The 55877-nt window shown below is 34.6% G+C and carries 68 protein-coding genes, 3 tRNA genes and 2 pseudogenes (2 of these 73 cut by a window edge); 40 read left to right on the top strand and 33 right to left on the bottom strand.

Annotation, left to right across the window (positions count from 1 at the left end; genetic code table 11):
• Window positions 1-664 carry the final stretch of an elongation factor 1-alpha gene (locus tag SUSAZ_04210; GenBank protein ID AHC51260.1) on the top strand. 917 nt of this gene lie to the left of the window's left edge, so only the last 664 of its 1581 coding nucleotides appear in the window; its start codon lies beyond the left edge, outside the window; it ends in the stop codon at window positions 662-664.
• 7 nt (window positions 665-671) lie between these two features.
• Here SUSAZ_04210 and SUSAZ_04205 read toward each other — a convergent pair whose 3' ends face one another.
• Entirely contained in the window at window positions 672-1106 is a 435-nt protein-coding gene (locus tag SUSAZ_04205) for a carbon monoxide dehydrogenase (protein ID AHC51259.1), read from the bottom strand.
• 28 nt (window positions 1107-1134) lie between these two features.
• Between SUSAZ_04205 and SUSAZ_04200 the strand changes: the two genes are divergently transcribed.
• Window positions 1135-1698 carry a 4-diphosphocytidyl-2C-methyl-D-erythritol kinase gene (locus tag SUSAZ_04200; protein ID AHC51258.1) on the top strand — a complete coding sequence of 188 codons (564 nt, stop codon included), beginning with the start codon at window positions 1135-1137 and terminating at the stop codon, window positions 1696-1698.
• On the opposite strand, the gene SUSAZ_04195 is transcribed toward SUSAZ_04200, so the two are convergent.
• From SUSAZ_04195 to SUSAZ_04165, 7 genes are all read right to left on the bottom strand, one after another.
• Window positions 1649-2155: a carbon monoxide dehydrogenase gene (locus SUSAZ_04195; GenBank protein ID AHC51257.1), complete on the bottom strand. Its 507-nt coding sequence runs from the start codon at window positions 2153-2155 to the stop codon at window positions 1649-1651. The genes SUSAZ_04200 and SUSAZ_04195 overlap by 50 nt on opposite strands.
• Window positions 2152-2994, bottom strand: coding sequence for a carbon monoxide dehydrogenase (locus tag SUSAZ_04190; protein ID AHC51256.1), 843 nt, complete (start codon window positions 2992-2994; stop codon window positions 2152-2154). Before SUSAZ_04190 ends, SUSAZ_04195 begins: the two co-directional genes overlap by 4 nt.
• A 44-nt stretch (window positions 2995-3038) precedes the next feature.
• Complete coding sequence (locus SUSAZ_04185) at window positions 3039-3182, bottom strand: transcriptional regulator (GenBank protein AHC51255.1); 144 nt, start codon at window positions 3180-3182, stop codon at window positions 3039-3041.
• Between the two features lie 15 nt (window positions 3183-3197).
• The gene (locus SUSAZ_04180; protein ID AHC51254.1) at window positions 3198-3914 is read right to left on the bottom strand and encodes a uroporphyrin-III C-methyltransferase; all 717 of its coding nucleotides are present in this window, start codon (window positions 3912-3914) and stop codon (window positions 3198-3200) included.
• A 144-nt stretch (window positions 3915-4058) separates the two neighbouring features.
• Window positions 4059-4580: a hypothetical protein gene (locus tag SUSAZ_04175; protein ID AHC52450.1), complete on the bottom strand. Its 522-nt coding sequence runs from the start codon at window positions 4578-4580 to the stop codon at window positions 4059-4061.
• Window positions 4561-5172 (bottom strand): hypothetical protein, encoded by a 612-nt coding sequence (locus SUSAZ_04170; GenBank protein ID AHC51253.1) that lies wholly within the window; start codon window positions 5170-5172, stop codon window positions 4561-4563. The genes SUSAZ_04175 and SUSAZ_04170 overlap by 20 nt, the downstream gene beginning before the upstream one ends.
• 25 nt (window positions 5173-5197) lie before the next feature.
• Window positions 5198-6202: an alcohol dehydrogenase gene (locus SUSAZ_04165; GenBank protein ID AHC51252.1), complete on the bottom strand. Its 1005-nt coding sequence runs from the start codon at window positions 6200-6202 to the stop codon at window positions 5198-5200.
• Window positions 6203-6553: 351 nt separating this feature from the next.
• Between SUSAZ_04165 and SUSAZ_04160 the strand changes: the two genes are divergently transcribed.
• From SUSAZ_04160 to SUSAZ_04140, 5 genes are read left to right on the top strand one after another with little or no spacing between them, the layout of a single operon-like run.
• Window positions 6554-7741, top strand: a complete 1188-nt coding sequence (locus SUSAZ_04160; GenBank protein AHC51251.1) for an amidase — start codon at window positions 6554-6556, stop codon at window positions 7739-7741.
• Window positions 7742-7763: 22 nt separating this feature from the next.
• The gene (locus SUSAZ_04155; protein ID AHC51250.1) at window positions 7764-8375 is read left to right on the top strand and encodes a proteasome subunit beta; all 612 of its coding nucleotides are present in this window, start codon (window positions 7764-7766) and stop codon (window positions 8373-8375) included.
• Window positions 8376-8405: 30 nt separating this feature from the next.
• The gene (locus SUSAZ_04150; protein AHC51249.1) at window positions 8406-8858 is read left to right on the top strand and encodes a hypothetical protein; all 453 of its coding nucleotides are present in this window, start codon (window positions 8406-8408) and stop codon (window positions 8856-8858) included.
• 3 nt (window positions 8859-8861) lie between these two features.
• Window positions 8862-9839, top strand: a complete 978-nt coding sequence (rfc, locus tag SUSAZ_04145) for an ATPase AAA (protein AHC51248.1) — start codon at window positions 8862-8864, stop codon at window positions 9837-9839.
• Window positions 9840-11153: a replication protein C gene (locus tag SUSAZ_04140; protein AHC51247.1), complete on the top strand. Its 1314-nt coding sequence runs from the start codon at window positions 9840-9842 to the stop codon at window positions 11151-11153. It begins immediately after the preceding gene.
• Here SUSAZ_04140 and SUSAZ_04135 read toward each other — a convergent pair.
• Genes SUSAZ_04135 through SUSAZ_04120 form a run of 4 tightly spaced genes read right to left on the bottom strand, consistent with a single transcriptional unit; the run spans window position 11137 to window position 13609 of the window.
• A complete protein-coding gene (locus SUSAZ_04135; GenBank protein ID AHC51246.1) occupies window positions 11137-11583 on the bottom strand; it encodes a molybdenum cofactor biosynthesis protein MoaC in 447 nt (148 codons plus the stop codon). The two genes, SUSAZ_04140 and SUSAZ_04135, sit on opposite strands and share 17 nt — an antisense overlap.
• Entirely contained in the window at window positions 11580-11786 is a 207-nt protein-coding gene (locus tag SUSAZ_04130; protein AHC51245.1) for a hypothetical protein, read from the bottom strand. The genes SUSAZ_04135 and SUSAZ_04130 overlap by 4 nt, the downstream gene beginning before the upstream one ends.
• A gap of 32 nt (window positions 11787-11818) precedes the next feature.
• On the bottom strand, window positions 11819-13075 hold the full coding sequence (locus SUSAZ_04125; GenBank protein AHC51244.1) for a cell division control protein Cdc6: 1257 nt from the start codon (window positions 13073-13075) through the stop codon (window positions 11819-11821).
• 24 nt (window positions 13076-13099) lie between these two features.
• Window positions 13100-13609 carry an RNA methyltransferase gene (locus SUSAZ_04120; GenBank protein AHC51243.1) on the bottom strand — a complete coding sequence of 170 codons (510 nt, stop codon included), beginning with the start codon at window positions 13607-13609 and terminating at the stop codon, window positions 13100-13102.
• Window positions 13610-13658: 49 nt separating this feature from the next.
• Between SUSAZ_04120 and SUSAZ_04115 the strand changes: the two genes are divergently transcribed.
• Window positions 13659-14210, top strand: a complete 552-nt coding sequence (locus SUSAZ_04115) for a hypothetical protein (GenBank protein ID AHC51242.1) — start codon at window positions 13659-13661, stop codon at window positions 14208-14210.
• The gene (locus SUSAZ_04110; GenBank protein ID AHC51241.1) at window positions 14188-16254 is read left to right on the top strand and encodes a Minichromosome maintenance protein MCM; all 2067 of its coding nucleotides are present in this window, start codon (window positions 14188-14190) and stop codon (window positions 16252-16254) included. Before SUSAZ_04115 ends, SUSAZ_04110 begins: the two co-directional genes overlap by 23 nt.
• Window positions 16255-16275: 21 nt before the next feature.
• Here SUSAZ_04110 and SUSAZ_04105 read toward each other — a convergent pair whose 3' ends face one another.
• Genes SUSAZ_04105 through SUSAZ_04090 form a run of 4 tightly spaced genes read right to left on the bottom strand, consistent with a single transcriptional unit; the run spans window position 16276 to window position 17880 of the window.
• Window positions 16276-16497 carry a hypothetical protein gene (locus SUSAZ_04105; GenBank protein ID AHC51240.1) on the bottom strand — a complete coding sequence of 74 codons (222 nt, stop codon included), beginning with the start codon at window positions 16495-16497 and terminating at the stop codon, window positions 16276-16278.
• A gap of 5 nt (window positions 16498-16502) precedes the next feature.
• A complete protein-coding gene (locus tag SUSAZ_04100) occupies window positions 16503-16856 on the bottom strand; it encodes a hypothetical protein (protein ID AHC51239.1) in 354 nt (117 codons plus the stop codon).
• An 8-nt stretch (window positions 16857-16864) separates the two neighbouring features.
• Window positions 16865-17362, bottom strand: a complete 498-nt coding sequence (locus tag SUSAZ_04095; protein ID AHC51238.1) for a hypothetical protein — start codon at window positions 17360-17362, stop codon at window positions 16865-16867.
• Entirely contained in the window at window positions 17353-17880 is a 528-nt protein-coding gene (locus SUSAZ_04090; protein AHC51237.1) for an ATPase AAA, read from the bottom strand. The genes SUSAZ_04095 and SUSAZ_04090 overlap by 10 nt, the downstream gene beginning before the upstream one ends.
• 31 nt (window positions 17881-17911) lie before the next feature.
• Between SUSAZ_04090 and SUSAZ_04085 the strand changes: the two genes are divergently transcribed.
• From SUSAZ_04085 to SUSAZ_04075, 3 genes are read left to right on the top strand one after another with little or no spacing between them, the layout of a single operon-like run.
• Complete coding sequence (locus tag SUSAZ_04085; protein ID AHC51236.1) at window positions 17912-18448, top strand: hypothetical protein; 537 nt, start codon at window positions 17912-17914, stop codon at window positions 18446-18448.
• Window positions 18445-19536 (top strand): GTPase, encoded by a 1092-nt coding sequence (locus SUSAZ_04080; protein ID AHC51235.1) that lies wholly within the window; start codon window positions 18445-18447, stop codon window positions 19534-19536. Before SUSAZ_04085 ends, SUSAZ_04080 begins: the two co-directional genes overlap by 4 nt.
• Entirely contained in the window at window positions 19527-20111 is a 585-nt protein-coding gene (locus SUSAZ_04075) for a thymidylate kinase (GenBank protein AHC51234.1), read from the top strand. Before SUSAZ_04080 ends, SUSAZ_04075 begins: the two co-directional genes overlap by 10 nt.
• Here the strand turns inward: SUSAZ_04075 and SUSAZ_04070 are convergent.
• Window positions 20080-20439, bottom strand: coding sequence for a hypothetical protein (locus tag SUSAZ_04070; GenBank protein ID AHC51233.1), 360 nt, complete (start codon window positions 20437-20439; stop codon window positions 20080-20082). The genes SUSAZ_04075 and SUSAZ_04070 overlap by 32 nt on opposite strands.
• A gap of 57 nt (window positions 20440-20496) precedes the next feature.
• Here SUSAZ_04070 and SUSAZ_04065 point away from each other — a divergent pair, with 57 nt between their 5' ends.
• The 3 genes from SUSAZ_04065 to SUSAZ_04055 all read left to right on the top strand — a co-directional run bounded on the left by SUSAZ_04065 (window position 20497) and on the right by SUSAZ_04055 (window position 21116).
• Entirely contained in the window at window positions 20497-20766 is a 270-nt protein-coding gene (locus SUSAZ_04065) for a hypothetical protein (protein AHC51232.1), read from the top strand.
• Window positions 20767-20798: 32 nt separating this feature from the next.
• A tRNA-Leu gene (locus SUSAZ_04060) sits at window positions 20799-20901 on the top strand.
• A gap of 123 nt (window positions 20902-21024) precedes the next feature.
• Window positions 21025-21116 (top strand) — tRNA-Tyr (locus SUSAZ_04055).
• 234 nt (window positions 21117-21350) lie between these two features.
• Here SUSAZ_04055 and SUSAZ_04050 read toward each other — a convergent pair.
• Complete coding sequence (locus SUSAZ_04050) at window positions 21351-22574, bottom strand: N-ethylammeline chlorohydrolase (protein ID AHC51231.1); 1224 nt, start codon at window positions 22572-22574, stop codon at window positions 21351-21353.
• Between the two features lie 314 nt (window positions 22575-22888).
• Here SUSAZ_04050 and SUSAZ_04045 point away from each other — a divergent pair, with 314 nt between their 5' ends.
• Together SUSAZ_04045 and SUSAZ_04040 are read left to right on the top strand one after the other, a co-directional pair.
• Window positions 22889-23275, top strand: coding sequence for a universal stress protein A (locus SUSAZ_04045; GenBank protein ID AHC51230.1), 387 nt, complete (start codon window positions 22889-22891; stop codon window positions 23273-23275).
• Between the two features lie 100 nt (window positions 23276-23375).
• The gene (locus SUSAZ_04040; protein ID AHC51229.1) at window positions 23376-24866 is read left to right on the top strand and encodes an MFS transporter; all 1491 of its coding nucleotides are present in this window, start codon (window positions 23376-23378) and stop codon (window positions 24864-24866) included.
• A gap of 3 nt (window positions 24867-24869) precedes the next feature.
• Here the strand turns inward: SUSAZ_04040 and SUSAZ_04035 are convergent, their stop codons facing one another.
• Window positions 24870-26057: a mandelate racemase gene (locus SUSAZ_04035; GenBank protein AHC51228.1), complete on the bottom strand. Its 1188-nt coding sequence runs from the start codon at window positions 26055-26057 to the stop codon at window positions 24870-24872.
• Between the two features lie 86 nt (window positions 26058-26143).
• On the opposite strand from SUSAZ_04035, the gene SUSAZ_04030 reads away from it, so the two are divergent.
• Window positions 26144-27025, top strand: a complete 882-nt coding sequence (locus SUSAZ_04030; protein ID AHC51227.1) for a serine/threonine phosphatase — start codon at window positions 26144-26146, stop codon at window positions 27023-27025.
• A 51-nt stretch (window positions 27026-27076) separates the two neighbouring features.
• Here SUSAZ_04030 and SUSAZ_04025 read toward each other — a convergent pair whose 3' ends face one another.
• Window positions 27077-28558, bottom strand: a complete 1482-nt coding sequence (locus SUSAZ_04025) for an ammonium transporter (protein ID AHC51226.1) — start codon at window positions 28556-28558, stop codon at window positions 27077-27079.
• A 278-nt stretch (window positions 28559-28836) separates the two neighbouring features.
• Window positions 28837-29142, bottom strand: coding sequence for a hypothetical protein (locus SUSAZ_04020; protein ID AHC51225.1), 306 nt, complete (start codon window positions 29140-29142; stop codon window positions 28837-28839).
• A 643-nt stretch (window positions 29143-29785) separates the two neighbouring features.
• On the opposite strand from SUSAZ_04020, the gene SUSAZ_04015 reads away from it, so the two are divergent.
• Both SUSAZ_04015 and SUSAZ_04010 read left to right on the top strand, forming a co-directional pair.
• The gene (locus tag SUSAZ_04015) at window positions 29786-31045 is read left to right on the top strand and encodes a hypothetical protein (protein ID AHC51224.1); all 1260 of its coding nucleotides are present in this window, start codon (window positions 29786-29788) and stop codon (window positions 31043-31045) included.
• Window positions 31046-31307: 262 nt separating this feature from the next.
• A complete protein-coding gene (locus SUSAZ_04010) occupies window positions 31308-32426 on the top strand; it encodes a cobalt ABC transporter ATPase (GenBank protein ID AHC51223.1) in 1119 nt (372 codons plus the stop codon).
• Here the strand turns inward: SUSAZ_04010 and SUSAZ_04005 are convergent.
• From SUSAZ_04005 to SUSAZ_03985, 5 genes are all read right to left on the bottom strand, one after another.
• The gene (locus SUSAZ_04005; protein AHC51222.1) at window positions 32373-33032 is read right to left on the bottom strand and encodes a hypothetical protein; all 660 of its coding nucleotides are present in this window, start codon (window positions 33030-33032) and stop codon (window positions 32373-32375) included. The two genes, SUSAZ_04010 and SUSAZ_04005, sit on opposite strands and share 54 nt — an antisense overlap.
• Complete coding sequence (locus SUSAZ_04000; protein ID AHC51221.1) at window positions 33032-33589, bottom strand: hypothetical protein; 558 nt, start codon at window positions 33587-33589, stop codon at window positions 33032-33034. Before SUSAZ_04000 ends, SUSAZ_04005 begins: the two co-directional genes overlap by 1 nt.
• 31 nt (window positions 33590-33620) lie before the next feature.
• Window positions 33621-35393: an ATPase AAA gene (locus tag SUSAZ_03995; protein ID AHC51220.1), complete on the bottom strand. Its 1773-nt coding sequence runs from the start codon at window positions 35391-35393 to the stop codon at window positions 33621-33623.
• Between the two features lie 63 nt (window positions 35394-35456).
• Window positions 35457-35675 (bottom strand): hypothetical protein, encoded by a 219-nt coding sequence (locus SUSAZ_03990; GenBank protein ID AHC51219.1) that lies wholly within the window; start codon window positions 35673-35675, stop codon window positions 35457-35459.
• Window positions 35676-35761: 86 nt separating this feature from the next.
• Window positions 35762-36271, bottom strand: coding sequence for an AsnC family transcriptional regulator (locus SUSAZ_03985; protein ID AHC51218.1), 510 nt, complete (start codon window positions 36269-36271; stop codon window positions 35762-35764).
• Window positions 36272-36401: 130 nt separating this feature from the next.
• On the opposite strand from SUSAZ_03985, the gene SUSAZ_03980 reads away from it, so the two are divergent.
• The 3 genes from SUSAZ_03980 to SUSAZ_03970 all read left to right on the top strand — a co-directional run bounded on the left by SUSAZ_03980 (window position 36402) and on the right by SUSAZ_03970 (window position 39852).
• Window positions 36402-36569 carry a hypothetical protein gene (locus SUSAZ_03980; protein AHC51217.1) on the top strand — a complete coding sequence of 56 codons (168 nt, stop codon included), beginning with the start codon at window positions 36402-36404 and terminating at the stop codon, window positions 36567-36569.
• Window positions 36562-38787 carry an ATPase P gene (locus SUSAZ_03975; GenBank protein ID AHC51216.1) on the top strand — a complete coding sequence of 742 codons (2226 nt, stop codon included), beginning with the start codon at window positions 36562-36564 and terminating at the stop codon, window positions 38785-38787. Before SUSAZ_03980 ends, SUSAZ_03975 begins: the two co-directional genes overlap by 8 nt.
• A gap of 147 nt (window positions 38788-38934) precedes the next feature.
• Entirely contained in the window at window positions 38935-39852 is a 918-nt protein-coding gene (locus SUSAZ_03970) for a protease (GenBank protein ID AHC51215.1), read from the top strand.
• A 634-nt stretch (window positions 39853-40486) separates the two neighbouring features.
• Here SUSAZ_03970 and SUSAZ_03965 read toward each other — a convergent pair.
• Window positions 40487-41360 (bottom strand): annotated as a pseudogene (locus tag SUSAZ_03965) (glycosyl transferase family 2).
• 18 nt (window positions 41361-41378) lie between these two features.
• On the opposite strand from SUSAZ_03965, the pseudogene SUSAZ_03960 reads away from it, so the two are divergent.
• Both SUSAZ_03960 and SUSAZ_03950 read left to right on the top strand, forming a co-directional pair.
• Window positions 41379-42446, top strand: a pseudogene (locus SUSAZ_03960) (glycosyl transferase family 1).
• 603 nt (window positions 42447-43049) lie between these two features.
• Window positions 43050-43340, top strand: a complete 291-nt coding sequence (locus tag SUSAZ_03950) for an integrase (GenBank protein ID AHC51214.1) — start codon at window positions 43050-43052, stop codon at window positions 43338-43340.
• A tRNA-Glu gene (locus tag SUSAZ_03955) sits at window positions 43224-43314 on the bottom strand. The genes SUSAZ_03950 and SUSAZ_03955 overlap by 91 nt on opposite strands.
• A 104-nt stretch (window positions 43341-43444) precedes the next feature.
• Window positions 43445-43720: a hypothetical protein gene (locus SUSAZ_03945; protein ID AHC51213.1), complete on the bottom strand. Its 276-nt coding sequence runs from the start codon at window positions 43718-43720 to the stop codon at window positions 43445-43447.
• Window positions 43721-43822: 102 nt separating this feature from the next.
• Between SUSAZ_03945 and tfb the strand changes: the two genes are divergently transcribed.
• Window positions 43823-44746, top strand: a complete 924-nt coding sequence (gene tfb / locus SUSAZ_03940; GenBank protein AHC51212.1) for a transcription initiation factor IIB — start codon at window positions 43823-43825, stop codon at window positions 44744-44746.
• Between the two features lie 94 nt (window positions 44747-44840).
• Here tfb and SUSAZ_03935 read toward each other — a convergent pair whose 3' ends face one another.
• Window positions 44841-45140 (bottom strand): translation initiation factor Sui1, encoded by a 300-nt coding sequence (locus SUSAZ_03935; protein AHC51211.1) that lies wholly within the window; start codon window positions 45138-45140, stop codon window positions 44841-44843.
• A gap of 87 nt (window positions 45141-45227) precedes the next feature.
• Between SUSAZ_03935 and SUSAZ_03930 the strand changes: the two genes are divergently transcribed.
• Window positions 45228-45374 carry a DNA-directed RNA polymerase subunit P gene (locus SUSAZ_03930; protein AHC51210.1) on the top strand — a complete coding sequence of 49 codons (147 nt, stop codon included), beginning with the start codon at window positions 45228-45230 and terminating at the stop codon, window positions 45372-45374.
• Here SUSAZ_03930 and SUSAZ_03925 read toward each other — a convergent pair.
• Window positions 45352-46242 (bottom strand): agmatinase, encoded by an 891-nt coding sequence (locus SUSAZ_03925; GenBank protein AHC51209.1) that lies wholly within the window; start codon window positions 46240-46242, stop codon window positions 45352-45354. The two genes, SUSAZ_03930 and SUSAZ_03925, sit on opposite strands and share 23 nt — an antisense overlap.
• A gap of 40 nt (window positions 46243-46282) precedes the next feature.
• On the opposite strand from SUSAZ_03925, the gene SUSAZ_03920 reads away from it, so the two are divergent.
• From SUSAZ_03920 to SUSAZ_03895, 6 genes are read left to right on the top strand one after another with little or no spacing between them, the layout of a single operon-like run.
• Entirely contained in the window at window positions 46283-48007 is a 1725-nt protein-coding gene (locus tag SUSAZ_03920; GenBank protein AHC51208.1) for a glycyl-tRNA synthetease, read from the top strand.
• On the top strand, window positions 48000-48368 hold the full coding sequence (locus SUSAZ_03915) for a hypothetical protein (GenBank protein ID AHC51207.1): 369 nt from the start codon (window positions 48000-48002) through the stop codon (window positions 48366-48368). The genes SUSAZ_03920 and SUSAZ_03915 overlap by 8 nt, the downstream gene beginning before the upstream one ends.
• On the top strand, window positions 48365-48763 hold the full coding sequence (locus SUSAZ_03910; protein ID AHC51206.1) for a hypothetical protein: 399 nt from the start codon (window positions 48365-48367) through the stop codon (window positions 48761-48763). The genes SUSAZ_03915 and SUSAZ_03910 overlap by 4 nt, the downstream gene beginning before the upstream one ends.
• A gap of 24 nt (window positions 48764-48787) precedes the next feature.
• Window positions 48788-49420, top strand: a complete 633-nt coding sequence (locus SUSAZ_03905; GenBank protein ID AHC51205.1) for a phosphate transport regulator — start codon at window positions 48788-48790, stop codon at window positions 49418-49420.
• A gap of 9 nt (window positions 49421-49429) precedes the next feature.
• Window positions 49430-49975, top strand: a complete 546-nt coding sequence (locus SUSAZ_03900) for a tRNA-splicing endonuclease (protein ID AHC51204.1) — start codon at window positions 49430-49432, stop codon at window positions 49973-49975.
• A gap of 42 nt (window positions 49976-50017) precedes the next feature.
• On the top strand, window positions 50018-50416 hold the full coding sequence (locus tag SUSAZ_03895) for a hypothetical protein (GenBank protein ID AHC51203.1): 399 nt from the start codon (window positions 50018-50020) through the stop codon (window positions 50414-50416).
• Here SUSAZ_03895 and SUSAZ_03890 read toward each other — a convergent pair.
• Complete coding sequence (locus SUSAZ_03890; protein AHC51202.1) at window positions 50379-51041, bottom strand: aromatic acid decarboxylase; 663 nt, start codon at window positions 51039-51041, stop codon at window positions 50379-50381. The two genes, SUSAZ_03895 and SUSAZ_03890, sit on opposite strands and share 38 nt — an antisense overlap.
• A gap of 234 nt (window positions 51042-51275) precedes the next feature.
• Here SUSAZ_03890 and SUSAZ_03885 point away from each other — a divergent pair, with 234 nt between their 5' ends.
• Genes SUSAZ_03885 through SUSAZ_03860 form a run of 6 tightly spaced genes read left to right on the top strand, consistent with a single transcriptional unit; the run spans window position 51276 to window position 54793 of the window.
• Window positions 51276-52061 (top strand): ribulose-1,5-biphosphate synthetase, encoded by a 786-nt coding sequence (locus SUSAZ_03885; protein ID AHC51201.1) that lies wholly within the window; start codon window positions 51276-51278, stop codon window positions 52059-52061.
• Between the two features lie 26 nt (window positions 52062-52087).
• A complete protein-coding gene (locus SUSAZ_03880; GenBank protein AHC51200.1) occupies window positions 52088-52444 on the top strand; it encodes a 30S ribosomal protein S24 in 357 nt (118 codons plus the stop codon).
• Entirely contained in the window at window positions 52416-52619 is a 204-nt protein-coding gene (locus tag SUSAZ_03875) for a 30S ribosomal protein S27 (protein AHC51199.1), read from the top strand. Before SUSAZ_03880 ends, SUSAZ_03875 begins: the two co-directional genes overlap by 29 nt.
• The gene (locus tag SUSAZ_03870) at window positions 52616-53614 is read left to right on the top strand and encodes a protein kinase (protein AHC51198.1); all 999 of its coding nucleotides are present in this window, start codon (window positions 52616-52618) and stop codon (window positions 53612-53614) included. The genes SUSAZ_03875 and SUSAZ_03870 overlap by 4 nt, the downstream gene beginning before the upstream one ends.
• On the top strand, window positions 53605-54264 hold the full coding sequence (locus SUSAZ_03865) for a serine/threonine protein kinase (protein AHC51197.1): 660 nt from the start codon (window positions 53605-53607) through the stop codon (window positions 54262-54264). The genes SUSAZ_03870 and SUSAZ_03865 overlap by 10 nt, the downstream gene beginning before the upstream one ends.
• Window positions 54218-54793 carry a deoxyribonucleotide triphosphate pyrophosphatase gene (locus SUSAZ_03860; protein AHC51196.1) on the top strand — a complete coding sequence of 192 codons (576 nt, stop codon included), beginning with the start codon at window positions 54218-54220 and terminating at the stop codon, window positions 54791-54793. Before SUSAZ_03865 ends, SUSAZ_03860 begins: the two co-directional genes overlap by 47 nt.
• Here SUSAZ_03860 and SUSAZ_03855 read toward each other — a convergent pair.
• Window positions 54777-55757: an aldo/keto reductase gene (locus SUSAZ_03855; GenBank protein ID AHC51195.1), complete on the bottom strand. Its 981-nt coding sequence runs from the start codon at window positions 55755-55757 to the stop codon at window positions 54777-54779. The genes SUSAZ_03860 and SUSAZ_03855 overlap by 17 nt on opposite strands.
• Before the next feature lie 58 nt (window positions 55758-55815).
• Here SUSAZ_03855 and SUSAZ_03850 point away from each other — a divergent pair, with 58 nt between their 5' ends.
• A protein-coding gene (locus tag SUSAZ_03850) for a hypothetical protein (protein AHC51194.1) crosses the window boundary here: on the top strand, window positions 55816-55877 show its 5' end (the start). It continues 268 nt past the right edge of the window; only the first 62 of its 330 coding nucleotides appear in the window; its start codon is at window positions 55816-55818; its stop codon lies off the right edge, out of view.

Genomic DNA, 55877 nt, shown 5'->3' with positions numbered 1-55877 from the left:
AAGAGTAGTACCTATATTTAAAGTTTCTAACGTAACAGGAGAAGGACTTGACCTACTTATGAAGTTCTTAAACATGTTGCCACCCAAAAAGATCGATAAGAGGGATGAAAATGAAGAGCCACTTGTATATATAGATGAAATATATAACGTATCTGGAGTAGGTACAGTAGTATTGGGATCTGTTGTAAGAGGAATGATTGCCACAAATAGAAATTATTACATAGGTCCAACAAGGCTAGGAGACTTTAAGGAAGTTAAAGTCAAGAGTATTCAGGTGAACAAAATATTCGTGGACAACGTATCTTCTGGAACGATAGCAACATTCGCTATACAGGGACTGGATAAGGATATACTTAGAAAAGGCATGGTTCTCACTAATCATAATAGTAAAGTAAGATCTTCAAGGAAGTTTAAGGCTAAAGTTATGGTGTTACATCATCCCACGACCATAAAAGAGGGTTATGTTGCAACTCTGCATTTATACACAATACGACAAGCGATTAGATTTGAAAATATCTCTACCAAATACTTAAGGAGTGGTGATGCTGCAGAAGTTACTTTATCCTTCTTATACAGACCAGAATATATAGAAAAAGACCAAATATTTGTATTTAGAGAGGGTAGAACTAGAGGACTTGGGATAGTAATTGATTTACTTGATTAAAGATTTTTTAATTTGCTGCCTTCAGTTTTATACACTCAAAAAGCTCATTAAGGAGCTTATTTAATGCTGAATCCATTAGCCTAGCTCCTATTGATGCTAGTACTCCACTAACTTTTACATCAGCAGAGTACTTTAGCCTTACAGGAGACTCTAAAAGCTGGACTAATGCAGTAATATCTAGGTTACTATTAAGTCCAGTACCTTTTGCAAGTAAATTCAGGCTCTTCGAATTCTGATCTATGTTTGATAGTTGTACATTAGCCTTATACTCACCCTTAATAAAACCTATACCGGCTGTCCCTACTACTGCATAGGTATTTTCGCCAGTCTTTGTAATGCTTTTTAGACCAGGAAAGCAAGATGCTACTTTCTCTACGTCTGTAATAAAACTCCATAACTTATCTGATGGGAATGGAACTTGAAGTTCGCCTTCAAACTTCATAAGAATGATATACTAAGTACTAGTATATATGAAAATCGGTGCTATCATCCTAGCCGCAGGAGAGGGGAAGAGATTCGGAGGAAATAAATTATTAGCAACAATCGATAATACTCCAATAATAATAAAGACAATTGATTCGGTAAAGTTTCTCGATAGAGTAATTATAGTGGGTAAGTATTACAAGGAACTACTAGATGTGTTATCAAATGAAATTGTGATTTATAACCCTAATTGGAGAGAGGGAATATCGTCATCAATTAAGCTCGGTGTGAGATTCTTTTTCGATTTCGACGGAGTTTTAGTACTATTGGGTGACATGCCACTGATTACAGAAAATACAGTTAAAAAGATAGTATCAGAGTTCAAGGAAAACTGCTATGCCGTAATTCCTGTTCATAAAGGAACTAGAGGGAATCCAGTTCTACTTAGTAGGGTGCTTTATGAGAAAATAATGAATTTAAAGGGAGATGTCGGAGCTCGCATGATTTTAGGAGAGTTAAAAAAGGAGAATATATGCGAGGTTGAGTGTGGAAGAGAAGTGCTTATAGACGTTGATACGCCTGCTGATTTAACCTTGCTGCAGCATCCTTAATTGCTTTTATGATGTTTTGATAACCCGTGCATCTGCATAAATTACCAGATATACCTTCTCTTATTTCTTCTTCCGAAGGATTAGGTTTCTCCTTAAGTAACCAGTAAGATTCCATTATCATTCCAGGGGTACAATAACCACATTGTAGAGCATGGTTTTCCCAGAAGGCTTCTTGTATTGGATGAAGCTTACCATCTTTACTTAGACCTTCTACAGTAGTTATTTCGCTTCCATTTGCTTCTATTCCAAGAACTGTACATGATTTTACTGATCTACCATTCATTATTACAGTACAGGCACCGCAATTAGACGTGTCACATCCAACATGAACACTAGTATATCCCAATTCTCTTAGGACATGAACTAGTAATCTCCTTGGTTCTACCTCTACTTCATGGGTTTCTCCATTTATCCTTAAAGTTATTTTAGCTTTTTGATCTTTATCAACTATGATCATATCTTACCACCTAATGCATTTATAATTGCTCTCTTTGTCATAACTTTAACCATCTTCTTTTTATATTCAGCTGATCCTCTTATGTCTGAGCTCGGGTTTGCACGCTCCACTGCCCTACTAGAGGCTTTCTCAATTAACTCTTGAGATAGCCTCTTACCAATAAGCTCATCTTCAGCTTCTTTAGCTCTTACAGCTACATTGTTTACAGCAGTTAGGCCTATTCTAACATCGTCAACAACATCTCCACTTAACTTCAGTAGAACTGCTACGCCCACTATGGCAAAATCCCCAGCCCTTCTCTCTAACTTCTCATAAGAATACTTGTAATTTCTTAGATCAGGCAATTGTATTTCTACAACCAATTCTCCAGGATTCAAATCTGGCGTAAACATATCTTTTGCAAAATCCTTAAAACTCACAGTCCTCTCTCCCTTCTTACTTTTAATTTTAACCTCTGCATCTGCTGCAATTAATGAGGCTGGATAATCAGCTGCAGGGTCAAGGTGAGATATACTCCCCCCTATTGTTCCCATATTTCTTACCTGTGGATCTGCTATCTTAGTTGCTGCCTGACTAAGTAAAGGAACGCCGGCTTTAGAAATATCATAGTGGGTTGTAAGTGCACCTATTCTGTACTTACCACCTTCAAATTTAACATAATTTAGCTCCTTAAAACGTCGGATTTCCACTAAATAGGACGGACGAATTATCCTTAATTTCAATGCCGGTATAAGACTATGACCTCCTGCTAATGGTCGAGCGTCTTCATGATCCTCTAGAAAGTCAAATGTTTCGTCAATATTTTCTGGAATTACATAACCTATTTTAGGCGGATACATAGATTTGAATACCCTTAGTGACTTAAATACTTTACGTGAAATTGTTAATGCTGAATATATTTTTCTGGCCTTTTCTTAAATTCAGCCATACATAAGGGGCTACAAAAATAGTACGTCTTTCCCTTGTAACTTAATTTATATTTAGTATCTTCATTAACTTCCATCCCACACACTGGATCATTTTGCATAATTAAATTTCGATTTCAACATTTTTGAAGTTTATTTCTCAACAAAACTACATCTCCTATAACTATAATTGCGGGAGCTTTGACTTCATTTTGCTTAACAATATTTATCAGATCTTCCAGTTTTCCTAAAAAGGTTCGTTGATCTTTCAGTGTTCCCTTTTCAATAACTGCCACAGGTTCATCTTTATTTCTGACCGACAACAGTATTCCGTATAGCTCCTCTATCACATGTATACCCATCAATATAACTAAAGTTCCCTTTTTTGGAATATAATCAGAAGTAATGAGCTCGCCGTTAGATCTGGTAGCGGTTATAATACTCACGGATGGTGAAGCTAATCTAGATGTTACTGGAATTTTTGCAGTCTCTGGAACTGCAATTGCACTAGTAACTCCAGGAATTATTTCACATTCTATCCCGTTCTCCACTACATATATACATTCCTCTTCTCCGCGACCAAAAATTGTAGGATCTCCTCCCTTCAACCTAACCACGGTTTTACCTTCTTTGGCTTTCTCGACAAGGAGACGATTTATCTTTTCCTGTAAGTATGCGTCTCCTATTTCTTTACCAACATATATTAACTCACACTTCAAACCAGTCAGTATCGATTCAGGAACTAACCTATCATATAGCACAACATCTGCACTTTTCAGTATGTTTAATGCCTTTATAGTTATGAGCTCTGGGTCTCCAGGACCAGCACCAACTATATACACTCTCCCATTCATAGGATTTCACTATAGTATGTTCACTATTTTAATTCAATCAATTTTAGTGTAAAGTATTGAATGTATACTAAAAAATGTTATAAGGACACACCATAGTGAAATCTTTTCGTGTGAACAAAATTTTTTGAAGATTTTGAATTTTTATCATTTTTCACTTAAGCTATATAAAATCTTAGTTATCTCACCTACAATTCTGTCCTCATCTTTAGATCGTGACTCAGCGTAAATTAAATCGTCCATAACTACTAGAAATCCGTTCGTGAGTTCAGAATATCTATAACCTTTACATCTTTCACATGTTCCCTTAAGAATTAGTTTTTCCTCCATATTTATGAGGCTATATTTCAGAATTTCGTTCTTTTTTACCTTACTTGAACCTGAGAATATAGTAGCTCTCCTTGCAAGTTCATACATCGAGATTTTTAGTATATCCTCCGTACTCACACCCTTATCTCTTAGAGCCTTAGGAAGAAGAAAATCAGCCTGTACTTGTTGCTTGATCTCTTTAATATTTTTCCTGATCTTATCAACATCGCCCCTTAGAGAACTTAGGCACTCCTTAGCCATATCTTCAGCTTCTTTTGAGTCTCCGACCCATAGGTCAATTAGTATTTTATAGATATTATTACAATCCATCATTACCACCTTAAGGTATAATAAATACAAAGGAATTAGTTAATTCCCCCTTGTCTAACGTAACTATAGATATTAGTCCGAAGCTATCCGGATATCTGACAGTTTCTATGTTTATGAGACTTCTTCTTATTTTATCTATGATTTGATAACTCTTAGGATTCATTGATGATCTTATATTGATAAATAGAAGTCCAGAATCACTTCCAACTTCTTTAGCCAATTTCTCCTCCCTAGACAGGTCAACGACGGCATCAGCTATTATCCCTAGATATTTTACTGTTCTGAAAGGAATTATATTACGTAACTTAACACTATATATCGTATGGAGTGTAGTGTATGTTATGGCTTCACTAATTGATATAGAAATATCTCCAGACAAATATTTAGCTCCTTTTAGCATTTGCATATAGTGATAAATATTTTCCAGCAATCCCTCTACCATTTTGCTTTGTAAGAAAGAAGAAAGTGGAATTATCTTTTCATCTAAATTCACTTTTGATGGTTGTGAGTGTAATATGCTTTCATAAATATATCCAGCAATTTCATTAAATTGATCAATCTCGTCTTCTGAATGAGGTAGTAAATCAGAGGGTATCTTTAATACATTAAACTTAATCTCCACATAGAAAAATATTAACTTCAAGAATTTATGGTTTCAGCAGAACTTTACCTATCTTATTACGATCTTTAATCATCCTATAGCCTTCATCAATATTCTCTAAGTTCACATAACCTGCTACCACTGCACTTATGTTTCCTCCTTCAGTAAGTTTAAGGGTCTGTTCAGCATCGTATTTAGTAGCTGATGCATGTCCTACTAATAAAATATCCTTTAAAATCAAATAACCTAACCTTAAACTATATATCTGAGAAGGATCTACATTGCCAATTTGAACAAGTTTACCTCCCATTCTCAGCGATCTAAGACTCTCCTCGATAGTAGGCGTCCCAACAGTGTCTATTACTAAACTTATATCTCCGATCTTTCTTGCCTCATCTGAAAACTTACTTCCCACTATTACGCGATCTGCATATTTTCTAATTACTTTAGCTTTATCTTCAGAGGTAGTAACACCTATTGTTCTTGCCCCTAATGCTTTTGCGACCTGTATTGCGTGAATACCAACACCTCCACTTGCTCCTGTAACTAAAGCGTATTCATTCTTATTGATTCCTCCAGCTCTCCTTATACCCCTATATATCATGCCAGTGACACATGGAACAATCACCGCTGCATCATCACTCACAGATTGTGGAACCTTCACAATACTTGTAACCTTAACTTTAGCTCTTTCAGCAAAAAAGCCATCCAGCTCCTCTGAATAGCCTAGTCTTCTTTTGCAGTAAGCCTCCTCGCCTACTTTACAATATTCACAACTTCCGTCTGGTGCATAAAGTAGGGAAATCACTCGATCTCCTATCTTAAAGTCACTAACGTTATCCCCTACTTCCTCTATTTCTCCTACAACCTCATGTCCTAAAACTACCGGATATTTCATTCTGGGATAATAACCCTGGAGTTGTAACAAATCTCTATAGCATAGTCCAGCTCTAACTACTCTTATAACAACTTCATCACTGTTTGGTTTAGGATCTTTAACCTGTTGCAATGAGTAATTTTGTTTGGGAGCAGGAACCACTATAGCTTTCATTTTATTCAATATATATTAATACTCATAAATAAAAATTTATCACTCGAAATGAAACATTAGATTAGCTCAAAATACATATGAATAAAATTTATGCAAGATATAGTTATAAAGTTTAAATCAATCAATTATAAATATAATAAGTTGAGCTACAATAAAGTTCTTAAAGAGTTTTTAAAATTCTACTTGATTATAGTCAATAGGAATATTCTCATATATATACAATCTTACTAGATAATAGTCAGTTTAAAGTATTAACTTTAATATATTTTATGAGCATAACAAATAATAAGATGAGTTTAGAAGAGTTAGTAGCGGAAAAGAAAGTTAAACCACTCTTTTGTGTGAATAAGGATGTCATTAGAAGAATTAAATTCGAGGTACAATATATTCACCAGACTGGTGAATATAAAAAAGAGGGATAAAGGTAGACTTTCAAATCTGAAATTTTCGATTAAAGATATTATAGACATTAAAGGCGTACCAACAACTGCAGGATCTAGAATCCTTAATAACTATATACCTGACAGTAATGCGTATGTAGTGGAAAAGATACTTGAAGAGGGCGGAGAAATTATCGGAAAGACAAATACGCATGAGTTTGCAATGGGCGCAACTAATACGTCATCAATTTTTGGTCCTGTGAAGAATCCCTATGATGTTGAAAGGATCTCAGGGGGCTCTAGTGGTGGTGCAGCTGTTTCAGTAGCATTAGGTTTAGTTGACGTGGGTGTAGGTACAGATACCGGTGGTTCTGTAAGAATACCAGCAGCACTATGTGGTGTTATAGGATTTAAACCTAGCATAGGATTGATCCCAACAGATGGAATCATTCCTTTCAGTTGGAGTATAGATACAGTTGGGTTTCTAGTTAAGGATATGCAAACTTTAAACAGAGTCCTTGAAGTGACATTAACTGATAAAACTGTTTTAGTGTCACAGATTAGGAGAAAACCCAGAGTAGGTCTATTTTTATTTGGTGATGACGAGGTATCTAGGGTTCTGAAACCTATAGTTGACACACTCAATAATTATTTCGATATTAAAGAAATTCACAATGAAATTCTTGAGAAATATTCAGGTGATGTAAGAAGGAAGATAGTTTTACCTGAAGCATATAGCTACCATAAGAAGTGGTTCAACGAGAGGAAAGATGATTATTTCCCAGATGTTAGAAGATTGCTTGAAAATGGATCTAAAATATTGGGATATGAGTACGTTGATGCATTGAGATTAAGACACGTGTTAATTAGAGAGTATATGAAAATATTTAGTGATGTCGATGTTCTAATATCACCTACTACAAAAGTTGTAGCGCCTAAAATTTCCGAAGTTATAGGTAATGAGCTAACATTTAGGGAAAAATTAGTGTCCAACACCGAGATATTTAATGTAACAGGAGCACCCTCAATTTCTATTCCAGTTACACAGTTAAACGGACTACCGGTGGGTCTAATGGTGAGCGGAGAGTTATATCAGGATGGGACTGTATTAGATATAGCTAAAAGGATATTAGATATTGTTGGATTTATTAGTAAGTAAAATACATGTATCTTGATTTCTAATGAATCTTCAAAATAAAATTCTGAAGGGAACAACGACTGTAGGGATTAAGGTCAAGGATGGAGTAGTATTAGCTGCTGATAGAAGAGCCAGCGCAGGTTATTATGTTGCTCATAAGTATGTTAGAAAGGTCTTATACGTCACTGATAATATAGGGATTACGACTGCAGGTAGCGTTGCTGATTTACAATTTATATATGAAGCTTTAAAATATATATATCATCGTAATTCTATAACTGGCGAAGGTCCCATAACTGTTAAAGGCATAGCCACATGGCTAGCTAATGTACTTTCTTCATCTAAATACTTCCCATATCTAGTCCAAATACTAATAGGTGGAGTAGATGATCAGCCACAACTCTACAATTTAGATTACCTGGGGGATATCACTGAGGAGGAGTATACTGCAACAGGTTCAGGATCACCGGAAGCTCTTGGAGTACTTGAGGATAACTATAAGCCAGAAATGTCACTAGATGATGCTGCAGAATTAGCTAAAAGAGCTATATTCTCCTCTATAAAGAGAGACTCTTTTACAGGCACAGGAGTGATAGTCACTAAAATTACCAAGAATGGGCATGAAGAAAAAGAGTATTATATCACTAAGAGATAGGTTTTTTATTGAGCCTTACATCTTTTTCTTGTGAACGTAAGATCTAACTCCTTTAAAAATGAAGACTATATACCGGATAAATATACATGTGATGGTTCTGATATTTCTCCTGAACTTGAATGGGATCAAATTCCAAATGTAAAATCATATGCAATAATTGTTGAGGACCCTGATGCACCTGGAGGTACTTTTATACACTGGGTTATTTATAATATAAAGCAGAACAAACTAGAGGAAAATGTGAAGAAGATAGAGAAAGCTGGGGTAGGCATTCAAGGTGTAAATGATTTTGGAAGGGTTGGTTATAATGGACCGTGCCCACCTAGAAGTCACCAGGCTCATAGATACTTCTTTTATGTATATGCCTTGAGCTCAGAGTTACCAGTAAAATCTGGCGTTACCGCAGAGGAGCTCAAGAGAATGATGGAAGGATATATGATTGACAAAGGATTCATTATGGGTAAGTATAAAAGAAAGGGTTGAAAAATGGAAGAAGAGATATTATGGGCAGAAAAATATAGACCTAAATCATTAGACGAAATAGTTAATCAAAAGGAAATAGTAGAAAGATTAAAGAAGTTTGTTAAAGAAAAGAATATGCCACATTTGCTTTTTGCAGGTCCCCCTGGTACAGGAAAGACAACTGCAGCATTGGCACTAGTTAGAGATCTTTATGGGAACAGTTATAGACAGTACTTTTTGGAGCTTAATGCAAGCGATGAAAGAGGTATTGATGTTATACGAAATAAGGTAAAAGAATTTGCCAGAACAGTCGCATCAAATAATGTGCCCTTTAAAGTTATATTACTCGATGAGGCTGATAATATGACAGCTGACGCTCAGCAAGCTCTAAGAAGAACCATGGAGTTATATACGGAGACGACGAGATTCATATTAGCATGTAATTATTTGAGTAAAATCATTGAACCAATACAATCAAGAACTGCATTATTCAGATTTTATCCTCTAAAGAAGGAAGACGTAGTCAATAGATTAATTCAGATTGCAAAGAATGAAAAGATCGAGTTTGATCCAAAAGGAATCGAAACAATTTTTGATATAACACAAGGTGATATGAGAAAAGCTATAAATGTAATTCAAGCAGCTTCAGCTTACGGAAAGATCACCGTAGAAACTGTTTATAAAGTTCTGGGTTTGGCCCAACCCAAAGAGATAAGAGAAATGCTACATTTAGCCCTTAGTGGTAAGTTTTTACAAGCTAGAGATAAGTTGCGAGAACTACTCATAAATTACGGATTATCTGGAGAGGATATAATCAAACAAGTACATAAAGAACTCACGGGAAATGAGATAAGTATACCAGATGACCTAAAGGTAGTATTGGTTGATTATGCAGGAGAGGTAGAATTCAGAATTATGGAAGGAGCAGACGATGAGATACAGTTATCGGCTTTTTTAGCGAAATTAGCGTTACATGCAGAAAAATATTCTGGAGGGAAGTAATTGCCATTACAATGGTTCCTGAAGTATAGACCAAAAAGTCTACAAGAGGTTGAAAACCAAGATGAAGTCAAAGAAGAACTTAAAAAATGGATAGAAAGTTGGCTTAATGGAGAGCCAACAGCTAAAGCTGTACTATTATATGGTCCACCAGGTGTAGGTAAAACAACTCTAGCTGAAGCATTAGCTAGAAACTATAAGTTAGAATTATTAGAGATGAATGCTAGTGATTCAAGAAATTTAAGGGACATAAAGGATGTTGCTGAAAGGGCATCTATTTCAGGCTCTTTATTTGGAATTAAGGGGAAAATAATATTACTAGATGAAATAGACGGAATTTATTCAAGGGCTGATGCTGGTGCTATACCTGCAATCTTAGAGTTAATAGAAAAAACAAAATATCCAGTAATTCTCACTGCTAATGATCCATGGGATCCGTCTCTAAGAAGCTTAAGAAACGCAGTGAAAATGATAGAGTTAAAAAGATTAGGAAAATATCCGTTGAGGAGATTATTAAAGAGGATATGTGAGAAGGAGAAAATAGTTTGCATTGATGAGGCATTAGACCATATTATAGAGCAAAGTGAAGGTGATGCACGATATTGTATAAATATGCTTCAGGGTATAGCGGAGGGATATGGGAAGGTCACATTAGATAACGTAAAAGAACTAGTAAGGAGAAAGGATAGGGAATTAGATCCCTTCGAAACCCTTAGAGACGTATTTTGGGCTAAGTATTATTGGCAGGCGAAAAATGCAGTCACAAATAGTCAGGTTGATTATGAGTTGTTAATGAGATGGTTTGATGAGAATATCCCATTACAATACACGTCCATGGAAGATGTTTGGAGAGCTTACGAGGCTCTATCTAGAGCTTCTGTTTTTCTGACAAGAGCTAAACAAGTAGGATGGGATTTATTATCATATATGTTTGATTTGATGGGACCAGGTATTGCATTTGCGTCACTAGAGAAAAAGAAACCAGGTTATAAGGCAAGATGGGTAAAGTATCAGTTTCCACAATATATTCAAGCCTTAGCTAGGACTAAAGAAAAACGTGATAGTATCGAGACCCTTCTTAAAAAAATAGGTGAAAAAACTCATACCTCAAAAAGAAAGGTATTAAATGACACTTTACCATTCCTTGCGTCTTATTATACTAGGCATGCAGAAGCAGTAGAAAATTATCTCCAACTAACCGAAGGGGAGAAAGAAATTTTAAACGTTTTTACACAGGGTAATAAGCCAACTAGTGAAGAAAAGGAACAAAAAAGTAAAAAATACTATCCTAAGAGATCTTCTAGTCGTAAGACTTAATTTTACTAACAACTCTAATTTTACTGATCTCTGTCAATGGATATTGTCCTTTTTCATCTTTTTCGTACTTCTTTACCATATCCCAAATAGTCAAAAGGGCTATACTAGTAGCAGTCAGAGCCTCCATTTCGACTCCAGTTCTGTAATGAGCTCTTATTGTCGAGACTACTTTTAACCCATCATTTTGAATCTCGATTTCTACATTGATATATTCTAAGGGAATTGGATGACACATTGGTAATAACTCATGAGTCTTCTTTGCAGCTAAAATTCCAGCAACTTTCGCTGTAGCGATCACATCTCCTTTTTCTATTTCTCTCTTTGTTATTTTTTCTATGGTATCTTTCTTAAGTTTTATAAATCCTTCAGCTATTGCTTCTCTTAGCACTATATCTTTTCCTGAAATATCAATCATTCGAATTTCAGTCATATACTCTCAAGTTCATCAAACAGGTTTTTTAGTATTATTACTTTAGGGTTAGAATAATTGATTCTTATTAGTTTAGTCTTATCTCCCTCATAGATCTCTATTATATTTTTCCTCTCTAGCGTCTCTAAAGCTTTTTCTAGCTTTTTGTAATTAACATGAGACTCTCTAGCCAGTCTGGTTATATTTATCTCTCCTTCTCTCAAGAGAATTCTAAGTACTTTTAAAATAACGGAGTTTATGAGATCCTCGATTGTTCTAACCTCTTTCTAATTTCTGTATTTATTAAGTCTTTAAATTCCATAGAAATAGGTATAGGTAAAGATACTAGCGTTGTTCTTCCTCTCATCCCTCTACCACTTTGCCTTGTGTTTATAAGACCCATTAGCTTCATCCGCCTAACGTATTCAAATATTTGAGTATGTCTCCTAGGCTCTTCACCAAAATTCTTACTTAATTCAACATATCTTTGTTCTATTTTACCTATTGGAAAGAAGTCTATCCCTTCTTGATCATGTAATAATACGAGAGCCTTTAGAAATATTAGTTGATGAAGATCAAGTTCTTTAATACTATCAATTAATGCACTTAATTCAGGGTTAATTTTTGAGTTAGCTTTCTTCGCATGTTCTAACGTAACGATTGGTGAATTCTCGCTATCTGCAATTTTTCCTGCAAGTTCAAGAGTTTCTATTGATATTCTTGCATTTCCACTACCCCCTTTATCAAATCCATGAACTTCAGCTATAAACCTCAATACCTCTTCCGATACAGAATTCTCCTTAAATGCCTTCTCGTTATAGACTCTATCTGCAAGAATATCATATAGTTCTGCTGATTTATAAGGTGGAAAATCTATAATGTTCTTGATTATATGATCTTTAATACTCTTATCTAAACCTGAAAGACTAGTTATTTCCCTAACAATGAAAATATAATGTAGTCTCTTAGTAGTGACATTTAGCTCGTCGTAAACTCTTACTAAGAAATATATATCTTCCAGTGGTGCTGTACTTACAAAATAGTCAAATTCGTCAAGAGTAATAACAAGATGAATGTTCCTTTTCTCTAAATAATCATATATTATTCTAAATGTTTCCTGTGAAGATAAACCTCTATTAGGCAATTGTAACCGTAGCCCTTGAGAAATCTCTTGTAAAATAAGGTATAAGGTTCGCTGTCTATGACAATTCACATGAACGTATTCTAACCTTAAATTTCTCTCATGAGCTATTTCTCTGAGTTTTAATCCGAACTTCTTTGTTGTTACAGATTTGCCTGTTCCTGTTCTTCCTATTATTACCAATCTTATGGACGAACTTCCAGGATTCAATATAAGATCTCTAAAGGAAACTGTCATCTCTTTAATCTGATTTTCCCTATGAGGAAGATTTGAAGGTATATATTCTGGATTTAAAATTTTAGTATTGTTAAATACTGTGTCACCTCCTAATAGATCTTCAATGAGATTCTTTATGTCATCCAAAACTTTCACCTAATCCTATTTTTAGATGTAATACTATATATTTTGACCCAGAGACTTGACCGAAACTTTCTCTCCACCCTTTTTTAACAACGAGATGTAAGACTTGTCCCTTACCACATTCACAAAAACTATTAACTCAGGTGATTTGAAATCAACCTTAGTAATTCCCTTAAGACCTATACCTATACCTATTTCAATTTCTCTGCAATTAACCTTTACTCCCCTTGAGTAACATTGAACATAAAAAGTATTCTTTAGCACATTTTTACACAGATCAACAGATTTCCTAATCACTTCAGCCTCAGAAATGCTATCTATAATGCCATGTATAGGAAATATTTTAGCAACACATGATGGAGGTCCGGATATTAATAATCCATAAGCTTCCATTGGATTTAAATTAGAATATAGAATAATCACGTTCTTCACTATCTCGACAGCTGTAGCGTTCATATCCTTTATCAGGATCCTGTTAAGTATTTCTATCAAGCAGATGTTGTCTTTGTTCTTTTTAGCAGTTAGGAGAAGTGTTGGTCTTTCCATGAGTAATGTCGTATTTATACTTTTACCTTAAAAGCTTATATAAACAGTCATGTCGATATCCCTTAAAATTAAGGCTCTTACCATTTTGAATAAAACGTCCAAAAGGAAGGTTATGGTTTTAGAAGATTGGGGACCATTTGATAACGGGACAAAAGAATCTATCCTGAATAAAGGTACTGAAGATGAAATAGAATTGTGGCTAGCCAACATCCTGCAAGATAGAGGGATAGTTAAAATGATAGATATGGTGACAATAGATGAACTGGGTAAAATACTGTTCCAGGAAAAGCAGACTGCAAGTGTTCCTGCATCTTTAATTAAGCTTCCCAAAGATTTTTACTTTAAAGTCAGAACTCTATTTAATGAGCTTAAAAAGAAGAATGATGTTGCAACATATGAAAATATAAAGAAAGCTTACCAAATGTTAAGTGAAATAATGTCCATTAGAATAAGAAAAATTATACAGTTAGCTTATCTTAACGTAGAAGATGAAAATCTAATGGACAGAATGACTACTGAGGAAATACTATTATACAAAAACATAAAATATGCTATAGAAAAAGGTCCAGGTGATATTGTTGGAAACCCCTTCTCAGCTTGATTATGGTGAATTATTTCTAGAGTTTATATCAACTTTTCATGATGATAAAGGAAGATTAGTGTATCAAAATCTTATAAATGAGATGATAGCTTATAGAAAGAAAAGCATTTACGTTGACTTCTCTGATTTATATTCATTCAACCAGAAATTTGCGACCAAACTTATAGATTCGCCTAAAGAAATCATTCCATTAATCGAAAAGAAACTTTATGATTATGTCACTGAGAGAGATCCATCATACCAAGATGAAATACGAGAATTACATGTAAGAATATTAAATGTACCTAGAGTTGTAGAACTTAGAAAACTGAGAACTAACTATGCCGGAAGGCTAATTTCCGTTGAAGGAATATTGGTAAAAGCAACTCCTCCTAAAGAAAGATTAAGAAAGGCCATATTTCAACATATGAACCCTGATTGTATGCATGAGTTTGTATGGCCTCCAGAAGGAGATATGGGGGAGGTCATTGAAGCACCATCTGTATGTCCTGCATGTAACAAACCTGGACAATTCAAATTCATAGAGGATAAGTCAGAGTTTATCGATTGGCAAAAAGCTGTAATACAAGAGAGACCTGAAGAAATTCCTCCAGGTCAGCTTCCTCGTCAAGTGGAGATTGTATTTGAAGATGATCTAGTTGATATCTCGAGACCAGGAGATAGAGTTAAGGTAGTCGGAATTTTGGAGATAAAGAAAGATACGTACATAAGAAGAGGCAGTAAAGCAATATTTGATATTTATTTAAAGGTTAATAGTATTGAGATATCTCAAAAAGTACTTGATGAGGTAAATATATCTGAGGAGGATGAGAAAAAAATCAGGGAACTTTCAAAAGATTCCTTCATAAGAGAAAAAATAATTTCCTCAATAGCACCGTCGATTTATGGACACTGGGAAATTAAAGAAGCAATAGCGTTATCCTTGTTCGGAGGCTCTCCTAAACTACTACCTGATGGAACACGAGTTAGAGGAGATATTCACATCCTCATAATAGGCGATCCAGGAACAGCAAAATCACAAATGTTACAATTTGCAGCCAGAGTTGCACCAAGAGCAGTGTATACAACAGGAAAAGGTTCTACTGCAGCAGGACTCACTGCAACTGTAACTAGAGATAAAAATAGTGGTGATTATTACCTAGAAGCAGGAGCATTAGTATTAGCCGATGGTGGAATTGCAGTAATAGATGAGATTGATAAGATGAGAGAGGAGGATAGAGTTGCAATTCATGAGGCAATGGAACAGCAGACTGTATCTATTGCAAAAGCTGGAATAGTCGCAAAACTAAACGCTAGGGCTACTGTCATAGCTGCGGGAAATCCCAAGCTAGGCAGATACATCGCAGAGAGGACACTTATTGAGAACATCAACCTACCACCTACGATATTATCGCGTTTTGACTTGATATTCATACTGGTAGATAAACCAGGAAAAGAAGATGAATTACTCGCCTCACATATTTTGAATGTTCATGCATCTAAAAACATTGTCCAGCAAAATACTGTAGATACCGAATTACTTAAGAAATATATTGCTTACTCAAGAAAAAATGTGAGCCCAAAACTTGGGGATGAAGCCAAAAAATTGCTTCTAGATTTCTTCGTAGAAATGAGAAAAAAAAGTTCAGAGAGTCCAGATTCGCCAATAATTATTACACCAAGACAGCTAGAGGCATTAATAAGAATATCAGAAGCATATGCAAGAATGGCTCTAAAAGAGGAAGTTTCAAGAGAAGATGCAGAAAGGGCAATAAATATAATGAGAATATTTCTAGAGAGAGTAGGAATAGATGTGGAATCAGGTAAAATAGATATTGATACAATAATGACAGGTAAACCGAAGAGTGCCAGAGAAAAAATGTCAAAGATATTGGAGATAATAGATACCATAACCTCTTCTGAGGGATGTGTAAAAATCAAGGATCTTGCAAAAGAGGCTGAAAACGCTGGTATAGAAAAATCCTCTTTTGATAAACTTATAAGCGATATGAGAAAACAAGGTCTCATATATGAATCTAGACCCGATTGCTATAGGAAAGTATAGAAATTATCTAAGTAGCTTTTCTCATTGTACCTGCTTACTATATATAGATACTGGAGTCCACATCACATATGAGGGAATTTGTTTTACTAGCTCATAAGCTTCTTCCCAGCTTGTTAAACCTAGTCTCCTTGCGAGTTGCTCCAATGTCATTTGAGTTCTCACGTACTCATTTAATACCCTTATTGCATTTTCATCAACAATTACTTCCCTACCTGTGGATAATTTTACCCTAATAGGTTCCATACTTATTACCCCGACATATTAAATATAAATTTAATCGCCTCTGAACCATAAGCTAACCAAACATAAATGACAATGATAACAAGCATTAGGATAAGAATTGGGGTTCCTATATCGTAATTTTTATTCTCGACAAAGTAAACCCCCAATATTAACCCTAATATTATGAGAGCTGCAAGGACAGCTACACCACCAGCTTGAGCTGTTCCCCCATTAGAATAGGTTATTGGTGATATATAATATGGAAATGCTATAGCGCCTAATATAGTTATACCCATTACCAAAACTAATATTATAATAACGTAAACATTATTGACGACGCTATAAGTTTTTCTTACTTCATCGCCTTTCCTTTTTGGCATATAATATATTACCATGGAACACTTTTTATTTTTAATCGATACGCCATATAGTTAGTAAACATATGAAGAGCTATAACTAATACACAAACAAATGCGACCTGATAAATATTCAGATTAACCTTGAAACTAATAAGAACTACAGTTGCACCTAAAATGAAGTCTAACTGATCTAATATAGGAGCTCTTGCACCTCTCTCTAATCCGATTCTTCTCTTTATAAAAGCACCTAACATATCCCCCAGCATGGCTCCTAAACTTTCTACAAAGCCAATAATTATCCATTCTATTCCCAAAAACCTTGAAATTATAGCTCCCACTGTGGTACCAAATGTTAAAGATAATAATAACCCCTCAAATGTTTTCCCATCTCCCAATACTCTCCTTCCATCGTTCAGCTTTCTCTTAAAGTCTATAGGTGTGCCACTCTTTATGAAAGGTGCACTTCCATTAGCCACCAACGCTGGAATGTAATATATCAATCCAAGTAATAGACCAATCATAAACATCCTATCACGCCATTATCATTTATCTTGAACTTGCAATATCTCGAGTACCCTATTATTATTCCTTTGCTTAATCTCATTATATCGTCCGAAAAATTTCTCATAAATTTTTCGCCACTAACTCTATTATTTCCTGACATTTGCCACAACATAACCACTTTTACTCCCGCATCTGCAATAGATTTTAGAAGGATTAAGGTGAGTTCAATATCTTTTTTATTTCTATATAATTTGTAGAATTTATTTACTGTATCTACAACTATCAGTTTTATATGTAAATCAGTTGTTTTTGATAATGCATATAACAATTCAAAAACATTGGAAGATTCTATGAAGAGTATATCTTTCTTCAACCTTAATTTCTCAACCCTACTGGAGTAGGATTTACCTTCAGTAGATATAAATAAACTGGGCTGTATCTCTTGACACAATTCCAACCCGATATTTGTTTTTCCGGTACCTGAAGCTCCATAAATTGAAATAATGTTCCCTTTCTCGAAAATAAACTCCATTAATCTCAATCTTTATATCCTCAAAAAGAAATTTGAATATGTGGTAAAAAAAGTAGCAATTGATGTCAACGATCTTAAATTGTACCACAAGCTAATTTTACGCCTTAGGCAAAGAAACATAAACTTAGAAGAAAATCCAAAGAATGCCGAAATTATTATAACAGAGGAGTTAGTTAGAAATTTAGGAATAGATAAAACTATAGGATATTTAGTCTGTAAACTTAGAGGCAAAGAATACTTTAATGAACTTCTGATTGGCATAGACGCAAATGTTCCAAATAAACTTTCAGTTGCTGTCCTCGGTGATGGCGAACTAGTAGAATCAAATACAATCGACTTAAAAAATATAAAAAATTATTTAAACGAAATAATCAGGATCTATCCTCATAAAACCTTCAAGATAGGAATAGGAAACGGGAATCTTGTAGGTAAAAAATTATATGAGTCTTTAAGGGGAGAGTATACTAATCTGAAATTAGTTGACGAGAACAGAAGTAGTCTAAAAAATCCTTTCATTATCGTGAAAGACAGAGATATACGAGCTGCATATATTATTGCACTTAGGGCAGCAATATGATTGAGTTAGACAGAGATACCGATCTTGTCATAAAAGGTCCGTGTGTAATTAGAATAAACAGCGGTAAGATATCTGTAAATGGAATAGTGCTGATGGAAGGACAGTTGGATATACATGAGAATGATACATTCACCCTTACTTCTATGGATGTAAGTTCTCTAGATAGTAATTGTGAAATATTATCAAAATATCCCACCTTAGGCTGGCATAAAATTATCAATGACTTGGAAGGAAGGATAATTATTTTGGGTAAGCAGAACTCAGGGAAGACCTATCTCTCTAACATGTTACTCAACATGCATGGAGGCAAAATAATAGATGCAGATGTAGGCCAATCTTCATTATTTTTGCCAACATTTGTGTCTATCTCGTCTAGACAAGTTGACAAAAAATTGAAACTATCGGAAAGAACGTATGAAAGTATAGAATTTTTTGGCGATATAACACCATCAATTAATCCTAGGCTCCACATATCACTGATAGATAAATTATATAATATGAATAAAGACGAAAAGAACCTGGTTGTTGATGCTGACGGATGGATAAACGGATTTTTAGCCCTTAAACATAAACTTGAACTGATCTACAGATTGGATCCTGATTACATTTTAGTATTCAATGAAAAGATACTAACCGATTTACCTATAGAAATAAGTAGAAAAGTAAAAATAATCAAACCATTTCCACTGGATGTAAACAGAAACATAAAAACACGGAAAATATATAGAAAAAATAAATATAGGAGTTATTTCTCGAAATCTCTCCTAGTAGATGTGGACATAAGAGAAATTTTAGGTTCACCATTATCCGAGAATTTATTGTTTGCTTGGGGAGAGGAAGTTCAATTAATAGATGAACAACCCTGCCAAGGTTACTACGTCGAGAGAGAGGAGATCACAGGATTAATTGTCGGTCTCTCACATAAGGGAAAAATTGCAGGTGCAGGCTTAATAAAACAGATTGATGAAGTTAATCAAAAAGTCACCATTCAATCGCCTATTACCGTATTTGATGGTGTAATTTTGGGAAGTATAGCATTAAATAATGACTATGATGAAAGAAGAGTGAAGATAAAGAGATGTTTATAATATCATTTGAAGGAATAGATGGATCAGGAAAGACAACTATATCTAAAATAATCTATGAAAAACTCTTAATAGAAATTGGAAGTAATAGAAAAATCATATTAACTTCAGAGCCTTTCAGTCGGGAAATTATTAAGTTGATTGAGGAAATAGGATGGAAAGATCCTATATCATTAACATTGTTGTTTACTGCAGACAGAGCATATCACCTAAATCTACTGTTTAAACAAAGTCCTGAAATTATTATCATGGATAGATATATTGATTCTACAATAGCATATCAGAGTTCTCTGGGAATCGATGAAAATTGGATAAGGAACCTAAACAAATATTTCCCAGAGCCTGACTTAACTATACTACTCGATCTAAAGCCTGAAACTGCTATTGCGAGAATAAAAAATAAGGTGGACAAATTCAATTTTGCTGAAAAAATTTCTACATTATCAAAGGTTAGAGAGAAATATCTGGAACTAGCTAAAAGAAATAATAAAATAAGAATAGTGAATGCTGAGAAATCCATTGACGAGATTGTAGAGGAAACGTGGTCTATTGTTTATTCTTTTCTAAACCATTTCTAATTCTCATGATTCTCTCTATAGCTTCGAGGTACCTAATTATTTGGGTTATTGACTCGGTATCCATAGGATCTTGTTTTATTTTCTCTGCGACTTTCTCTACATTATTAACAAGTATATTCTCCAAGCTATCCATAAGAAAGTTAGTCTGAATCCTTTTCTGCTCAGCCTCATCCTTAACTATATATACCTTACCATGAGTAGGACAAATAACTTCTCCGCTTTTTAGCCTAAACAATGGCATATTACAAACCGGGCAAGGTATATCTAACATTGTAGCACCTTGCCTAAGCAATTCCGCAGCTTTCTTTACTGAGTCTGTGGTACTCATGAAATCCCACAATAAACTAAAAAAGTGCTATAGTAAAATATCTTTGGGTGATTTACAATGTCTGCTCTTTATGACAATGAGGCAAAAATTAGACAGGCTGTGGGGATGCTACAAAAAATAGTGAATGATACTAGTGTTCCCAGAAACATTAGAAGAGCAGCGACAGACGCTATTAGAAATCTTCAGGATCAAACTTTGAGTCCAGCAGTAAGAGCAGCAAACGCAATTGGGATTTTAGAGGAAATAAGCCAAGACCCGAATATGCCCATGCATACCAGAATAGCCATATGGAATGTAGTGTCGATGCTAGAGACAGTTAAAGATTAAAGTTTTTTACCATAAAAATAGATTTGTGTCTTGCGGGGGTGCCCGAGCAAGGTCAAAGGGGTCGGGCTTAGGACCCCAAACGGGTAAGATCCCCGATGGTGTAGGCCTGCGTGGGTTCAAATCCCACCCCCCGCATTCTTGATCATAGTTTGCAGATTTTGATGTAATATAATTTGATAAATGATTGGCATAATTATGCTCAAGTTACCTAAGGAATAAACTTTATATTGCAACTACTTTACAGTATATAATGGAAGACCCGCCGTAGCTCAGCCCGGTTCTAGAGCGCCCGGCTGTAGGTTAGGAGGGCAGTTACCGGGTGGTCCGGGGTTCAAGTCCCCGCGGCGGGATTCCTATTGTATGTGTAAATACTTCTTTAAGATAACCCGCTTAAATATAATACTTTAGAAAGTCTCAAAAAAGACACTTGATTATTCAAAATAGTCTACTTTAAGACTTGAATTTAGCAATTATAAGACACATAAAACACATGAAAATTTGTACTTAGTAATGGATGCTCCAGGTCAATATAATGTAATAACAAAAGCTTATCACCAAACTCTCCTATGCTTTTAGTCTACTACTTACATTACGATATCGTCAATGAGCGATAGAAGTTCCTTCTTTCTCGTAGAAAATTTTCCCCTTTCATATACTACTTTACCATCAATTATTACCTTACTTACGTTTTCCCCCACTGCATTATAAACTATATTTGAGACTATACGGTCTTTCTTTAGGGGATATAATTCATCAGTATCAAGAAGAACCAGGTCTGCCACATATCCTTCTTTTATTTTTCCTCCCTTTATTCCCATCAATTTGTATCCTTCTTCTGTAGCAGATTTAAGAGCATGAAGTGCTTTCATTCTAGTGTCCCAATAGGAGTGTCTCTGCAATAATACCGCACTTTTCATTTCCCTAAACATATCCAGTGAATTATTTGTAGACGGTCCGTCAGTACCTATAGTAACGTTCTTACCCTTTTCGATCATATCTATAAATGGGAAAAAACCTGCAGTGGCTAATTTCATATTAGATGTAGGACAATGTGTAGCCATTTTTATATACTGCAATTCCCAATTTGCGACCCATCCTAAATGAACCAATTGAGAAATTTCAACTATATTTAATTCATGTAGAAACTCTACAGGAAATTTGCCGTATTTTTTCTTAGACTGAAAAATTTCATTCCTAGTTTCAGCCACATGAATATGAATACGTGTTTCCGTCTCTTCAGCCAGTTGTTTTGCTAATTTCAGAGTATTAATAGATGTGGAATATATACTATGAACGTTTACTATAGGTTTAAAGTAGTTACTTTTACTAAGCTTCCTTTGTCTAGAATCTACCTCATATGGATCCAACATTGAATCTAAAAAAGTATATCCAGCATCAATTCTAATACCGTACTTTTCAGCTAGTTCCTTAACACCTTCTGGATTAAAATACATATCAACAAACCCTGTGATACCTTTAGATAACATTTCAATGATGGATAGTTCTGACCCAATATTCATAACCTCCTGGGTCATTTTTCGTTCTTCGTCCCAAATTCTAGATAACCACTCAGTCAGTTCACTATCGTCATAATATCCTCTGAATATCATCATCCCAGAATGGGTATGAGCGTTAATCAAGCCCGGAATAACAACGTATTTTGAACAATCAATTTCATCACCTTCAATTTCATGACCAATAGACTTAATTGTATTTCCTTGTACAATTAGGTTCAAATTTTCAGTTATACTCTCTGAATCTATTATAAACCTGCATCTCACTAGTGTATATGTTTTATTACTTCTCATTAGGCACCTATAGAATATTTTGGTAAATTTTAATTATTATGCTTAATCCAGGTCAACTTATGCATAACAAAATGAAAGTTATCAGAATAAAACTTTAAAAATAAGAATTTTACGAGATTTTTGATCTTTGTATACATGTTTAATTTAAATTTTGTATCCTTAGTGATTCTAGTTTATCTATATAGTCTCTATATTTTCATGACTTTTATATAGCAAATAATAAACTTACTCTCATTCCTTAGCATAAAAAAGAGCATAATTTACTTCCGTCATTATAAAAATCTTAATTAGCGTTCACTTAAGTAAATATTAATATGAAGTTTTTAATAGCTTATGATGGGTCAGAACAGTCAAAAAAGGCTGTTAGATTTCTACTTCGCATACTAAAAAAAGAAGATGAAGTATATGTAATAACAGTTATAAAAGAGGCACCCAGGTCACCAGATCAAAAAATTATTGAAGATGAGAAAAAAGCCGAAAATCTTCATAAAGAAGTATTAGAGTTATTTCCATCAGCTAAATCAGCTATAATTGAAAGCGGGGATGTTGTAAGCACAATAATAGATTATTGTGAGAGAGTTAATTGTGATATGATAGTCACAGGTAGTAGAGGTCTAACAGGAATTAAAAAAGTAGTAATAGGCAGTGTTTCGTCAGCTTTGATAGAAAAGGCTAAGGTACCTATACTTGTCGTAAAGTAATTTAAAAATAAATGAACTATATAGTTATAAATAGTTTACATCCTAAACTATAGTCTAAATACGCTAAATATATTAGTAGACCCTCTAAATACAGCTTGATATGAGTAATAATCCTTTCAAGGGAATTGACAACACTAAACTGAATTGGAATCATATTAAAATATGGTACACTGCAGGTATGGGATTTTTCACTGACGCTTATGACTTATTAATAATCTCATATATTTTGGCTGTGATGATTGATGCTTACAAATATTTCGGTTTTAATATGGCAGGATTTACTGAATATTTGATAGGGAGTCAAGGTACTTTCTGGACTGGTCTATTAGCATCCTCTGCTATATGGACAGCAATAATTGGTCAATTAGTGTTTGGTTACATCGGTGACAGGTTAGGGAGGAAAAAGGTATATGGTGTTGAAGCTTCTTTACTTACAGCTGGAGCTCTATTAAGCGCTTTATCTCCAAATTTACCTTTACTAATTCTCTTCAGATCAATAATGGGTTTAGGTATAGGTGGAGATTATCCTATTTCAGCAACAATTATGAGTGAGTATTCGAATGTAAAAGATAGAGGAAAATTAGTTGCTTTAGTGTTCTCAAATCAAGCTCTAGGTTCAATTGCGGCTCTGATAGTTGGAGTTGTTGCAGCTTTAACATTACCTCCCGATATTGCATGGAGAGTTATGGCGGGATTTGGTGCAATACCTGCAGCCACGGTTATTTACCTAAGGAGAAAAGTACCAGAGACGCCTAGGTATTCATTAATAGCTAAAGGAGATGTGGAAGAAGCAAAAAAGGCTGCTCAATTTGTCGGAGCTAATCTACAGGTGAAAGATAATTTAAAGACACCTAATTCCTCAACTAAGCTGAACATAATGACTTCCCTAAGTAACTACTCTTTGTTACTAATTGGAACTGCTGGAACCTGGTTTATTCTTGACATAGCATTTTATGGAACAGGAGTGTATTCATCCTCTGTTATTACACCAATATTTGGGTCACCATTTAGTTCAACTATTACTTCTATTTCTGAATTTCAGAGCGAATTGGCAAAGCAGTTATTCATTGGAGGCATACCATATTTAGTCGGTTTCCCTGGATATTTCACAGCTGTAGCTTTAATCGATAAGTTAGGAAGAAAATTGATACAAGTACAAGGCTTTATAGTCATGGGAATATTATATGGTATAGTCTCATTAGTATTATTACAAACTGGTAAGAATATATCGTTTACAATACCTGCGACTGTAGCATTTATATTATATTCATTAACGTTCTTCTTCATAGACTTTGGTGCAAATACTACAACATTTGTAATACCATCTGAAGTGTATCCCACCAAGTTCAGAAGTACAGGTCATGGAATATCTGCAGCTAGTGGAAAATTGGGAGCTGCAATAACAACTTATCTGTTTCCTAGCTTAGTCGCCTCAATTGGATTTAGAAATATATTTCTATTACTAGCTGCTGTCAGTATAATTGGTGCTATCCTGACTATTGTATTAATACCTGAACCTAAGATGAAAAGCTTGGAAGACGTTGCAAAGGAGAAAATTGAAACAGTACAAGAAGAACAAGAAAATAATTAAAAATTAACTGTATCTTTTCCATGTTCCCTTTACAACCCAAACAGGTTCCTCTGAAACCTCTATTTCTTTTGGTTCTGCTTCCATATTCTCTATAGCTTTCTCATTTACACTAACTCCAATTCCAGGTTTATTAGGGACTTTTACGTATCCACCCTCAACTTTGGTTTCGTCATAAACTACATCTCTTTTCCACCTAGGGAACCAGTCATAGAAATTCTCTAGGAAATAAAGGTTCGGGGCAATAGCTGCTAATTGTAGTGAGTAAGCGTTCTGTACTGAACCGAACGCATTATGAAATGCTATGTCAACATCGAAAGCTTCTGATAAGTGTATGACTTTCCTGCCTACCGATATTCCACCTATGTTGCATACATCGGGCTGAATAATATCAACCAAACTATCTCCTATATAATTTGCAGCTTCCTTAACTCCAATTAACCTTTCGCCTAGAGCTACTTTTAACACCGTAGCCGATTTATATTTTCGTAAACCCTCTATATCTTCATGATGAACAGGCTCCTCCATAAAACCTGGATTATAATTCTCTAATCTCTTAGCTATTAATATAGCTGCATTTGCATTAAATCTACCATGATGCTCAATTAAAATATCCACATTCTCGCCTACTGCCTCTCTGACTGCTTTTACCCTTTCCTCAGCTTCTTGCAATCCTTTCTCGTCAATCGAATTAAAATATGGTCCAAAAGGATCAAATTTTAGAGCTTTATAACCCATTCGTACAACATTTTTAGCTTTTTCAGCAAAATCCTCTGGTGAAACTGCATCTTGATACCATCCATTTGCATAAACAGGAATCTTATCCCTTACCTCGCCTCCTAGTAATTTGTATATTGGTGCTCCTAACTCCTTGCCTAATATGTCCCATAATGCTTGATCTATTGCGCTAGTCGCTGTGGCAGATTCAAAGGATCTCGGTAAGTAGAAATCTTGTCTGTACCATTCATAGTAATTCTTTTCAGGTTCTTCCGCCTCTTTTCCTAAATAACCCTTAGATACCTGTTTGATCGTATTGTAGACGTTCATGACCCTAAGTGTGGGCACTGCTTCTCCGAATCCAACCATACCATTTGATGTCACTACCCTTACCAGTATCATAACTGATGCCCATGTTGCACTGCCTTTTTCAGTTTGTGCTAGGACTATAGGTTCTATCTGGGAGATTTTTGTCATACAGTATCTTTAACAAATAACCCTAAAATACCTTCATCAAATAGGGCTATATAATTTTTAAATAGAACACAATATACCACAATATTGTGAACATTGAAGAAACGTATGAGTTGTTAGAAAAATCAAAGGATATATTTAGACAGCAAGGACCATTTATTGGAGAATATAAAGAGGATAAGGTGGTTTTCGTTGGAGATACTCATGGTGCAATTAATGTGACCGAATATGTATTTAGAAAATTTTACGATAACGTTGATTTGATTGTGTTTCTAGGAGATTATGTTGATAGAGAACCACAGACAGGCGTAGAAAACCTAAGTTTAATATTAAAGAAATTAGTAGAAAGTGATGAAAATAAGGGCAAAACTAAAATAGTGGTACTTAGAGGGAATCATGAAAGTCCACTTACAAACTTTCATTATGGATTTTTTGAAGAACTAAAGATTAAAACTGAAGACGCAGAAAGTGCATATGAGAAATTCCGAGACCTGTTTTCATATATGCCTTACTCGGTACTAGTTAATGGATATCTTTGTATGCATGGAGGTTTACCTGCAACATTAGAGGGCGACAGGCTAGGAATCACGTCAGTTGAAGATATCGCAAGATTAAAATATCCAGATGTAAACCCAGATGATCCCATAGGTTTACAAATATTATGGAACGATCCAAGAGATGGACTACTAGACATAGATTTCCTACCAAGTATAAGAGGTGAAGGAATATACTATTTTGGGGAAAGAGTGACAAATGAATTCCTTTCCTATAACAATTTTAAAGGAATAATCAGAGGCCATGAGGCAGTAGACGGATTTAGAACTAACATAAACGGCAAAGTTATCACTGTATTTTCTAGCGTATATCATGGTCAAAGATCTGGTATTTTATATCATGATTATACTAATAACAAATTCATTCGTATATATATAAAAATGGTAAATGATAAATTAATAGAAGAGATACTGTAGTAGTTAAATAAAAAAACTTGAATACTTTTAGTGTAAAATAAAAATTTACTACTACTTGTTCTCCTTCTCGCTCTTTGGTTTCTGCTCAATTACCAATTCCTTTTTATCTTCTTTTGTTTGATTCGGTAAAAGGTCAGAATACGCAACTTCACCGTGCATTAAATAATCACCGACTTTTAACTCAGATTCGCTAGCCCTTAAAGGCACGAATAGACCTATCAATTTCAATAGACCATATGTTATAAAGAACGTATATATAGTGACTATTAACGCAGCAAAAGCCTGTATTCCAAGTTGATATAAGTTTCCATAGAGTGCTCCAGTTAGCCCGGGTAAGATATATTGGCTTACCGATGGGTCAGCGAAAACACCTGTTAACAGACCCCCAACTAATCCTGCTATTCCGTGAGACGAGAATACACCCAATGTGTCATCTACTCTTAATTTAGGTTCAAGTTTATACAAAGATAACCATGGCAGACTACCTGAAGCAATGCCTATTATTATAGATCCCCAAGCATCAACATAACCTGCAGCGGGAGTTATGGCAACTAAACCTGTAATTGCACCAGTTGCAGCTCCGACTAATGTTGGCTTTTTAAAGAATTTCATGTCCATTATTATCCATGTTATTGCACTTACAGCTGCAGCTAGATCCGTATTTAACACTGCAATTGCTGCGTCAATTGTAGCTCCTCCAGGATCGCCACCATTAAATCCGTTCCAACCTAACCATATTAATCCTGTTCCAATTAGTATTAAGGATAAGTTGTGTGGTTCTAATTTCCTTTCCTCTGCTAATCTAGGACCTACTGCTAACGCAGCAGCTAATGCTCCAATACCTGCATTAAGGTGTATTACATAACCTCCTGAAAAATCAACAGCGCCTAATTGATTTAACCAACCGCCTGCGAATAACCAATAAGCTAATGGACTGTAAACTAAAAGGGACCATATAGGAACAAATATCATCCATGCCTTGTAGTTGATTCTTTCTATAACGCTACCCACCAAAAGAATAGGAGTTATCGCCGCAAAAACAAATTGGAATATTATATAAGTCGACATAGGTATGTTTAGCGGTGTTCCAGAAGGACCATATACGGCTTGTTCAGCCATATATAAACCCTGCCAAGCTGGTACAGGATAACCTAGAATCCCTAAACCCTTAATACTCAGTAACGATGGATACCCGAATCCGAAATTGAAGCCTGCTATAATCCATACCAATAAAACCGCAGCAAAAGCATAGAATATTAAAAACATTGTATTTACAGTATATTTCTTTTTAGTCAATCCTGCATAAAATAAAGCTACACCTGGTATACTCTGAAGACCTACTAAGGTTGCAGCTACAAGCATCCATGCATTACTACCTGTATCTAGCCAAGACGGAACAGATGAAGAGGGATAGCTTTGTAGATTTGGGGGAATTGTGTTTGTTGTATCTGCAGATACGGATATAGAAAAAAGGATGAATAATAACATACTGAACAATAGTATTTTTTGTAAATATGATCCGCGTCTATTCATTTCTTATTAAGATGAAGTTTAAATTATATTTAAATATTTCCATAATCTGTATTAAAATCTTTTAACTATTCATAGACACGAAATAACATAGCAAGGTTTTAATAATTATAAATTTTAGCTTATTTTTAAACAGTTTTAAGTGGCTTCATTAAAAATATAAACCTTGAACGAGCTATTTTTTATCTAACTACAAAGATTTGTAGCATAACAAAAAGTTTTATATAAGGAGACAAAAAATAAAAAACTTTAACGTTTTATTTAAAAATTAGGTTTATAATTTAATCTTCGCCGTAGATATCTTTAATTTGTGATGTTACACGATCCAGAGCTGTTTTCTTATCCTTATATTCTTTTAACAATTCCAGTAATTTTTTACCCTTGTCTGTTAAGTAGTAAAGACCGTCTTTCTGAGATATCAATTGTTTCTCTACTAGTTTGTTAATGTAATTGTTTGTTAATTCGTAGCTTAAATTAGCTTTATACATTAGCCAAGTTTTCTTTGCACCATTTTCGCACTGTGCAAGAATATCGTGGATTATTTCATATCTAGTCCTCTTTTTTCTTCCAGTAGTAACTTCCGCCATCAATATCTAATAGTCAATAAGAAACTTAAAAATTTTACTTCTAATGTATATGTCCTTCAAATACAATAAGATTGATGTCATTTTCACTTTACGATTCATTATATACAAAATCGAACTGTGAAGTAATTAAAGCAGACATCTTTTGGACTTAATGCTAATTATATCCTCTTTGTAATATTTATTACTATATGTCACTCAATAGAGAAAGGACTAATATGATTTTAAAAAATTTTGATGAATAATGTTTATCTAATATATGAAAATATGTTGAAATCTTGAATTTAATTACTCCGAGCTTTTAAAAACTATCAAAATCTTCCTTCCTTAATAATCTAAAACTATATCTCCTATATTCATATAAACTATTTATGAAGTTTAGGAAAGCGTACAGATAAATGAATAAAACTAATTATTTACGTAATAGATAATCAATTAGTTCAAGGTAGTAAGAGTAGTGACTTTGTTATTATTTGAAACGAGAACCTACACATTTAGAATGAGTTACTTATAAACAAGAATTATTTACCTCTCAGCTTATGAAAAGACGCTCTGAGTTTGTTCTTGGGAAAATTGTGGAACAACTGTTTAAGCTAAGTGAACTCTATATTACACATATGTTCACTTATTTTAAGTCAAGAGTTACTTGCCAAATAGAGCAATAAATGTATTAAACCTAGTTCACTGGATTTTTGTAATAATGAAGGCATTTGATTTACTGATCTATCTATTCGAGCACATAAAACCAGGTTCACTAATAGCAGTTAAGACTAGGGATAATTTTACAATATTAATTAAGAAAGAGGACGATTACACAGTGATAGCATCTATATGCAAAGAGAACAATATGAGAAAATTTAAGGAGGTTTATAATAAAGCAACAGTACACAGAGCTGTCCTGGACCTTCTATCACAGATCTCAGATAATCTACAAATTAACATTGATGAATTAGAAATAAGTAATAATCTTGAATTACAGGAATGTCAGCCAAAGAAGGAGACACCAAAGAAGGTAGTCAAACACAAAGAGAGAGTGGAAGATCTAATTGTAAAAATGAAGGAATTACCACCTGAATATGATATAATTCCTCTCTTCACTAAGGAGGGTAAGTTAGTATCATTGGTACTTCAAAATTTATGCCTAATATACATTGATAAGATCGTAAAAGGAATTTCGCATATTAGAAACGATACAATAAGTAATCTATCGGCAGATGTAAAAGCCATTAATTACGTACTATCTACCATAAAATTCGATCTACAAAAAGGTAATCCTATTTCATCTGTCGATAATTTCACTTTCTTTACAGCAATGTTCATAGATATGGGAGAAATTGGTCATGACGTGTTTTTAGGAAGAAAAATGAGAAAAAGAATGGGAAAATTTTTCACAACCAATAATAAAGGTAACCTAAGACCAATTCAATTAGAATTCCTGGATTTAAGTGATAACAGTAAAAATGAACTATACATTGGCTATTTTCTTCATGACGGCGAGAAGTTCATCAGAATAGGTGGATATAATCTATTTGAATATCATGATAAAGGACTTTTTACCATAAATCAATACTTGCTTTCCTCATTCACTGTCACGCAGTATAATTTTAGTATTGACTATCAGAGCTTTGATAAATTACTTAGTAATTTCGTAAACACCGTTATTTCTAAAGGAATAGGGAGTAAGTATGTTAAAGACATATTTGAGTTGGAGAATCTTCTCTATGACGTAGAATGCGTTAGAAGTGTTACGAAAGAAAAGATAGAAATAATAGACCCTATATCTATGTGGTATTATAAGACCAGAGGAGAAGACGTAAAGCTTTGTAATGAATGTGAAGTAAGTGATAAGGTAAACCTTTGGAACAAGATCATTACAGTAAACTGGTTCAAAGAATTTCTAATCTGAACTTTATGAGATTGTGAGATTGTGGTATCTATACATATTTTTATACTCAAAAGTGCTCCCCTCTTAAAACTCTACTATTTTTAATGTATTTTTAATTCTTGTTTAATCATAAGTTGGGCAAGTCTACATAGGAATTCTAATAGGTAATTATTCTAACTTCACTTATCAAAAATACTATTTAATTTACTAGAACAGTCAAAGGCTAATAGATATTAACAAAATTCATATACGTTTATAACTACTAAAAATAAGCAGAATTACGGTGCTATCGATAAATGATACATTAGTTATTGATGATAACGACATAGTAGGGTTAGTTGGTAAAAATGGAAGTGGAAAAACAACCTTGATAAAGAATGCTTTGTGTCTTGGACAAAATAGGTTTAAGATTATTTTAGATGGGGATGATTTCTGCAAGCTCAGAGAATACTCTAAATTAACTGGCGTTTTCCAAGAGCCAGCAACACAGATTCTGGCTTTAACTTGCGAGGAAGAGCTTAAATTAAGATCACTATTCCATACTATTGATTTTAATATAGCAAAGAAAATAATGGAAAATTATATAAATAGGGATTTTTACACTCTATCTGACGGCTACAAAAAGAGGTTTGTAATTGCGTCTGCTTTGTCTTCAAATCCTAAACATATCTTGCTAGATGAACCTTTTGCCAACCTAGACAAATATTCAACAAAATTGGTGAAGGAAATAATACCGAAAGGCTCTCTCATAGCTGAGCATAGAATAAAAGAAATAAGGGATCTAGTATCTAAAGTTTATCTAATAAAGGAAATAAATAGAATTGTTGAAATTGAAAAGGAAAAATTGTATGACGAGAAATTTCTTAGAGAGGAAGGACTTAGAGGATTTAAGCTACCTGAGATCAACATTAAACCTAAAGATAAAGTAATATTCGAGTATTCCTGGATTAAATTGAGAGAAGGAGAAATATTATGTCTGATCGGAAGAAACGGAGTCGGAAAAACAACTACATTAAAGAAATTAGTAAATAAGGTTTATATTATATTTCAGAACCCAGACTTGCAATTTTTTAAACCTAGAGTAATTGATGAGGTTAAAGATGAGGAAGCTTTGAACCTTTTTAAGATAAAAGATCTTGCAGAAAAGAGTCCTTTCACACTGAGTTATGGTCAAAAGATGAGAGTACTTATAGCTACGGCTTTTGCATCAGGCTCTAAAGTAATTGGTTTTGATGAACCTAGTGTTGGAATGGACGGCGAAGCATTATTGAGTTTTTATCAAATGGTAAAAATCTTGAAGGAGGAGGGAAAAGCTATGATAATAGCAACTCATGATGAGGATATATTATCATTGTGCGACAAAGTTGTAAATCTGGAGGAAATGAGGATTGTATACGCATGAAAGAAGTAATACAAAGACTGATGCAATTAGTAATAGAATATCAATCTTTCTAGGTTTAAAATTTCTCCTCCTTGTCAAGTTTCCATATAATTTTAAATTATAAGATACGTATAGATCTTCTGCAACCTTTATAGTCTGAACAGTTAAAGGAAGAACATAGTTTGAGAAGGAAAATCTAACCTTTCGTGCTCTCATGTTAAAAATTAATTCTCTACTTACTCTGTAGAAGAATGGAATGTAAGCAATAGAGATAACTAATGGTACTCCTTTACTACCTAGTGTATCAATTATTGTACTATAATCTATCTTTTCAGATAATCCAATAAAAATATTTACATATGATAAAACTCTAAACGTAAATATTAGAAAATTTTCCTTACCTACTACATATAACACGATATATGAGACAATAATGACTAAAAATTCAATTAATAATAATTTTCCTCTCTTTAATGTAAGAAAAACACTAAATAGGAATGGTATGATAGAAATTGAAAATGAAACAGAATAAAAAATAAAAAATACTGAGAAGATGGAATAAAAGAAAGATAACTTACTGTCAGCGACCTGCATTATCCTCATCTTCTCAGGAGCAAGATCATTCATCAAGATTTCATTATTCCTGAATTTATTAAGTAAGAACCAATCTTATAAGATATATATCCCATAATTGCACTTTCTACGAAATATATCACTCCAAATATTACATAAGCTAACAATAGGCTACTAAATGGTACAGAACCATAAATTCCTATAAGTATACTCCCAAAAAATACACTGAGAACACCTATAAGCCCACCAACTACTGTTGTATTTATCATTACAGCCCTTAATCCTCTGTATCCTATAGTCCACGAGATTACTTCATCTATTACTCCTGAAACTAGAAATGTAGGAACCATAAACAGAAGTGCAGGACTAGTAATATAATAAAGAAGAGAATTTATCAATGCTAAAAGTATAATACTATATCTCTTATTCATAGCCTGTAATCCAATTGATATAAGTATTAAGGGTACAGTCAGCGTAACTATGGGATCTAAGAAAGATCCTAAAGCATAAACTGATGATCCCACAGCTAATATTGCAGCGGTCACATATGACGCTATAGAGAACACTACACCATATATTATTGCACGTCTATCATTAAATACAGTTTTCATGCATAAAAATTAATTTCCGATAATTTAAAAATTACCTTTCAACTCTGAATTGTTCATACATCTTTAGTAATTCTACATTTACACTAGGTTTAATGTATGCTAAGACTCTTACAAAATCCTCAAAGTTTAGGCTTGTCCTTATATTTCCTGTGGAGGTAGCTTCCTTTAACAGATTCCTTCTAATCTCGTCCACTAGAAGCTTGAGATCTGCTGGTGTATAATTATTTGTCATTTTTGAAACTTTTTCAAGTATTTCTTCATCAACGGACAAATCTTTAGTGAGAACTTTAAGTACCTTCACTCTCCCCTCATAGTCAGGTGGAGGCACATAAATAATCCTATCAAATCTACCTGCTCTAAGTAAAGCGGGATCCAAATCCCATGGTCTATTTGTGGCACCTACAACAATCACATCCTCGTTCTCCCTAATCCCGTCCATTTCTGATAAGAGCTCGGTCAATGCACCTCGCCACTCATTCTCACCTCTAGTCCTAGCTATCATATCTATTTCATCAATAAAAATTATAGAAGGAGTGTTATCCTTAGCGATATGAAATTTTTCAGCTATAAGTTCACCTGCTTTAAAAGGACCCACAGAAGAGATCTCGTCTCCTGAAATGACAATAAAAGATGCCTGTAACTCGTTTGCAAGCGCCTTTGCAATACTGGTCTTACCTGTTCCGGGAGGACCATACAACAAAATGCCTTTTACAGGCTTAATTCCCAATTTATTTGCTATATCTTTGTTTTTCATAGGCAATTCTACTGACTCTCTAATTACTTTCTTTATCTCGTCAAGATCTCCTAGGTCGTCCCATTTTATATTAGCTACTCCATAGGGCTTTTCTCCCAATTTATGCCTTGAGTATTTCTTAGATAAATTTTCGAATTTTATCAAAGTCTGAATAGATACAGAAGGCTTGAAATTATCCAAATACCTTATGAAATCTTGCGTGGTTGGCTCTCTCCCCTCTTTGCTACATTCTATACTCACACTCTCTACTATCTCTTTTATATCTGCAGGAGATAGTCTATTACTCTTATTGGCTAACAACTTACAATCAACACTCAAACCCTTGGTGTAACCTAACCATATCTCTTCTCTAGCCTTTTCATCTGGTAAAGGTACATAAATTATTTCGTCGAATCTTCCAGGTCTAAGTAATGCTTCGTCTATCTCCTGTGGCAAATTAGTGGTGCCAATTATGATTACTGGTAGTCTCTTATCGTGAATATCTTGTAGCCTGTTAAGGAGTATATTCACAAGTCTATGCGTTACTTCATGAATATCTCCTTCTCTCCTTAAAGTGAAGCCATCTATCTCATCTATTACAATAATAGCAGGCACATTAAGCTCTACTGTATTAAAGAAATTTTCTAATAAAAATTCACTCTCTCCGTACCATTTACTAAGTATATCGCTACTTCTTAACTCAAAATAATTCCACTTTAAGTTGTTAGCTAAGGCTTTTGCAATACTGGTCTTACCTGTTCCGGGAGGACCGAAAAGGATTACACCATATGACCTCTTTCTTGACATCACATAGTTTGATATATCTAGAAGTTTCTGCTTTAGTTCTTTCATATCATATATTTGCTCCCATGAAACTGAGGGTATATTTCTCATTTTAGCCTCCAATTCTTTTTTCCTGTTACCAACTCCAATTCCCATTCGCCTCATATAATACACAAAGAATAGTATTGGTATAATGAACAGTAACACCTGAATTGCAAGGATTATATAACTAGAATAATCACTCAATAAGGTAGGTATTGCAGTAGTATTAGTGTTGGTAGATACCATATTAAATTAAAGATACTATGACAAAAAATATATATCTTCAGCGAGTAACCGCGTCCTCACCAATCAGGCTCCCCTAAAATTCATCATTTCAGTTATTTTTTTATAATTTCCAGTAGAAATGTTAGAGTAAACTTCTTCAGGGACTATTAAAATTGTGACATTTATTTCATTAGTATATTTATAAATTTCGTCTAATACCTGATCTACAATTGCGGAGTTTTTCTTACAATTTACCTTACCCACACCTATTAAAAAGTAGTTTCCATCATTGTCTACAAACAATCCAGCCTTCTCTACGTATTCTGAAAATTTCAATAATCCAGCTTCAATTGCTTTATCCATTATGATTTATTTTAGTTTAGATCGTTTTAAATTTGACTAGTACTTAATTTTTTTCTCAAATGTTCTTTGCATGTATTACAACAAGTGTAATAAATCCTTCTTCTAACCTTTAAAGTAATAGGAGTACCCTTTATTTCACCACCGCAATAATCACAATATAACCCTTCCTTAATGACCTTAATTGAGTCCACTTTATCCACTGCCAATAGGTAATTCTTTATCTTATTCTGCTCAAGAATCTGTTGTATATGATCAAAACTACCTCTAATAATCGACACAGACCTCCCGTCTATAAGCTTGTAACACTCCTTAGAACCCTTTAAACATTCTTTGGATATAGCAAATACTGCTAATTCTCCTTCCTCCCAATATTCCACTGAGAATTTAATGTTTTTACTTCTAAGTGATTTGATCGTCTTAGCTATTGTGGCTCTACTCACTTGTAACTCTTTAGCTATACTACTTGCGCTCCTCCTAGAATCATGTTTAAGTATATTAAGAACCTTATACTCTAATGGCGTTAATTTAACAGCCATAGTAAATAATATGCTTTGTATCTTAAAAGCCGTCATTAAATTTACAAAGTAAATTAAACTGCGTTGTTTCTAATATTAATGTGGATAATGTCAATGATATCTATTTATTTATTGCTATTGAGTTAATCTTATGCAAATAGATCCAGTCTGTGGTATGGAAGTAAAAGAAAATAGTCAATATAAAAGCATGTATAAGGGAAAAATATATTACTTCTGTAGTCCCCAGTGCAAGAAAGCATTCGATAAAGATCCTCAGGAATATTTAACCAAAGGACCAAAAGGCATGCCAGATGCCTAACTATAGAATTTCCAAAGAGGAAGAATTAAAAGTAGTTGGTATGCATTGCGCTACGTGCGTAGAAACTGTTACAAAGGCTATATTGAGTGTTCAGGGTGTAAAAGATGCTTCAGTTAACCTTACTTCAGGAGAGGCTAAGATAATAATCGAGGATAACAAAAAACTGAAGAACGTTATACAGGCTATCAGGAAAGCTGGCTATGATATAATAACTCTAGAGTTTATTGTGAAATTAAATATTAATCAGGACGAAATAGGCAAGGTTAAGGATATAATAGAAAATATCGATGGAGTCATTTCCGTAAAAGCCGGAATGGAAAGAGTGATAGTTGAATTAAATCCACTTAGTGTATCACCTGAGGTAATATTAGACGAAATAAATAGGAAAGGATATAAAGCAAATATTGAAACAGAGAAAATAACTAAAAGATCTGAATATAAAGATTTTTTAGTCAGATTATTAGTAGCCGTATTTACTACCTTACCCCTTTTGTTCGTAAACAATATAGTTCTCCAGCTCATATTGTCTATTCCAACTCAATTCTATTCGGGATACCCATTTCATAGAGGGATGATTAGAGCTATAAGAAACGGAACTACAAATATGGACGTTTTAGTCTCCTTATCTTCCAATACAGCATGGATTTACAGCCTAATCCAGATGTTTATTGGAAAAGAGCCTTTCTTCCTTACTTCCTCATCACTAATTACATTTATACTTATTGGAAAGCTTCTAGAAGCATTCCTAAAAGAAAAGATCAGTGAGGATGTCATAAAACTAACACAAGTAAAAGCAAGAAAAATTGAGAATGGAAAAGAATACGAAATTAACTCTAACGAATTAAAAGTGGGTGATTTGGTAATCGTAAAAACCGGTGATATTATACCCGCAGATGGTGTGGTTGAAAGTGGTGAGGCTACTGTTGACGAGTCCATCTATACAGGAGAAGCGTTACCAACTACCAAAAAGAAAGGTGATCCAGTTATAGGAGGATCCATAGTTCAAACAGGCGCGTTAACGGTATATGTCACGAGAAGTGGCAACAGGGCATATATCTCTCAAGTAGTAAGCGCAATAAAAGAGGCTGAATTTACCAAATTACCCATTCAAAAATTAGTTGACAAAGTATCATCTATTTTTGTACCGTTTGTAATAATAATTTCACTTTTATCGTCAATCTTTTGGTACTATATTTTTCACGCTGCCTTTACATTCTCCTTATTAATAGGAATAGCAGTTCTTGCATCTGCATGCCCTTGTGGATTTGGACTTGCTACACCTACTGCTATAATGATAGGCATAAGAAAACTTGCTAAAAGAGGTATAATTGTAAGGAACGGTGATGCTCTACAGAGGCTAAATGAGACCAAGAGAGTTATTTTTGATAAAACTGGTACGATAACGTCAGGGAAAATAAAAATCATGAAGGCTGAGGGAGACATACAACTAGCCTCAGCATTAGAAAGCCTTAGTAATCATCCCATTGCAAAAGCTATATCCCAGCTACATTCAGATATGACAGAGAAGAAGATTGAAAATTTCACTGAATTCCAAGGTCAAGGAGTTTACGGTAAGATTAACGGACATGAAATAATCGTGGGGAAAAAGGAATTCGTATTAAACAATTGTCAAACTGATGAAATCGTGGATGATGCGGACATTCTTGTCTGTAAGGATGGTAAGTTAGAAGGAAAAATTTGGATCGCCGACGAGATTAGACCCGAAGCAAAAATGGTCATAGAGTATTTGAAAAAACATGGTTATGACTTAGAAATAGCTACTGGCGACTCCAGTAAATTTGCAGATGAAGTAGCTAAATCACTAGGTTTAAAATTACATAAAGGACTCTCAGCAGAGGAAAAAGCAGAATTAGTTAAAGAAAAACCTACAGTGTTTATTGGTGATGGTGTAAATGATGCTATTGCATTAAAAGAATCTCACGTTGGAATCGCCATTTCTTCAGGAACCGATATCGCAAAATATGCAGGAGATATAATAATTTCCAATCTGTCGCAACTTCCATACTTACTAAGCCAGAGTGCCAGAATAGTAAGAAAGGTTAAAGAAAATGTATTATGGGCTTTAGTCTACAATATAATATTAATGCCTCTAGCTGCTGGTCTCCTTTATCCTCATATTTACATATCTCCTGAAATTGCAGCTTTAGCGATGTCAATGAACAGCGTTAGTGTTGTTTTATGGAGTCTCGTTCAGTGAAACTTATATGGAAAGCTTACCGTGAAGAAATACTGTATAGTATATAATACCAACATCTAAGCGAATTTCATCTCTCTATCCCTGTTTGACTTAAAGCCAAGTCTCTTGAATAAAAAATATAATTTGGAGGGTTACTAAAAACAAACCGTGAACGTAGGAAGAAAACTTAAAACATTAATGTTCTTGTCAGGAACATTAACTATAGTAGCTGAGGGAATTATAACTTATCTCATTGTCTTAATTATTGGTATCCCTACAATATTTACTGCCATTTTTTTAGTTATCTTATGGTTAGTACAATGGCTAATAGCCCCTTATCTAGTAGGGAGAAATACGGAAGAAGTAGGTCCTGGTGACCCATTATATGAAATTGTGAGAAAAATAGCTATGGAATCAAAAGTTCCTACTCCTAGAGTCTTTATATCATATGAGGAGTATCCAAATGCCTTTGCATTTGGTAATTATATAACAGGAAAAAGAGTAGCAGTCACTAAACCTTTACTAGATATATTAAACCAAGATGAACTTGAGGCTGTATTAGCACATGAAGTTGGACATATAAAGCATTTGGACGTAGAAATTGGAATGGCACTAGGTCTCATACCTACTATAATAGGATACGTAGGTAACTTTCTACTATTTACAGGTTGGACATTATTATTCTTTGCAGGAGATGAAGTAGAGTTAATTTTAGGGCTTGCTATGCTCGCAATAGGAGGTGTACTATTCGTACTTACTTTCTTATTACAAATATTTGTACTTTGGTTCAATAGATTGAGAGAATCCTTTGCTGATTTTCATTCAGCAACACTTTACAAAGATAAAGCACCTTATCTAGCTACTGCTCTAGCTAAAATTCAGATATATGCACAAAATATTAGAACAGATCCGTTTACAGGAATTATAATAACTGCTCCACCAATAAAGCTAAAGGAGAACGAAAGAGACGCAGAAGAGCTAGTTATGAAATGGTTGCACGAGCATATATCTCCATTCGCAGATATACTGATGACACATCCTCATCCTGCAAAAAGAGTAAAAATGTTGTACAGTATATTACAGTGAACTTAAGGAAATCAGTCTATGGTAGTTTTAGAATGCGTTCGGATTAAAATATTAAAATAACACTGATGGATTATATCAACTAGATCAAGGGACCAAATAACACTAGAAATAACTGTATAAGACGTGGCTTTGCTTGTATCTACTCGTCTTAGCGGAAGGAGCTTTCAGATCACTCAAGACTATGAAAACAAACACCAATCTTCAATATCTAGCTTAAGCTAAGGGGATAAAGACATAAGTGAAACTCAAAGTAAGAAACAGCATAGAATGTCCAATTTCCTAAAAAGAGAAAAACTAGCTGGAGTAGTTAGTCAAGTAGTCATTAGGACTAGAGAATTAATTTCTCACTCCAACTATGATAACTTTTAATTGGTTGATTAGAGTCCCTAGTGACCGGTATGCCTGTAGTCTACTACAACATATATACCGTTAAAAGTGCATATAATAATCTTCCTTGTATTTGATTTGTTAGAGAGTTTGATGAAAGGACACGGCTGACTGAAAATGCTCTTAACTTCTCGGGAAAATCAGGAAAAATAGATCTAGGGCGAGCGAAACATCTAGCCTGTTAACCTCAACTTAAAACTAAACTCAAGTTGGGATAAGGTGACTACGACATCGAAAAGACTAATTTTTAAGTATACCAATCCTTAAGAGCTCTGACCAGCCCATATGGCAGAGAAGTTACTAGAGCCAGTCCAGGGATAAGATTTAGAAGGAAGCTATTAACACCACCGTAATACTTTATTCCATATGCTATTATTGGAAGGTAGAGTAGCCAAAGTGGAGCGTATATTACTCCTAGAACTCTCACTATAAAATAGCTCCCATAGTAAGAATAACCTGTAAGAAACGTGAAATCAACTAACCCATCCCTTATTAGTCTCATATCATACTTGGATCTCCAAAGGTTCCTCTTTGCCTCCTTCAGGGAAGACCTGAAGTCTAGTCTAGCGTGGGTAGAGTTCAAATGAAGACATCTTCCTTCAGTTGGCTCGGCCTTAAAACCTAATTTTTTAAGTTTGGCATAAAGCCATATGTCTTCGTCCCTCTCGTACCTCTCATCGAACTCTATATCCTTAACCTTAGAAGAGAGGGCTGAACACCCTAGGTTGGGATTATTCTCAACTGGAGAGAGCGGTTTCATAATGTCATTAGTCAAATATGCGTAATGCATCCAGGTAAAGTGTACACCACTTCTTATTCTCTCTACTAGTCTCTGGCTCCAATCGTATGGAATAACAACGTCACTATCTAACATGATGATCATGTCGTCTTTTGACAAGGATAACATGACGTTTCTTAATTTAGCCATATTTATTTTTCTCATCCTAGGTCCCTTGATGTATTCGACGGCAAGAGAACTAAGATAATCGCCTAGCTCGGGTCTCTCACTATTATCGTATACCACTACCCTGTCCACCTTCTGTCTTAGGGGCTGAACTTACACTTTCTCTCACCTACTCTAGCCTGTCCCCTGGTCCAACAGGAATTATAATCTCTACCATAAATTAAATTTAGTAAATATGAGGCTAAAAATTGCAGTAATAGCACACGGCATTGGTATGAGTAAGTGATATAGTAGAGAGGGGAGGGTATATAAATCATTTCTCAAAATGCTGGAGGAGAAAGGGGTCGACTACTTCTCAGTAAGTTTTGCGAAGCCCTTAGTTCAAGTAAGGAACCCAGTTTATTTGGTTCCCTTCTCGATCCCCAGATTTGATAAATATCAACGGCTGTTAACATATTTCAGTGCTATAAGGGTCAAGGTTAGTTTGGACGCATTTCTTAACGCGTCTGGAGTTCATATTCCCCTTTCTAATTTCACTAAGCATATAATATATGCAGGAGCTCCCGCAATCTCAGATTTACCTAGCAAATATTCCTCTGGTATCTGGAAGATCTACCTGTTACCCTTTAGGGGAATTCTTTCGTCGTTAAAAGACGAGGCTAAGAAAGCCAGGTTTGTGGCTAACTCCTGGTACTCCGCTCAGGCTTTGTCCAAAGTCTATCAGATAGAGGTTAGGGACGTGGTATATCCACCAGTGGATGTCGAAACTTTCTCAAGTGCATATCATGAGGGAGAAAGGGAAAAGTTCTTCTTGACTGTAGGAAGAATAGAGAGGGGTAAGATGTTGGAGAACGCTGTATTAGTATCCGCTTTATCTAAGGTAAAAGGAGTAATTGTTGGATCTCTCAGAGAAAAAGGGTACTATAACAAGTTATTAAAACTTTCAAGAAGGATAGGTGCGGATATTCACATCTTGACTGATCTTACACCCCAAGAATTGGTTAAGCTCATGAGCAGGGCATCTGTGTATTTCCACCCTACCCTGGGTGAACACTTTGGAATCCCAGATGTTGAGGCAATGTCAGCAGGTCTAGTGCCTGTTGTCCCTGAAGAGAGCGGAGCTAAGGAGGTTGCACCTGAGTTTAAGTATAAAAACGTGGAGGAGGTGAGTAAACTAATCAAGGAAGCAATGGAGGTCGATAGGAGATTCAGGAAAGAACTTCACGAGAGTGCAATCGAGTTCAGTGAAGATAAATTCAGGTCAAGGATGTAGGGGTTCATTGAGAAAGAGTTGACTAGCTAAAAATGAAATGGATTAAGAATTATGGATACGTTAGCTCGATTAATTGATCTTTTCTAGCCAAAGAAGTTTTTAAGTGTGAGAGAAATTCCACTGATTCTTAAGATATCTCTGCCCAAATTAATAGGGGCTAGACTTTTATCATCTTTTTGACTAACTTGTATCAAAAACCCTCCCTTTTACATTCTGTAGTGACTAAAAATCCTTAAAAGCAACTTTATCAACGTGTGTTACAAAACAATAATGTAGTCTACTTATCATTACTGACGCTCAGAATAAGAATAAACTAGAATATTATAAAGACGTCCATGTTAAATATGATTTCATAAGCTTTCAAAGTTGAGGACAAGTTTTGTAAACTCATCTTCCTTGACTAATTGAGTTGACTAATTGAGAAGGGAATTTCCAAGTACTTAACAAAAATATTTTGCTGAGCATCTATTAAATCGATAATTTTATAATAACCTCCTGGTTTATCACTGAAAATTGTAATGATAATAAACCATAATTCCCGTATTCTAGACGAGATTTTCCCCTTCTTTTGATTGGTGAGATATTTTGTAACAGAGAATGAATATATAAGTGTGCGTGAAATATCGCAATAGAATGCCTAACTTTTACGTCTCTTCTAAATTCTATGTAAAAGAGATTAAGGGGAAGTATTACGTCTATGTTATAGAGAAGGGTCAAGACGGTAAGGAAAGGCAGACTTACGTTGGTGCTTTAGATAAGATCATAGAAACTTATATGGGGGTATTAGGGGGAAACCCCTTAATAAAGTGCCGCGGCCGGGATTTGAACCCGGGTCACGGGCTTGAGAGGCCCGCATACTACCGGCGCATTAAGCTTGACCGGGCTGTACTACCGCGGCGAGATATATTAAGCCCAATGAATTAAAAAGATTTACGTTAGGATAGAAATGCAGATTGAGAGGAAGAGTTAGCTATTGGGGGATATAAATAAACCTAATTAAAATGAAATCAAAATGAAAATTCTGCTTCTTAATTTCTTCGATTTTTCTTAAGGAGGATAAATGGTAATACATAAAATAATATTGTTATTATTGTCAGTATTATTCCAAAGGTCATAAGTTGTGGAAATAACGCTTGATTGCCACTTCCAAATACTATAGGTATAGGTCCTATAAGGATAAAACCTCCCACATTACTACTAGTTGTACCTGATACTTGGGGGGATGATAATACTTCTGAAAATGCTATTATTATAGCGCCAATAAATACCAAACCAAGACCTGTTAATATAAGTCTCATGTTCACTTCGATTTCCCCTTATATATTCTTAAGGAGCAAAAAACTTAAATATGTTTCTGTAGACGATATAAAGAGGGTTTTTAAAATTTTTGTATTTTGGGTGGTGAAATGGTAGAACAAAGTAAGGTTCCTTCTTCCTCCCTATGTCCACCTGACAAGATAATATTTGATGAAGAACGTGGAGAATATATTTGTACTGAGACAGGTGAAGTAATAGAAGAAAGAATAATTGATCAAGGTCCTGAGTGGAGGGCATTTACTCCAGAGGAGAAAGAGAAGAGGAGTAGAGTAGGTGGACCTTTAAATCAAACAATTCATGACATGGGAATATCTACTGTTATAGATTGGAAGGACAAAGATGCAATGGGAAGGTCTTTAGACCCTAAGAGGAGATTAGAAGTACTAAGATGGAGAAAATGGCAGATAAGGACAAGGATCCAATCCTCAATAGACAGAAATCTAGCACAAGCTATGAATGAGCTTGAGAGAATTGGTAATTTACTCAATTTGCCTAAAGCAGTTAAGGATGAAGCTGCTCTAATTTACAGAAAAGCCGTAGAGAAAGGATTGGTCAGAGGAAGAAGTATCGAGAGTGTAGTTGCAGCTTCAATTTATGCAGCATGTAGAAGAATGAAAATGGCTAGAACACTAGACGAAATAGCCCAATTCACGAAGGCTAATAGGAAAGAAGTTGCCAGATGTTATAGGCTAATACTGAGAGAATTAGATATAGAAGTACCAGTTAGTGATCCTAAGGATTACGTTACTAGAATAGGTACTCTGTTAAGTTTAAGTGGTATAACAATGAAGCATGCTGCAGAGATAATAGAAAAGGCTAAGAATTCAGGATTAACTGCTGGTAAAGATCCTGCGGGACTAGCGGCTGCTGCAATTTATATAGCAGCATTACTGAATGACGAAAGAAGAACGCAGAAGGAAATTGCACAGGTAGCCGGCGTAACAGAAGTTACGGTTAGGAACAGATATAAAGAATTAACGCAAGAATTAAAGATACAGATTCCAAGTCAATAAGCGTAATAAATAATTCCCTTTAAACTAGACCTTTTATTTGTCCTAAGTTATAAACTATCTGTATATAAGAATATTTCTTACCTCCTTTTCATTTTTATTCTATTACAAGAATATTTGATTCAGGAAATCCCATTTTAATTAACAGCTCTTTAACTCTATCCCTATGATCTCCCTGTAGTTCAATTTTCCCATTCTTAACAGTTCCTCCTGCAGCTAACTTTGATTTTAGTTCTGACGCTATTTTCTTTAATTCAGTTTCATCATTTGATATTCCCTCTACAATAGTTACCTCTTTCCCGTATCTTCTTTTTTCAACCTTTATTTTTATAAATTGTTCCTCTTTTGTTAATTGCTCACATATATCTGGTGGCAATCCTCCACATAGATCAGACATTTTCCAAGAAAATTTATGACAATGGGATTTTTCAACTTTTCTACCAAATAGTTAGGTTTAATACCCCTTACAAAAGTATAACAAAATATGGCAAAGTACAGATGTGGAAAGTGTTGGAAAGAATTAGATGACGACCAGCTAAAGACACTTCCTGGCGTAAGATGTCCATATTGCGGTTACAGAATAATCTATATGGTTAGAAAACCTACCGTTAAGATAGTGAAAGCGATTTAAATATTATAGATGCTGTTTCAAGTATAAATCTAGATGCTAAGACACTAGTTATGTTGGATGGATCGTGAGGTGGCGATATTTCCACCACATCAAACCCAACAATTCTTTTATCTATAATCATATTAACTATTTCTAGAACTGTAGTAGGATCTAATCCTTCAGGCTCTGGCGTCGCCACTCCTGGAGCGTATGCAGGATCGATTCCGTCCATATCATAAGTTAAGTATATCCTCTTACATTCCGTTAATCCCCTTTTTACCTTTTCAGCAGTACCTCTAATTCCTAATAAATTGATTTGCCTTGGATTTAGATACATTATACCCTTTTGGTTTGCGTATTCGAGTTCCTCCTTAGATACTGCTCTGGTACCTAGCTCAATAATCTTTACTCCCCTTTCGGAAATCCTTCTCATTACGCAAGCGTGATCGTACTTATAACCCATATACTCGTCCCTAAGATCAAGATGAGCATCGATACTTAATACACAATCTGCATTTGTTCCTTCAGTTGTACCTACTGTTATACTATGCTCTCCACCTATGCTTATAACAATTTTCCCCTTCTCAGAGAAGTAAGAAACTACGTCTTTTATGCGTTTTATATTTTCTTCCACATTTGATGGATGCATAACAATGTCTCCTACATCACTAAATCCTATTTCACCCATATCTATTCCAGTTCTCATGGAATAAAATTCTATATATTGCGCAACTTCTCTGATTACTGAGGGAGCGAATCTGGAGCCTGGTCTAAAACTGCTTGTAATATCTAGTGGTATCCCTACTATTACAAAAGGAGATGTAGTTTTATTGAAACCTGCAAACTGCCTTGAATTCTCGTTGAGGTACAAAAGCCTTGAATCGACCATAATAGAAGTTTTTTATCCTCTTTAATATGCTTAATCTTGTATGCCTGATCTACAAACAAAGGTTATCGAGCTTGCCAGAAGAAGAGGAATTTTTTGGCCTTCATATGAGATATATGGAGGCGTAGCTGGACTATATGACATAGGTCCTATAGGGGTTAGAATAAAAAATAAGATAGTAGACCTTTGGAGAAAGCATTTTATCAAAGACAATTCTGACTTCGTTGTAGAAATAGATACACCAGCTTTAACGCCGTATAAAGTACTAGAAGCCAGTGGCCATGTGGATAATTTCACTGATCCAGTGGTTGAATGTAATTCATGCCACAATGTATATAGAGCAGATCATTTGGTGGAAGAAATAGCCAAGGTCACAACTGAAGGTCTTCCTCCTTCTGAGTTAGACAAAATAATTAGAGAGAAAGGAATAAAATGTCCTAAATGTGGTGGCGAGCTTGGAGAAGTTAGACTATTCAACCTATTATTTGAAACCAGAATAGGCCCTTATTCCACAAATAAAGCATTTTTAAGACCAGAGACAGCTCAAGGAATGTTTACATCGTTTAAGAGAGTATATGAAGCATTTAGACAGAAGTTACCAATAGGTATTGCACAAATCGGAAAAGTAGGTAGAAATGAGATCTCCCCCCGACAAGGACTCATAAGAATGAGAGAATTTACTATAATGGAAGTTGAATTCTTCTTTGATCCAACTTCAGACGTAGAACCTCCCTTAGATAGATTATATGATCTAGAAATTAATATTCTCAGAGGGGACGACAAAGCAAGAGGCGAAGAAAAATATACAAAATACAAGTTCAGTGAAATAGTTAATGAGAAAATAGTTATCAACAAATGGATGGCTTATTGGATGGGTGTTGCCTCAAATTTTGTTAATTCACTAGGCATTTCGTCATTTTACTTTGAGGAAAAGCTACCACATGAAAGAGCACATTATTCTAAACAAACCTTTGACCAGATAGTAGTTATCGATAACGTAAAAGTTGAAATCTCGGGTCATGCGTATAGATCTGATTATGACTTATCAAGACATTCAACCTATAGTGGACAAGATTTGAGTATTTTTAAGAAATTTGATACACCCAAAATTGTTAAGAAGAAAACATTAATATTAAACAAGGACTTAGTTACAAAAGAAGGGAGAGATTTCAATAAAACAATCATGGAAATAATAAATACTAAAACCGTTGAAGAAATAGAAAGAATGATACTTAATAAAGAGAAAGTTCTAGGTAAAGACATAGATATGTATGTGAAAATAGTTGAAAGGGAAGAGAAAATTAGCGGTGAACGTGTTATCCCTCATGTTATTGAACCTTCATTTGGTGTTGAGAGATGCCTTTATCTAACACTCCTTAACTCCTATATGGAAAAAGATGGTAGGATTATACTCTCACTTCCAAAGAGACTTTCACCATATGATATAGCTATATTTCCGCTTCTTGAAAAGGATGAACTGATAAAGAAAGCTAGAGAAATTTACGATTCGTTAAAGGAAAAATACGATATAATCTTCGATGACAGTGGTAGTATCGGAAAAAGATACGCCAGAGTTGATGAAATCGGTGTGCCCTACTCAATTACCGTAGATCCTATGACATTGACTGATAATACTGTAACAATAAGAGATAGGGATAGTTGGCAACAAATAAGGGTAAATATAACTGACTTAATGAACGTATTAGATAGGTTATTTAAAGGTGAAGATTTTAATAAGCTAGGCAAAGTAGTTAGTAACAATGAGTAAGGAAGACACTGATAAGGAGGAAGTAGAGGAGAAAAATAAGAAAGTAGATATAAAGTCGCTTGTGAATATAATTCCTCCTGCATCTTCATTAAGAAAAGAGAAGACTGAAGTGAAGGAAAAAAGAGTAAAAATTAGAAAGAAGACTGAGGTTGATGCTGGAACAGTTATTATATCATCAAAGTTAGCAAATGAAATAAATGCTAAAGATGAAATAGAGATTTCTGTTAAAGGAAGAAGAAATAAGTTCAAGATAATTATTCAAGATAATGTTCCAGCCATAGAGATTTGGAGTAATAGTGAAGATATGCTGAAATTGGGATTAGAGGATAATAGTACAGTAAGTGTGAGGTCATCTAAATGAGCCAAAGCGATATTGAGGTTGGAAGAGTATTATTATATTTCGAGAGAGTAATAGAAGAACATAACAACACATTAGATAAATTAGAAAATTATGCACAGATACCAGAAGTGGACACAGAAAAAATAGATGTCCTTATAAAGAGGCTAAGAAGGACAAGGAAGGAAATCCTTCAAGGAATAGAAACCATATCAAATTATGTGGAAAATGTTAAAGATACTAAGCTAAAAGAGGAAGCTCTAGGCTTAATAAATTACTTCTATGTAGTAGGTCTTGAGGACGAAGAAAATGTCCTGAGAACGCTTAAAGAAAGAAGTGCTTCTACTGATCAGAATATAGACAAAGACATCGAAACAATATCAAAAATCAGGGGCTTAATACTAAAATTCATTTATTAACCATTAATCAAAACTACTGAGTGAATGAGTTTACCAGAAGTCTCAATCGAAGAACAATTACAGTATATAGCCAACCAGATATTAGACCAACTGAGGATATTATATCAACAATTTACCGAGAACAACGCTAACCATACTCAAGTCTATTCGAAAATAGACGGAATAAAATCGTCCGTAGAAGATTTGAAATATAAGTTGGGAGAATATATATTTAGAGTAGCAGAAGGGATAAATAACAAAGAATTATACTTAGATATTTTAAGTGATTTTGAGAAAATATCACAAAATATAAGCGCAGCGTCTTATAGATTTGGAGTTTTAAATAACGTAATTAAAGTGTATGATAATGTACTTCAAAATCTAAGTATTACAATAACAGAAAAATTGATTGCAGCATTAATGAATACTATAGAAGCCATACGCTTGTTATCAGTAAGTTCAAAAAAAGCATCAGAGAAAGCTAGAAATGTAATTAAAATCGAGGAAGAGGTAGATGACCTGTATAGGAATTTTGAGGTTAAACTTTTCGAAAGAGAACAAAGTGGTATTGCTTATATTTTACTTACTAAGGATGTTGCAGATAGGTTGGAAGATTGCGCAGATCTACTACGAAATGTGGCAAATAGTATACTTTATATAAGCTTTCTAAGAGAATAGGATGATTCAATGATCCAAGGGGAAATATTAGGAGATAAAGTGCTAATTAATGATGTAGAGAAAGCTAAAGAAATATATAAGTTGGGATATTACGGCAAACCATTAGACATAACAAAGCCTAAAAGCCCTGAAGACATAAAAAAACCTCTCATTCTATCTCTTATAGAAGCCCTGTATCTCTCAAAGAAGAAAATTATAGAGGTTGTGAGAGATGGTAAAGTGATCGATGACGCACTCTTATACAAAATCGGGATGGAGAATATACCCAGGTTTCAATTACTATATACTGTCTATGAGGACTTAAGAGAGAAGAAGTTTGTGGTCAGGTCGGGGATGAAGTATGGTGCTGATTTTGCAATTTATACGGTTGCGCCGGGTCTTGAACATGCACCGTATCTTGTAATAGCAATAGACGAAGAACAAGAGATTTCACCGAATGAAATTCTAGGTTTCGGAAGGGTTTCGCATAGTACTAGAAAAAATTTAATACTATCTATTGTGAATCAAAGGAATAGGAGCATAAGGTACATAATGTTTAAATGGTTGAAATTATAAAATTATTATGAAGTAGCAGAGATTTCATGGGTGATATAAGGTTTGGTGATTAGAGATAATGCCCCCAAGCACGAAAGGACTGACTTTGGGCTACAGGAACCTAAACCTACACCTTTAGGTGAAAAGTGTAACTACCTTTGCCCATTTTTCAGATGTAATAAAAAAGCGTTAAGTATACAGAAGAAATACATTAAAGGTACACCACAGAAGATTGGATATTGTATGTGGGTTGGAGACGTATGTATTACCGGAGAATGCCAATATGCTTATTGTGAAAAGAGAGCTTTGTTACCTGGAAACAAATGTGCTTTCGCAGTCAGTAAGAAGAATGGTGAAAATGAGGATATGGAAAAGGAACTAAGAAAGAACAATGACTATGATAGTAAAGTCAAAGAACTACTATCTAAGAAACTTGGTCGCAAGGACGTTGATCTGTTTTAGAAGAAGTATCCCAATGTTTATACAAATTATTCTCTATTCCAAGCATATCTAAGATTTTTCCCACTACAAAATTCACTAAATCATCGAAAGTTTTTGGATTATGGTAAAATCCGGGTGATGCAGGCAATACTATTGCACCTGCATTAGTTACCCTTAAAGCGTTCCTTAGCTCTACAGCCCCTAGGGGAGTCTCTCTCAAAACTAATACCAATTTACCCTTAATTCGTAGAAAGTTTAAAGCTGTACGAGATATTAAATTAGAAGATAAACCGTTAGATATTTCTGCAAGAGTCTTAATGCTACAGGGAACTACAACCATTCCCAGAGATTTAACCACATGACTAGAACTTGAGGGTGGAGCGTCTATTTCTTCCTCCCTATATATTTTACCGTCTACAAATTTACTAATTGTAGAAACTAAATCTAAACCACATTCTTTTTCCGCTACTTTTATAGCACCATTCGAGATAATAATTTCTTGATTATAGCCTAAATCATTTAAAGTTTTTACTGTTCTTATACCATAAATTACTCCACTAGCACCTGATATGCCTACTACAACATTCCTCCTTTTTTCTTTGCTCCTCTCTGTTGTTCTTGACTCTTCAGCCAATCTCTCACCCACATATTGTAACACTGCCTGCTACAAAAAACCCATGGTTTGTTATTACAACAAGTCTTGACCACAATAGGTTCATTATTTATGACTTTACCGCACCAACTGCACCTTACGGCTGTTATATTCGTATTTAATTGCATTGGCATAACTATTACTCTTCAAATAGGTTAATAAGTATGATATAAAAATACATATAAGTGAGTTTATAACCTATTTAATTGATAAGACATGTCAGATTCAATCAAAATCAAAGCAATAGATGAAGTGAAAATTAGCAGGTATATTATAAAGCAAACAATGGAAGATTGGATGAACTTTGTTGAAAATGATGTAGTTATTGTAGGAGCAGGACCGGCTGGTATGAGTGCAGCATATTACTTAGCAAAACATGGTTTGAAGACATTAGTTTTCGAAAGAAGGTTAAGCTTTGGTGGAGGTATAGGAGGAGGTGCCATGCTCTTTCATAAATTAGTGATTGAGAGTCCTGCTGATGAAGTATTAAAAGAAATGAATATAAGACTAGAAAAAGTTGAAGATGGAGTTTATATCGTAGATTCAGCAGAATTTATGGCAAAACTAGCTGCATCTGCAATTGATGCTGGGGCAAAAATTATACATGGAGTTACTGTAGATGATGTAATATTTAGAGAAAATCCACTTAGAGTTGCAGGTGTTGCAGTAGAATGGACAGCAACGCAAATGGCTGGACTCCATGTTGACCCGGTGTTTATATCAGCTAAAGCTGTTGTTGATGCCACAGGTCATGACGCAGAGGTTGTTGCAGTAGCTTCAAGAAAGATACCAGAGTTAGGAATAGTTATTCCAGGTGAAAGATCTGCTTATAGTGAAATGGCTGAAAAACTTACTGTAGAACAAACAGGTGTAGTTGCTCCTGGACTCTATGTTGCAGGTATGTCAGTAACCGAAGTTAGAGGTTTACCTAGAATGGGTCCAATATTCGGTTCCATGGTTCTGTCAGGTAAAAAAGTTGCTGAAGATATTATAAAGGATCTCCGTAACTCTTAAAGTCTATTTCCTATTTTTATTATCCGATGTCTCAACAAATCAAAATTAAGGTCTCAGATAAGGTTGAAGGTATAGTTGAAAGAGATATTCAAAATAATGTTGCCAACAGAAGAGAACTATACATTAAACTCTTTCACATAGGTTCTGGAACTCCATCAAGGAAAGAGCTAGTGAAAGCTATAGCCTCTACATTTAGTACAACTGAGGATCTTGTGGTAATAAAAAAGGTATTTACAAACTATGGATCTGGAATAAGTTATGCAAGAGTGAATGTATACAAAGATAAGGATAGTCTCCAAAAACTTGAACCGCAATATTTAATAGGAAGAGATACTGGGCAAAAGATAAAGAAGGGTGGTAAGAGTGCCCAAAAACAACAATGAAAATCAATCTAAAGCTGTAGTAAGAACTTATTATGAAATAGAACAAGATTCAATAAAGCTAAAGAATAAAAAATGTCCTAGATGCGGTAGTATCATGGCTCATCACATGAAGCCTTTGGAGCGATGGGCATGCGGTAAATGTGGCTATACCGAATTTATAGGTAAATCCAGATGATAATATTAGGAATAGAGAGTACGGCTCATACTTTTGGTGTAGGTATAGTCAAAGAAGAAAACAATAATATCAAATTTTTAGCTAATGTTAAGGATACTTACATACCGCCACAAGGTGGTATGAAACCATCAGAGTTAGCTAGACATCATGTTGAACAAGCACCTATTATAGTGAAGAAAGCTTTACATGAAGCCAAAGTAAATATGAAAGATATAGATGGCATAGCGGTAGCTTTAGGTCCAGGTATAGGTCCTGCATTGAGAGTAGGTGCTACGGTTGCTAGAGCATTAGCTTTATCTTTCAATAAGAAACTTATCCCTGTAAATCACGGAATAGCTCACATAGAAATTGGTATATACTCTACGAATGCAAAAGATCCTCTTATCCTATATCTTTCAGGAGGAAACACTATAATCTCTATCTTCTTTGATAGAAAATATAGAGTTTTCGGAGAAACACTAGACATCGCATTAGGTAATATGATCGACGTATTTGTGAGAGAAGCTGGACTTGCTCCTCCCTATGTTGTAAATGGTGTTCACCAAATAGATATTTGTGCAGACAAAGGTAGGGAGTATGTTGAACTACCATACATAGTGAAAGGACAAGATATGTCTTATTCAGGTTTACTAACTGCAGCCCTAAAGCTGCTAAACAAGAGAAATTTACCAGATATCTGCTATAGTGTCAGAGAAATAGCTTTTGACATGCTATTGGAGGCTACCGAGAGAGCAATGGCTCTTACGGGAAAAAATGAAATTCTAGTAGTGGGTGGTGTTGCAGCTAGTGTTAGTCTAAAGAGTAAACTTGAGAAATTAGCTGCTGATAGGGGGGCTGAGCTAAAAATAGTTCCTTCACAATATTCCGGTGATAATGGTGCAATGATAGCTTATACAGGATTATTGGCGGCTAAACACAGAGTATTTATACCTATAGAAAAGTCCATAATAAGACCAAGGTGGAGAATAGATAAAGTTGATATATCATGGAGATAGTCAGAGAGATAAAAAGAGGAGCGGAAGCTATAATATATGAAGGGTATTTTGCAGGCATACATGCTGTGTTTAAAAAAAGGATAAAAAAGAGTTATAGAAACGATATTGTTGATAGAGCCATTAATGAGAGCAGAACCAAATTGGAAGCTAAAATGATATACTCAGCTCTAAAATCTGGGGTAAATGTACCAGCAATACTTTTGGTTGATCCTATACAATTCCTGATAGTAATGGAATATATAGAGGGTACTACACTAAGGGATATATTTAATCAAGGAAGAAACTTAAGGGAGTTAGGAAAAGAAATGGGCTTAATGATATCTCTTCTTCATAAGGCTAATATAATCCACGGAGATCTAACTACGACAAATATGATATACACAGATGAAGGATTATTTCTAATTGATTTCGGACTTGCTAAGAAAAGTAATGATATTGAGGATTTTGCAACAGATATTCATGTTTTATTGAGATCCCTAGAAAGTGTTCACAGTCATTTTAAAGATGAAATATTTGAAGGATTCAAGGAAGGATACTCTACCATGATGGACTCAGATAAAGTTATAGAAAAAATGAAGGAGATTAGAATGAGGGGAAGATACGTTGAAGAAAGAAGAAAAAAGAGAGATAATACTAGTCACGTCCAATGAGAATAAGTTCAAAGAAATGAATAGTATGGCTCAGAATTCTAACGTCTCACTAATATGGTTTAACATACCTAAGGTGGAGATTCAGGCTGATTCGCTAGAGGAGATTGTTAAATTTTCAGCAATTATAGCGTATAATCAAATCAATAGACCTTTGATTGTAGAAGATAGTGGATTATTTATAGAGGCTTTAAACGGATTTCCAGGACCTTATAGTAATTACGTCAGAAGAAAGATAGGGATGGAGGGGATTATTAGATTATTAGAAGGGGAAAAAAATAGAAAAGCATACTTCTCAACTGTATTAGCTTATGTTGATAGTACTCAACTAAAATTATTTGAGGGTAGAGTATATGGTAGTATTAGTACTGAAATAAGAGGAACCAAAGGGTTTGGATATGATCCTATATTTATACCAGATGGAGTAAACCTAACTTTTGGAGAAATGAGCACAGAAGAGAAGAATAAGTATTCCCATAGAGCTATAGCATTTAGAAAATTTATAGAATATTTAGCTACTTATACTGTTTAGTCTCCTCAATACTCTCGTCGTTTAAATCTCTATAATTTTGTATTGAGTAAGAATACAGATAATCGTATTCTGTTTCGGTTAATTCTTCCAAATTTTCAACTTTTGCAAATTCTTCTAATTCACTAATAGATGCTATATTGGGAATTACTGAGGTAACTCTCCTATTATATAAAATGAACTTAAGTGCTAATTCAGCTAGAGTCATTTGTTTAGACCTTGCAAATGATATAAGGTCTCTTGATCTTTCAATTGCTTTATTTATCCAGTTTATATCCTTATATCTTCTATGAAATTTAGGAACATTATATATAGGCCACTTGGATTCATTTAAAGCGTCTGATGCATGAGGAACTCTAACAAAATGGGCTATGTCATAGTTCAAGAACTCGATTCCTGGTCTTAGTTCAATTAAGTTGTATATATATTCAAGAGAGCCATATCCCATTTTTATTGCCTCTAATCCTTCCTCACCCCATCCCAATGTTGGACCTAAAGCTACACCTATAACCCGTGCTTTACCGTCCTTCCTCAGGCTATCCAAAAAGTCGTACAGTTTTTTATTCCTTATATCATTTATTTTAGGGTTGTGAATCATAAGTATATCAACATAGTCTGTGTTCAAACGTTCAAGGCTTTTTTCAAAAGCAAATGATAGATAATCAAGACTGTAGTTTCGAGGGTATTTCCCATTTACCGAGTTATGATAGAAGTCTAATCCTATTTTAGTTAAAATCACTACTCTATCTCGCTTAGACGAGAATACTTTAGCTAAAATCCTTTCTCCTAATCCTTCTCCGTATACATCGGCAGTATCATAAAAGTTAATCCCTAATTCAAAAGCACGTCTTAGTATGTCTTCAGCCTTATTAACGTCAGCACCCCATTCTTTCGTCACCAAACTCCAAAGCCCAATCCCTAGCTCAGAAATCTCGATCCCTGTATTACTTATAGTTCTTGTTCTCATGCTAATACCCTTCGCATTACTGATTTCTTTTTTGAAAGTAAAAAGATTAGTGTATACAATGCTGGTAAAAGTACCACAAAGAGTTTTTGAGACAATTATATCAGAATTGAAGTCAAAAGT

Source organism: Sulfolobus acidocaldarius SUSAZ, from assembly GCA_000508305.1.
GTDB lineage: Archaea > Thermoproteota > Thermoprotei_A > Sulfolobales > Sulfolobaceae > Sulfolobus > Sulfolobus acidocaldarius_A.
This window is presented reverse-complemented; position numbering and strand designations above follow the sequence as displayed.

What these genes read in the sequence shown, in the direction of transcription:
- SUSAZ_03880 (AHC51200.1), top strand. Translation starts at nt 52,088, where the DNA reads ATGTCTCAACAAATCAAAATTAAGGTCTCAGATAAGGTTGAAGGTATA.
- SUSAZ_04205 (AHC51259.1), bottom strand. Translation starts at nt 1,106, where the DNA reads ATGAAGTTTGAAGGCGAACTTCAAGTTCCATTCCCATCAGATAAGTTA.
- SUSAZ_03920 (AHC51208.1), top strand. Translation starts at nt 46,283, where the DNA reads ATGCCTGATCTACAAACAAAGGTTATCGAGCTTGCCAGAAGAAGAGGA.
- SUSAZ_03910 (AHC51206.1), top strand. Translation starts at nt 48,365, where the DNA reads ATGAGCCAAAGCGATATTGAGGTTGGAAGAGTATTATTATATTTCGAG.
- rfc (AHC51248.1), top strand. Translation starts at nt 8,862, where the DNA reads ATGGAAGAAGAGATATTATGGGCAGAAAAATATAGACCTAAATCATTA.
- SUSAZ_04075 (AHC51234.1), top strand. Translation starts at nt 19,527, where the DNA reads ATGTTTATAATATCATTTGAAGGAATAGATGGATCAGGAAAGACAACT.
- SUSAZ_03930 (AHC51210.1), top strand. Translation starts at nt 45,228, where the DNA reads ATGGCAAAGTACAGATGTGGAAAGTGTTGGAAAGAATTAGATGACGAC.
- SUSAZ_03865 (AHC51197.1), top strand. Translation starts at nt 53,605, where the DNA reads ATGGAGATAGTCAGAGAGATAAAAAGAGGAGCGGAAGCTATAATATAT.
- SUSAZ_04115 (AHC51242.1), top strand. Translation starts at nt 13,659, where the DNA reads ATGTCGATATCCCTTAAAATTAAGGCTCTTACCATTTTGAATAAAACG.
- SUSAZ_04105 (AHC51240.1), bottom strand. Translation starts at nt 16,497, where the DNA reads ATGGAACCTATTAGGGTAAAATTATCCACAGGTAGGGAAGTAATTGTT.
- SUSAZ_04070 (AHC51233.1), bottom strand. Translation starts at nt 20,439, where the DNA reads ATGAGTACCACAGACTCAGTAAAGAAAGCTGCGGAATTGCTTAGGCAA.
- SUSAZ_04050 (AHC51231.1), bottom strand. Translation starts at nt 22,574, where the DNA reads ATGAGAAGTAATAAAACATATACACTAGTGAGATGCAGGTTTATAATA.
- SUSAZ_04165 (AHC51252.1), bottom strand. Translation starts at nt 6,202, where the DNA reads ATGAAAGCTATAGTGGTTCCTGCTCCCAAACAAAATTACTCATTGCAA.
- SUSAZ_04005 (AHC51222.1), bottom strand. Translation starts at nt 33,032, where the DNA reads ATGAATGATCTTGCTCCTGAGAAGATGAGGATAATGCAGGTCGCTGAC.
- SUSAZ_04000 (AHC51221.1), bottom strand. Translation starts at nt 33,589, where the DNA reads ATGAAAACTGTATTTAATGATAGACGTGCAATAATATATGGTGTAGTG.
- SUSAZ_03995 (AHC51220.1), bottom strand. Translation starts at nt 35,393, where the DNA reads ATGGTATCTACCAACACTAATACTACTGCAATACCTACCTTATTGAGT.
- SUSAZ_04135 (AHC51246.1), bottom strand. Translation starts at nt 11,583, where the DNA reads ATGACTGAAATTCGAATGATTGATATTTCAGGAAAAGATATAGTGCTA.
- SUSAZ_04035 (AHC51228.1), bottom strand. Translation starts at nt 26,057, where the DNA reads ATGACAAAAATCTCCCAGATAGAACCTATAGTCCTAGCACAAACTGAA.
- SUSAZ_03950 (AHC51214.1), top strand. Translation starts at nt 43,050, where the DNA reads ATGCCTAACTTTTACGTCTCTTCTAAATTCTATGTAAAAGAGATTAAG.
- SUSAZ_04065 (AHC51232.1), top strand. Translation starts at nt 20,497, where the DNA reads ATGTCTGCTCTTTATGACAATGAGGCAAAAATTAGACAGGCTGTGGGG.
- SUSAZ_04160 (AHC51251.1), top strand. Translation starts at nt 6,554, where the DNA reads ATGTCATTAGAAGAATTAAATTCGAGGTACAATATATTCACCAGACTG.
- SUSAZ_04180 (AHC51254.1), bottom strand. Translation starts at nt 3,914, where the DNA reads ATGAATGGGAGAGTGTATATAGTTGGTGCTGGTCCTGGAGACCCAGAG.
- SUSAZ_03985 (AHC51218.1), bottom strand. Translation starts at nt 36,271, where the DNA reads ATGGCTGTTAAATTAACGCCATTAGAGTATAAGGTTCTTAATATACTT.
- SUSAZ_04100 (AHC51239.1), bottom strand. Translation starts at nt 16,856, where the DNA reads ATGCCAAAAAGGAAAGGCGATGAAGTAAGAAAAACTTATAGCGTCGTC.
- SUSAZ_04045 (AHC51230.1), top strand. Translation starts at nt 22,889, where the DNA reads ATGAAGTTTTTAATAGCTTATGATGGGTCAGAACAGTCAAAAAAGGCT.
- SUSAZ_03905 (AHC51205.1), top strand. Translation starts at nt 48,788, where the DNA reads ATGAGTTTACCAGAAGTCTCAATCGAAGAACAATTACAGTATATAGCC.
- SUSAZ_04095 (AHC51238.1), bottom strand. Translation starts at nt 17,362, where the DNA reads ATGTTTATGATTGGTCTATTACTTGGATTGATATATTACATTCCAGCG.
- SUSAZ_04040 (AHC51229.1), top strand. Translation starts at nt 23,376, where the DNA reads ATGAGTAATAATCCTTTCAAGGGAATTGACAACACTAAACTGAATTGG.
- SUSAZ_04020 (AHC51225.1), bottom strand. Translation starts at nt 29,142, where the DNA reads ATGGCGGAAGTTACTACTGGAAGAAAAAAGAGGACTAGATATGAAATA.
- SUSAZ_04200 (AHC51258.1), top strand. Translation starts at nt 1,135, where the DNA reads ATGAAAATCGGTGCTATCATCCTAGCCGCAGGAGAGGGGAAGAGATTC.
- SUSAZ_03925 (AHC51209.1), bottom strand. Translation starts at nt 46,242, where the DNA reads ATGGTCGATTCAAGGCTTTTGTACCTCAACGAGAATTCAAGGCAGTTT.
- SUSAZ_03980 (AHC51217.1), top strand. Translation starts at nt 36,402, where the DNA reads ATGCAAATAGATCCAGTCTGTGGTATGGAAGTAAAAGAAAATAGTCAA.
- SUSAZ_03900 (AHC51204.1), top strand. Translation starts at nt 49,430, where the DNA reads ATGATCCAAGGGGAAATATTAGGAGATAAAGTGCTAATTAATGATGTA.
- SUSAZ_04185 (AHC51255.1), bottom strand. Translation starts at nt 3,182, where the DNA reads ATGCAAAATGATCCAGTGTGTGGGATGGAAGTTAATGAAGATACTAAA.
- SUSAZ_03855 (AHC51195.1), bottom strand. Translation starts at nt 55,757, where the DNA reads ATGAGAACAAGAACTATAAGTAATACAGGGATCGAGATTTCTGAGCTA.
- SUSAZ_03870 (AHC51198.1), top strand. Translation starts at nt 52,616, where the DNA reads ATGATAATATTAGGAATAGAGAGTACGGCTCATACTTTTGGTGTAGGT.
- SUSAZ_04195 (AHC51257.1), bottom strand. Translation starts at nt 2,155, where the DNA reads ATGATCATAGTTGATAAAGATCAAAAAGCTAAAATAACTTTAAGGATA.
- SUSAZ_03915 (AHC51207.1), top strand. Translation starts at nt 48,000, where the DNA reads ATGAGTAAGGAAGACACTGATAAGGAGGAAGTAGAGGAGAAAAATAAG.
- SUSAZ_04155 (AHC51250.1), top strand. Translation starts at nt 7,764, where the DNA reads ATGAATCTTCAAAATAAAATTCTGAAGGGAACAACGACTGTAGGGATT.
- SUSAZ_03975 (AHC51216.1), top strand. Translation starts at nt 36,562, where the DNA reads ATGCCTAACTATAGAATTTCCAAAGAGGAAGAATTAAAAGTAGTTGGT.
- SUSAZ_04080 (AHC51235.1), top strand. Translation starts at nt 18,445, where the DNA reads ATGATTGAGTTAGACAGAGATACCGATCTTGTCATAAAAGGTCCGTGT.
- SUSAZ_04190 (AHC51256.1), bottom strand. Translation starts at nt 2,994, where the DNA reads ATGTATCCGCCTAAAATAGGTTATGTAATTCCAGAAAATATTGACGAA.
- SUSAZ_04120 (AHC51243.1), bottom strand. Translation starts at nt 13,609, where the DNA reads ATGGAAAGACCAACACTTCTCCTAACTGCTAAAAAGAACAAAGACAAC.
- tfb (AHC51212.1), top strand. Translation starts at nt 43,823, where the DNA reads ATGGTAGAACAAAGTAAGGTTCCTTCTTCCTCCCTATGTCCACCTGAC.
- SUSAZ_04025 (AHC51226.1), bottom strand. Translation starts at nt 28,558, where the DNA reads ATGAATAGACGCGGATCATATTTACAAAAAATACTATTGTTCAGTATG.
- SUSAZ_03935 (AHC51211.1), bottom strand. Translation starts at nt 45,140, where the DNA reads ATGTCTGATCTATGTGGAGGATTGCCACCAGATATATGTGAGCAATTA.